This is a genomic window from Stenotrophomonas hibiscicola ATCC 19867 (genome assembly GCF_000382065.1).
GTDB classification, from domain to species: domain Bacteria; phylum Pseudomonadota; class Gammaproteobacteria; order Xanthomonadales; family Xanthomonadaceae; genus Stenotrophomonas; species Stenotrophomonas hibiscicola.
Genome location: NZ_KB907501.1, coordinates 1 through 56,408, shown reverse-complemented (window position 1 = coordinate 56,408; position 56,408 = coordinate 1). Strand labels below are relative to the sequence as shown.

The following is a 56,408-nucleotide window of genomic DNA, read 5'->3' as shown; positions in this document are numbered from 1 at the left end:
CTCGGCACCCACCGGGGTGGCGGATCAGCGGACCGCCTTGACGTTCAGTTCGTTGATCATCTGCTGGGCAGCCTTTTCAGCCGCCAGCTGCAGCGCATTGGTACGGGCGACGGTTTCGTTCGGACCGGTACCGGAGAACTGCACCGGGCCCACCGACGACACGGTGCGCGGGAAACGACCGGTCACGTCCAGCACCTTGCCGGTGACCGTGACGAACACGCGGGTGTTGCCGCTGGCCGGATCGCGGTCGCGCATGCCGACGTCGAGGGTGCCGACGGCGATGTACGGAATGTTGGCCGCACGAATGCCGTTGGCGGTATCACGCAGGGTGGCCGGAGCCAGGTCGTTGCCGGTGCTGAAGTCCTTGCGGATGCGCTCGATGCTGAGCAGGCCGCGCGACTCGCCTTCCACGTATTCGGCTTCGACCACTTCGTAGCCGGCGGCGCTGAAGGCACCGGTCATCGCGGTGTTCACTTCGGCCGCGTTGGCCACCTTCCAGCTGATGTTGTCGCTGCGCTGGGTGGTGCTGCCACCGCTGGTGACCGACATCGAACCGTTCTGGTTGATGCTGCCGTTGGTGCTGACCGAGTTGCCGCGGAAGCTGTCGCCCTCGCGGGTGTTCTCGTTGTAGCTGCTGCTGGCGTCGACGCGGCGGTATTCCTTGTCCTGGAACGACTGCACGGTGTCCTGCGAGCGCGCCATGAACAGGAAGGTCAGCAGCGAACGCTGGGCGGCGGTGGCACCGGCCACGGCCGAACCTGCATCCAGCTTGGTCTGCAGCAGGGTGGTGTTGATCTCGGCGCGGACGGTGACGGTGTAGGTCTTGGCCTTCTTGTCTTCGGTGTCCGACAGCTGCACGGCACTGAGCACGTAGCGGTCGATCTCGCCGATGAACTCGGCGCGGCGCGCTTCGAACAGGCGCAGCTTGGCCGCACCGGTTTCGGCGATGTACGCCTCCAGTGCATTGACCTTGGCCTTGTTCAGGGCCTGGGCACGGGTGTCGGCACTCAGGCGCAGGCCGTAGCTGGCCGAACCAGTACCGCGCGAACTGGCGGTCTGCGCAGCGACCGGCGAGGCCACCACCAGGGCGATGAGGATGAGCAGGATGGTACGCATCAACGACATGACTTGATCAACTCCTGGAGGGCTTGGGTCTGCTGCTGCAACGGGCGGCCGCCCGGCTTCTGTTCGTCCAGCCAGCCGCGCGAATCGGCGCGCTTGGCGGCGGCGCCGGCGAAGGCATCGAGGCCCGCCAGCAGGGTTTCGTAGCTGGCCGACCACTGGTCGACCTGCCACTGCGTGACCGGCACCACCTTGGTGGCCCCCTTGCGCAGCGGCTGTTCGAAATAGACCTTGCCGGAGAACGGCTCGGTCACCTTGGCGGTGAAGAACGCGCCGAACAGCATCGTCTTCATCGCCGGGGTTTCTTCGATCACGCCGTTCTTCAACGCATCCACCTGCAGGTTGATGACGTAGTCCGGCTCGGGAATCTTCAGCTGGTAGACCTTGCCGTCGGCAAAGCGCGCCGCCATCGCACCACCGATCGCCTGGCCCGAGGCCGGCGGCAGCAGGCCGACGCCGGTATTGGACGACAGCGTCTTGGACAGTTCGTGGGCCAGCGTGGCACGCAGCGGGGCGTCCCACTTCGGGTCGGGCAGCTTGGCGCGGACCGCGTCGGACAGGGTTACGCCACCGACCTGCAGGCGACGCACGGCGGCATCGGGCAGCTTGGCCTGGGCGAGGCTGGCGGCCAGCACCTGCGACAGGCTGGTATCGGCACTGCCGTACAGGAGATCGGCAACGATCGCGTCGATATCGTCGTTGTCCGGCCGGTAATCCTGCACATCGATGCGCTGCAGGGTCAGCGGATAGGACGCGATCACCTGGCGCTCGCGGAAGTCGAAGAACAGCGCCTGCAGCGCCACTTCCACCAGCACCTTGTACTGGTCACCGATCGGCTCGACCGAGACCAGTTCGCGGTCCAGTGCCGCGGCCAGCACGGTCGCGCTGGTCGTGCCGTCGAGCATCGCCACCGGCTGGTCAATCAGCTGCAGGTGGGCCGGGGCGCGGCGCTTGAGCGACTGTGCCAGCGCCTGGTTCAACGGAATCAGGCCGCGCTGTTCCAGCACCGCATGCGCATGCGGCGTGGTCGCCTGCACGGCGGCGGCATCAGCGGTGTAGGCAAAACCGGCCCAATAGGCCTGCTGTGATTTGTCTGCCGCCTGCACGGCCATCGGCCATACGGCCAGGCACAGGGCACAGGCAAGCAGGCGCGCAAAAGCGCGCGATGCGCTCTTCGTCCTTGAATACATCCAACCGCTCCTCGGTCAATACGCATGGAAAGTGGACGCTGACGCGTCCGCTGGGCGCGAAACATAACGGCTCGCGGGGCTGCCGACAAGTGCTGCCTTCGTCGGGGTCACTCCGCGGGAGGCAGACCAGCCCGTTGCCGCAGCAGGCCGCGCTCTGCCTGGTTCTGGCTGAGTCTGGCGGCTTCCGCAAAAGCGTGACGTGCGTCCAAGTCGCGTCCCAACGCCTGTAGTAGTTCCCCGTGCACCACCTGCAGCGGCGCGTACTCGCGCAGTCGCGCGTCCACCAGCAACGGCTGCAGCTGCGCCCAGGCCGCGAAGGCACCGTCGCTGCGCAGTATCGCCACCACGCGGTTCAATGCGACAACTGGCGAGGGCTGCACCTGCAACAGCTGCGTATAGAGCGTTGCGATGCGCGGCCAGTCGGTATCTTCGGGACGCCGCGCCGCCGCATGGCACGCTGCGATGCGCGCCTGCAGCACATAGGGATCGTCACCGCCACCGGCGGCCAGCGCGCGCGCCAGCACCTGCTGCCCGCGTTCAATCTGCAGCCAGTCCCAGCGCGCGCGGTTCTGTTGGTCCAGCAGCACCGGCACGCCCTGCGCATCGGTCCGTGCTGCGGCACGCGAGGCCTGCAGCTCCATCAGCGCCAGCAGGCCCAGCACCGGCGGCACCGGCAGCCGGTGCGCCAGAATGCGCGCGAGTCGCAGTGCCTCGTCGCACAGCGCCGGACGCATCCAGTCGTCACCGGCACTGGCCGCATAGCCTTCGTTGAAGACCAGGTAGATCGCCTCCAGCACCGATCCGAGCCGCTCAGGCATCGCGTCAGCACGCGGGACCTCGTAGGGCACCTGCTTCTGCGCCAGGGTGCGCTTGGCGCGAACGATGCGTTGGGCGATGGTTGGCTCCGGCTGCAGGAACGCACGTGCGATCTCGACGGTGGTCAGGCCACCGAGCAGGCGCAGGGTCAGTGCCACCCGCGCATCGGCCGGCAGCACCGGATGGCAGGTCACGAACATCAGCCGCAGCAGATCGTCACCCAGGTCATCCTCCAGCGCCTGGCTGTCATCCGGCGCTGGCAGGGGTGCCGGATGCAGTTCCTCACCCCATTGCGCATGCTGCTGCGCCACGCGCTGGTGCTGGCGCAGCACATCGATGGCGCGGTTGCGCGCGGTGGTCATCAGCCAGGCTCCGGGGTTGTCCGGGATGCCCTGTTCCGGCCAGCGCTCCAGCGCGGCCAGCCAGGTGTCCTGGGCCAGCTCCTCGGCACGGCCGACATCACCGCCGAGCAGCCGCGCCAGGCGCGCGATCAACACTGGCGACTCCATCCGCCAGAGGGCTTCCAGACGCTGCGTCAGTGCGGGATCGAGCATGCGCCGATCACAACACGCACGCCCGGCCCGCACAAGCGCCGCAGCTCACGCTTCAACAATCGGCTTGAAGCCGCCCCAGAACATGCGCTTGGTATCGAACGGCATGTCCTTCGGGCCCAGCGACGCCAGCCGCGGGTCGGCCATCACCCTGGCGTTGATGCGGTCGCGTGCCGCACGCGAGCGGAACACCACGAATGCGACGATCACCGTTTCACCGGGCCTGGCTTTCACCGCGCGCGGGAATGACGTGCTTTTGCCCGGTTCCACGTCGTCGGCCACGCACTCCATGTACTGCAGCGCGCCATGGTCCTTCCACACCGCGCCGGCCTTGCGGGCAAGGCGGCGGTAGGCCGCCACCTTGTCCTGCGGGCACGGCAGCACGTAAGCATCCACGTAAGCCATGAGGGTTCTCCCTTGCGGCGGCCGTCAGCCCGGCTCGCCGTCCATGTGTGCGATTTCCCAGAGATGGCCATCCAGGTCCTGGAAGCCACGCTGGTACATGAAGCCCAGGTCGCGCGCCGGCTGCGGCTCGCTGGCGCCGGCGGCCAGTGCCTTGTCCACCAGCACATCAACGGCCTCGCGACTGGGTGCCGAGAGCGCATTGATCACTTCCGTGTGGGTGCGCGCATCGGCAATCGGCTTGTTGGTGAACTGCTGGAAAAAAGGTTGGGTCAGCAGCATCACGTAGATGCTCTCGCTGATGACCATGCCAGCCGCATCGTCATTGGTATAGGTTGGATTGAAGCTGTAGCCCAGCGCGGTGAAGAACGCCTTGGACTTCTCCAGATCCTGCACGGGCAGGTTGACGAAGATCATCTGCGGTTGTGGTGCACTCATTGGTAACGCTCCTTGTGGATGAAGAGGAAAGAGGGAGGGATCAGGGCTGCTTCATGCAATTGACCATCCACGGCTTGCCGTAGCGATCAATCAGCATGCCCCAGCGGTGCGCCCAGAACGTTTCGGCGATCGGCATCTGCACCTGGCCACCTTCGGCCAGCGCAGCGAACACGCGTTCGGCTTCTTCGATGCTGTCGACGTCGACATTGATGGTGGTCGAGCCGCCCTCGCCACCGCCGGGGCCATCGGCCGCCATCACGATGGCGCTGCCGATTTCCAGCTGGCTGTGCGCGACGTGGTCGAGGGTTTCCGGCGGCATCTCGTTGCAGCCGGGCGAGCCATCGGAGGGCGGCATGTCGCGGTATTTCATTTCCGACGTGACCTGGCCACCGAGTGCCTTGGCGTAGAACGCCATCGCCTCATGGGCCTGGCCGCTGAAGCCGAGGAAGGGAATCAGTTTCATGGCAATACTCCGTTGTGCGGTTCAGGGCAGTAGTGCCGGGTCCTGCCCCGGCAGGGAGAGGAATCGGGTCAGCCTTCCAGCTGTGCACGCAGACGCTGTTCCTGCTGCTGTAATTCGGGGGTGAAGGCTTCACCAAAGTCTTCTGCGGAGATCAGGGGACGCAGTTCCAGCGTGCCGCCCTCGCCGAACGGCGCACGGCTGGCCCATTCAACGGCCTCGTCCAGCGACCGCACCTCCCACAACCAGAAGCCGGCGATCTGTTCGCTGGCAGGACCGAATGGACCGGCCTCGACCTTGGGTACCCCGCCGCCGAAATGAATGCGACGGCCGCGCTGGGTGGCGTGCAGGCCTTCACCGGCCAGCATGATGCCGGCGGCCACCAGTTGTTCGTTGAAGGCGCCCATTTCGGACAGTTCCTGTTCGCTGGGCATGCGGCCGGCTTCGGAGTCGGCGTTGGCCTTCACGATCACCATCACTTTCATTGCGGTCTCCCGTGGGGACGCGTGGTGCGTGCCCTTCACTGGGTACAACGAACCAGGGGGCTGGGAATCGACACGTCTGTTGGAAATTTTTTTCTTGCGCGGAAAGCGCGCCTTCGGCGAGGGTCGGCGAACGGCGGAGCCCCTCCGTGGTGGGTTGGGTTGGTCGCTGAAAGCTGGGTTCATGGGCTTGGCCGGGTGGGTAGACGGGTCGGGGGACGCCGTAAACCCGTCCCTGGGGGCTTGACTGCGGCTTGCTCGTGTGCGCTGTCCTGCGCACACGGCAAGACCGGGGTTGGGCATCGTGCCCAACCCGCCCGAGGCTTGCCTCGGGCCCATGCCGCGGACACCCCCGCCCCGCCTACCCACCCGGCCTTTGACAGTTTCCTGTCACCGTCGCACACCACGGGAAGATCAAGAGAAAAGGCAGAAGCAAAGGCAACAGCAACGGCGGTTGGCTGGCGGCCTCGGCTTTGCGAGCGAAGCGACCCGCTTTTGCTCTTGCTTGTGATTTCCCGTGGTGGATCGGCAACCGGAATCTGTCTGGGGCCGGGCGGGTGGGGTTGGCGGGGTATCCGCGCCATGGATGGCGCGGCTAAGCCTCCAGGGATGGATTCACGGCGTCCCCGCCAATCCCACCCGCCCGGCCCACCGCAGGAAGCCAGCTTTCAGCGACCAACCCAACCCACCACGGAGGGGCTCCGCCGTTCGCCGATCCCCGCCGAAGGCGCGCCTCCCGCGCTGCAACATGCCCACGCGCAGACCTGCGCCATCATGGGCACCCCGCCCCCGCCAGGACCGCGCCATGCAGCAGTACCTGCTTCTGATCTACATCGAGCCTGCCCTGCTGCAGGCCCTGCCCATCGAAGAATTCAACGCGCTGATGCGCGACTGCCTGGCCCATGCCGACAAGCTGCAGGCCGAAGGCACGCTGCTGGCCGCGCAGAAGCTGCAGCCGGTCGACACCGCGCAGACCCTGCGCGTGCGTGATGGCCACAGCCGCGTACTGGATGGCCCGTTCGCCGAAACCCGTGAACTGCTGGCCGGCTTCAACCTGATCGTCGCCCGCGACCGCGACGAAGCCATGCGCATCGCCCGCGACTTCCCTTGGGCACGCTTCGGCAGCATCGAAGTGCGGCCGCTGGAAGACATGGACGCCGAGCGCGAACGCTGCGGCGCCCCGGCTGCCGCTATGGCAGCAGCCGTACCCTGACCTCGCGCAGGCCGATGCCGTCGTTGCCGCTGTAGTCGCGCACGCTGGCGCGTACGATGTACTCACCCGGCGGCAGCGCCGATGGCTGCCAACGCCCGGTTTCCATCAGGCCGTCACGCACGGTGTTGGTGGCCAGATAACGGAAACGGGTCACCGCGCTGCCATGCACGGTGATCCCACTGTCGGGGGCGTAGGCCACGCGCACCGCTTCCTTCTGCGGCGGCATGCGGTTGAACACGATGTTCCAGCGCGGCTGCTCGTAACCCTGCAGCGGCTGCCCAGCCGCATCGAGGATCTGGTAGCCCACCTGGTACATGCCCAGGCGTCGACGCGGCAGGTTGTTGTCAACCTGGTCCCAGGCCTCGATCACGATCTGCACGCCACGCCCCTGCCGCGCCACCATCACCACGCCGTCGCTGCCGGCGGCCATGGGCTGGTCGGTGTCGTCCAGCAGCGCCACATCGGTGATGCGCGGTGCGAAGTGGTCGGCGTAGTTCTGGAAGCCCAGCGCCACGGCATTGGTCTCGAAGCCACCAGTACCCACGGCCAGGTGCACATGCGCCTGGTTGTTGATGCTGCCCAGGCGATCGCCGACGTGGATGCGCATGCCGCGCCGCACGCGCATCCGCTCCAGCTTGCCCTGCTCGTCGTACAGCGCCTGCCAGCGCGCATCGAACGGTTCATTGCGTGGGGTGCGGCCCACCCGCATGTGGATGTACTTGAGGCGATCCACGGCCAGGCCCTCGGCCTGCTCGCCCAGGCTCCAGGCCGCCATCGGGCTGCTGATCTTGCCATCGGCGATCGCCAGCACGGTCTGGCCCACATCACCGCGCACGTCGAAGCCACCGTGCAGGTGATGGCGACTCTCGCCCTTGAAGTTGCCGCGCACTTCACCCAGTGTGCCGACTACTTCGTGCCAGCCATCCTGCGGCGCCAACGGCCAGCGCCCGCCGGTATCGGGCAGGGCGGCATCGGCGGCCGGCCCGACCAGTGCCGGCGCGGGCAGGTCGCCTACCGGCAGTGGGCGCAGGCGATGCAGACGGTAGCTGGCGGCGTCGGCCACCAGCACGCTGCCATCGGCATCCATCGCCAATCCGCTGGGGCGGGCCAGGCGCGGCAGACGACCATTGCCGACCAGCGCGATCTGGTGGCCCTGCGGCGTCACCTGCACGATGCGGCCATCAAGATCACCCACGTACAGCACGCCGTCGTGGGTGGTGGCCAGCGACAGCGGCCCATTGATCACGCCACCGGCGGCGACCACGGTGCTGACCGTGCCATCAGCGCCTATGCGGCGTACCGCGTTGTTGAACAGATCGGCCACCAGCAGCGCGCCCTGCGCATCGAAGGCCAGTGCCACCGGCGTATCGAAGCGCGCCGCAGCGCCCACGCCATCGGCCATTCCCGGGCGCTCACCGCCGGCAAGGGTGCGCACGTTGCCATCAGTACCGATCACCCGGATGCGGTCGTTGTAGGTATCGGCCACGTAGACCTGGCCCTGCGCGTCCACCGCGATGCCCATCGGCGCATCAAAGCGCGCCTGCGCGGCCGGCCCATCGGCATAGCCCTGTTCACCACCCGCCAGCGTGGTCACCTGCCCATCGGTGCCGATCCGGCGGATCGCATGGTTGCCGGTGTCGGCCACATACAGGTTGCCCTGCGCGTCGGCGGCAATGCCCGAAGGCGTGTTGAAACTGGCCTGCAGTGCCGGGCCATCAACGCGCCCCTCGCCCTGCCCGGCCACCGTTTCGACGCGGCCATCGGGCAGGCGGCGACGGATCCGGTTGTTATCACCGGCATCAGTGAAATAGACACTGCCATCGGCACTGCGCAGCAACGCATAGGGATCGGCGAAGCGTGCCTGCGCGGACGCGCCGTCGCGGTCACCGGGGTGGCCATCGCCGGCCAGCGGCTCGATCTGTGCGGTCCACGCCAGTGGCGTTGGAGCCGGGCCCGCCGGTTCAGCCAACGTGTGCAGCGGTGTCTCCCACCAGGTCGCGGCCAGTGCCACTGCCGTTGCCAACGCCACACCTGCCGCCATCCATTGCCACCGTGCCATCGCGCTGCGCTGCCTGCCTGCTGCCTGAAGAGGCACCGACAATAGACGCTGGGCACCGCATGCGCCAAGGCCAATCGTACTGCCGGATACCAGAGTTCCATGCACCACGCTTGTTCTCACCAGCCCCAGCAGGTTCAATGCGGTTCCCACGGATGGAGATCCTCCATGCCCCGCATCCTCCCCCTTGCTGCCCTGCTGGCCGCCGCATTGGCCAGCACATCCGCCACCGCTTCGATCACGGTGGCGCCGCAGAAGCCGTCAATCACCGCCGATGTGATGCACATGGCCTATGCCACGCGCTGGGATGAGGCCATCCAGCAGTCACGCAGTGGCAACACGCTGGGCGCGCTGATCGCGATGGAACGGCTGATGGAAGATCCGATGCTGGATGACTTCGATGCCGAACATCGCGGCCGCGCCGCGCAGGTGGCCGGCTGGACCGCGATGGTGCAGAAGAAGCCCGACCAGGCCCGCCGCTACCTGCAGCGCGCTCAGGAAGCACTGCCGGACGATGCGCAGATCCTGCTGACCCTGGTCTCGGTGGAACTGTCCGAGAACCAACCAGCGCCCGCCACGAAGCACCTGGTGCAGGCACTGAAGCATGCCGACGCGCCGTTGCCGGTGGACCACCACGCGATCAACTACCTGCAGTTCCGCCTGCGGGACCAGCCCCAGCAGCGCATGGAACTGCTGCAGGCGCTGTTTGACAACGGCTGGAAGAGCGGCGGCCTGGAACCCACCGGACTGTGGCTGGCACTGGCAACACTGCAGGCCGACAATGGCCGGGGCGACGACATCCCGGCCACGTTGGCGCGCATCACCGGCCCCGCCGAGATCATCCGCCTGCGCAGTGACAAGCGGTTTGATCGCTATGTCGACCGCGACGATGCCCGCTTCGACCCAGTGCAGGCTGCACAGAAGCACCTCGACGAACTGCGGGTTTCCGGCCTGCTCGACCGGGCGCTGGACGCACGCATGGCCGAGTTCAGCAGCACGCTGCTGATGCTGGACCGCAACGAGGAAGTGCTTGCGCTGACCGATGGCATGGCCGGTGTGGCGGCCGAAGGTGAGTCGCCCTCGGCGACGGAAGCCGAATGGGTGGCGTGGCTGCTCAACAGCCGGCTTATGGCGCTGCGCCGGTTGGGCCGTAACGATGATGCGCTGGCCACAGCCAGGCTGGCCGCACGCATCGGTGCGCTGGGCCCGGATGGTGCCGAGCACCAGTTCAACGTCGGCTTCTTGCTCAGTTCGCTGGGCCGCATGCAGGACGCTGCTGTCGCGGTGAATGACATGCCGGGCCTGGCCGGTTACGGCAAGGCGGCCCAGGCACTGCTGCAGTTCGTTGCCGCCCGTGAACGTGGCGATGCCAAGACCGAACAGGCCGCGCGCGCAGCCATCCTGGCCCAGGGCGATGACGCGCGCCTGTTCCAGCGCGAGATGCTGCTGGAGGAAGGCAACCTGGACGGTGCCGCCGCCGTGCTGATCGAACAGCTGCGCTCGCCGGTCGAGCGTGGTGAAACCCTGGCCAGCCTGCAGGACATGCGCACCTATCCGTCCTTGCCGGGCGATGTGCGCATCGATGCCGCGTGGCGTGCACTCAAGCAGCGTGCCGACGTGCAGGCCGAGGTGGCACGCGTCGGCCGCATCGAGCGCTACGACCTGGTCAGCACCTCCACCTCGCGCTGAGGAGCTTTTGTGTAGAGCCGAGCCCATGCTCGGCTGCAATTGGCGCAGCCGAGCATGGGCTCGGCGCTACACCGCGCGTACAGCGCCACTGGCCTAGCGCGCCGGCACCTCGGTGCGGATGCCCATCGCTTCGCGGTAGCGCGCGTACAGCGCCATCACCTTGTCCACATAGGCCAGGGTTTCGGCGTAGGGCGGCACGCCCTTGTAGCGGGTGACTGCACCGATGCCCGCGTTGTAGGCAGCCGCCGCCAACGGGCGATCGCCGTTGTAACGGCGCAGCAGCGCGCGCATGTAGCGCGCGCCGCCCTCGATCGACTGCTGCGGCGAAAACGGATCGCGCACGCCATATTCCTGTGCGGTCTCCGGCATCAACTGCATCACGCCCTGTGCGCCCTTGCTGGACACCGCCAGCGGATCGAAATTGCTTTCGGCATGGGCGATTGCGCGCAGCCAGGCATCGTCGACGCCCGTGGCCTTGGCCGCGGCCTTGAACTGCCTGGCGTGCTGCGCCAGCTGCGGCTTGCCCACCTTGCCCAGGCCTTCGTGGGCAGGCTCGCCCGGCGGCGTGGCCACGGTGAACTTCAGGAATACCCGCGAGCCGGGCAGGTTGCGGGTGGAGTAGACAAGCACGCCATCCTGCTCGCGCTCGTACAGTACGCCGCTGAACACGCCCATGTTGCCCCACAGGTTCGGGGTCTGGATGGCGTTGTCGTCGATTTCCTTCGGGCTACAGCGCGAACCCGGTTCCGGCGCGGTGGCCAGGCTGACGGTGTTGCCCTGCACACAGCGGTAGACGGTGCGTGCGGCGGCCAGCCCGGGCCACAGGCTGGGCAGCAGCAACAGCACAAGCAGGAGAGGGCGACGGGACATGGCGGCCGGATCATCCGGCCGCGCCCGCGAATGTTGGGTGAATGGGGGTCGGCAGGGCTGCGCCCCGCACCTGCGCCGGCGCCCGCAGCGGTAGAGTCGACTGTCAGTCGACTATCGCGCGCAGCGCGGGGTTTTCCGGAAGCCCATGGAAGAGCAGTCGACTAACAGTCGACTCTACCGATTTCCGACGTTCTCGATTTCCGGCGTTGCCGAAACCCCGCATTCCCGGTCATTTCACCGTTCTGAGACGCACCCGGTACCCCGCGCCCAGCAGCACGAACCACACCGGGCTGGCGATCAGCGCCTGGCGGGTGTCAGCCTGCAGGCTCAGCAGCACCAGCACTGCGGCGAAGAACACCAGGCAGGCCCAGCACATGGCGACGCCGCCGGGCATCTTGAAGATCGACGCAGCGTGGCGTTCCGGGTAGCGGCGGCGATAGGCCATGTAGGCCACCAGGATCAGCGACCACACGAAGATGAACAGCACCGTCGCCAGCGTGGTCACCAGGGTGAAAGCAGTCACCAGGTTCGGAATCAGGTAGATCAGCAGCGTGCCACCCAGCAGGCACAGGCACGAGAACAACAGGCCACGGGCCGGCACGGCGGCGCGTGACAGTTTCGACAACCCGCGCGGGGCGTGGCCCTCTTCGGCCAGGCCGTACAGCATGCGGCTGGTGGAGAAGATGCCGCTGTTGGCCGAGGACGTGGCAGAGGTCAGCACCACGAAGTTGATCAGGCTGGCCGCGGCCGGAATACCGGCCAGCACGAACAACTGCACGAACGGGCTCTTGTCCGGCACCACCTGGCGCCACGGGGTGACGGCCATGATCGCGATCAGCGCCAGTACGTAGAAGATGATGATGCGCACCGGAATCGAATTGATCGCCTTGGGCAGGTTGCGCTCGGGGTCGGCGGTTTCGGCGGCGGTGGTGCCGACCAGCTCGATGCCGACGAAGGCGAACACCGCAATCTGGAAACCGGCGAAGAAGCCGACCAGGCCCATCGGGAACATGCCGCCGTCATTCCACAGGTTCGACAGCGCCGCGGTGTGGCCACTGGGCGAGGTGAAGCCCCAGGCCACCAGCCCGGCGCCGGTGATGATCAGCGCGCAGATCGCCACGATCTTGATCAGCGCGAACCAGAATTCCATCTCGCCAAACAGCTTCACCGTCACCAGGTTCAACGACAGCAGCAGCATCACGCACGCCAGCGCCGGCTTCCAGGCTTCAAGCCCGGGGAACCAGAACTGCGCATAGGCGGCAATGGCGATCACATCGGCGATGGCGGTCACGATCCAGCAGAACCAGTATGTCCATCCACAGAAGAACCCGGCCCATGGGCCGAGCAGATCCGTGGAGAAATCGATGAAGGACTTGTACTGCAGATTCGACAGCAGCAGCTCGCCCATCGCACGCATCACGAAGAACAGCATCGCGCCGATGATCAGGTAGACGAAGACGATGGAGGGTCCGGCCAGGCTGATGGTCTTGCCCGAGCCCATGAACAGGCCGGTGCCGATGGCACCGCCGATGGCGATCAGTTGCAGGTGGCGGTTGGAAAGGCTGCGGCGCAGGTGCTCGGGGGGCGTTGCGGGCTCGGTCATGGGCGCGGGCAAGAGGGCGGCGAAGCGTTCGACGGTAGTCCTCCAGCGCCCGGAGCGCCAGCATCATACGGGTCAATCACGTCAAATTTGGCCGCTTTCATCACAATGTGACCGAATACCGGATTGATCCCATTCCGCCCGGCCCTGCGCCATGCTCAGATAGCCGTTCCTGCCCAAGGATCGGCCCGCCCATGTGCCCTGCCCTGCCCACCCCGCTGGAGCCCCGGCCATGAGCCGGCTGCGCGTGATCATCGGTGGCACGGCGCTGGCGATTCTGGCCGCAGCCGTGCCGATCGCGGTGATGGCCTATGCCACCTGGGACCGGGCCGTCAGTGTCGAGCAGCAGCGCCTGCGCGATATCGCCGGTCGTACCCTGCGCCGTGCCGACCAGTCCTACCGGGAAGCACTGGCGGCGCTGCAGTCGGCCGAGGCCGGCGCCCAGGACGCCTGCGGGCCGGACCATATCCGGCGCATGCAGACGCTGGTGATGACCTCGCCGTCGGTTGACCAGATGGGCTACTTCGAGGGTGGCAAGCTGCGCTGCACGTCGTGGGGGCCGTTTCTGTCCGACGTGAACCAGCCCAGGGCCGACCACGTCACCAGTGATGGCGCCGGCATTGCCGTGGATGTGCGCCCCGAGGCAAGCGGACGGCGCCAGGTGCTGTCGATCCTGTATGGCAACTACGACGTCCTGGTCGATCCGCGCCGGTTTGTCGATGTCATCGCCGACCCGAACGTGCGCCTTGCCCTGGCCAGCCCGGATGGCCGCCTCCTGGCCAGGCAGAGCGGCATGGATCCCGCGTTGCTGGAGACCCTGCTGCGTGCGCCCGAGGAAGGCCTGGACCACAACACCCTGTACGCCACCGCCCGCAATGAAGAGTGGCTGGCGATCGCAACCACGCCGCGTACCGCGCTGGCTGCAACCTTCCGCCAGCAGGCGTGGCTGTTCGTGCCGATCGGTGTTCTGCTGGCCGCTGCCGGTGCCGGCCTGGTGGTGTGGCTGTCGCGTCGCCGCCTGTCCCTGCGCGGCGAACTGGCCACGGCGATCCGCCGCCGCGAGCTGTACCTGCACTACCAGCCGATCATCGAGCTGGATACCGGCATCTGCGTCGGCGCCGAGGCCTTGGTGCGCTGGCAGCGCCCGGATGGCACGCAGGTACGGCCGGACCTGTTCATTCCGCTGGCCGAAGAGGCCGGCATGATCGGCGCGATCACCGATCTGGTGATCGAGAACGTCGTGCGCGACATGCGCGATCTGTTGGTCGCCGACCGCAGCGCACACATCGCGATCAACCTGGCCGCCGAAGACATCAGCAGCGGCCGTGCGCTGAAGATGATCTCCAAGCACATGACCGGCAGCGGCATCCTGCCGCAGCAGATCTGGATGGAAGCCACCGAGCGCGGCTTCCTCGATCTGGACCGCGCCCGCACGATGCTGGCGCAGGCACGTCGCGCCGGCCACAGCGTGGCCATCGATGATTTCGGAGTCGGCTTCTCCAGCCTGCAGTACCTGGAGCAGCTGCCGCTGGACGCGCTGAAGATCGACAAGTCGTTCATCGATGCGATCGACACCGAGAGCGCGACGAGCCCGGTGACGCCGCACATCATCGACATGGCCAAGGAGCTGGGCCTGTGGGTGGTGGCCGAGGGCGTGGAGACCGAGGCGCAGTTGGCATATCTGCATGCGCGCAAGGTCGAGTTCGCGCAGGGCTGGCTGTTCTCGCGGCCGCTGCCACGGGACGAGTTCGTGGTGTTCCACCACAAGCGGCAGCAGCGCTATGGCGCGGCGCGGGAGCACATGCAGAATCCGCGCAGCGTGCCGATCGAGCGTGAGGGCGTGGAGTAGGGCGGCGAACGGCAAAGCCCCTCGTGGTGGGTCGCGTACTGCTATCCCAGGGCTGGCCGGGACGGTCGGGTTCGCGGGGGACGCCGTAAACCCGTCCATGGGGGCTTGGCCGCGGCTTGCTCGTGTGCGCTGTCCTGCGCATACGGCAAGACCGGGGTTGGGCGTCCTGCCCAACCCGCCCGAGGCATGCCTCGGGCCCATGCCGCGGACACCCCCGCGAACCCGACCGCCCCGGCCTCTGACAGGTTCCTGCAGCGTCCCACCACGGAATCAACGGGAAAAGGCAAAAGCAAACGCGGGGCGCTGCGCTCGGTAGATCCACGCCGCGTGGATGGCGGGGACCACGGTAGTGCCGGCCGCTGGCCGGCACCGCGCCATCACTGACTCGCCGCCTACGCCCAGGCCTTCGGCCGTGCCAACAGCCACGCCACGCTCACCGCCAGCAGCAGCAACGGCAGCCATCCCAACTGGTTCGGGCCGCCCGCCTGCAGCAGCAAACCCCCTGCAACGCCACCGGCAGCAATGGCCAGGTTCCAGCCGGTCACCAGCATCGACTGCGCCAGATCCGCGGCGGCACCGGCACGCCGCGCCAATGCGGTCTGGAACAACGTAGGTACCGCGCCAAAGGCAACGCCCCACAGGATCGTCGCCAGCAGCAGCGCGATCGCGTCGCCCGGCCACAACAGCAGGGTCAGCACCGGCACGATGAAGCCGATCACCGCGGCCCACACCAGCGTGCGCAGATGACGGTCCACACCCCAGCCGGCAATGACGATGCCGGCGATGGCGGCCAGGCCGAAGGCCAGCAGCAGGCGGTCCAGCCACGGGCCGGCACCGGCCTCCACCGCCAGCGGTTCGATGTAGGTGTAGAGCACGTTGTGCGCCAGCACGTACAGCACCATCACCGCCAACGCACTGCGCACGCCCGGCATGCGCCACACCGTAGCCAACGACGTACGCTGACCGGCCGCCGCCGCCGGCAACGCGGGCAATGCCCAGCGCGCGTAGGCCAGCAGCACGACTGCCAGCACGCTCATCAGCGCGAATGCCCAGCGCCAGCCGATCTGCTGGCCCAGCAACGTGCCGGCCGGTACGCCCAGCGACAGTGCCAGCGGCGATCCGACCATCGCCACCGCAATCGCCCGGCCCTGCAGCGAGGGCACCACCATGCGCGCGGCGTAGCCGGCCACCAGCGACCACAGCAGGCCACCACACACGCCGGCCAGGAAGCGCGCGGCCAGGATCAGCGGGTAGCTGCTGCTCAATGCGGTCAGCGTATTGACCACCACGAAGCCGGCAATCGCGGCGAGCAGCAAGGGACGTCGCGGCAGGCGCTGGGTCAGTGCGGTCATCGGCAGTGCGGCCATCACCGAGCCGAGCGCGTACACGCTGACCAGCTGGCCAACCGCCGCGTCGCTCACACCGAGGCTTTCGCCCATCGGCCGCAGGACGCCGGCCGGCAGGGTCTCGGTCAGCAGAGTGATGAAGCCGCCACCGGCCAGCGCCAGCAGTCCCGCCCACGGCAGGCGCGTGGCTTCACCGGCCGGGCCAGCCGCATCGATGGCATGGCCGCTCATCGCGCGGTCTCCAGATCAGCATAGACCGCATCGCGCAGCTCATCGACGAAGGCACCGTCCATGCCTTCGTACAGGGTGTTGGTCAGCGCCACCACGCTGAGCCCACGCGCAGGATCGACAAACCAGCTGTGCCCGTAGGCGCCGCCCCAACGCCATGTACCTACGTTCTGCGGCGTACCGCTGGCGGCCGCATCGCGCAGCACCGCAAAGCCAAGGCCAAAACCCCAGCCGGCCGGTTCCGGCGGCCCCTGTTCGCCCACCTGCGGGCTGGCCATCTCCGCTGCCAGTGCGGGCGGCAACAGGCCTGAACGCTGCACATCACGCAAGGCCTCCAGCACCGCCATCACTTCATCGGCGCTACCGACCAGGCCGGCCCCGGCCGAGGGGAAACGGCTGGCATCGGTGGCGCGCGCGAGGCTGTACTCGATACCGACGGTACCCTCGAACGGAACGACCACCTCGCCTTCGCGCAGGCGGTGCGGCTGCGGTGTGTCGGTGACGTAGGGCGTGGCAAGCCGAGCCGCATCGTGGGTGGCGAAGGCGGTATCGCGCAGGCCCAGGGGTGCGGCCAGCAAGCGCTCGAACAGTGCCTGCAGGGATTCACCGGTCGCTGCTTCAGCCACGGCACCGGCAACGTCCACGCCCAGCGAGTACAGCCACTGGCTGCCCGGCGCGAACAGCAGGGGTGCCTGCGCGATGCGGCGCACGTTGTCGGCCAGAGAGAGCGGGTTCGCGTCCATGCCATCGCTGACGCCAGCGCGTGCGTAGGGACCCTTCGCATCGGCTTCGAGAAAGCGATAGCCCAGCCCGCTGCTGTGGCTGAGCAGCTGGCGCAGGCTGATCGCTGGCGTGCTGCCATCAGCCAGCGCCGGGCGGAAGTCCCGCAGCCAGCGCTGCACCGGTGCATCCAGGTCGAGCACGCCCTCGGCCACCAGGCCCAGGATCACCGTGCTCAGCAGCGGCTTGCTCACCGAGGCCAGCCGGAACAGCTGGTCGCGCTGCATCGGCGTGGCCGACTCGCGATCCGCCAGGCCCGTGGCGCTGGCATGGCGCAGCGCGCCGTGCTCGCGCACCAGCACCACCGCACCGACCAGGCGCTGCGGGTGGACCTGCTGCAGCAGCCGCTGCACCGAAGGAAGTGTCGGCGCAGGTTCGAAGGAAGGAGCGGCATTCATCGCGGTGATCCGTGGGGAGAGGCCGCCACGTTAGGCAGCGGGCGTCCGCGCAAAAAGCCGGTTGCCGCTCCGGGCATCATGGACCGTGTAGTCCGCAATCGGCATGATGGCCGGAACCGCAAGGCCGCAACGGTCTCCACGCCACCCCGCACCACAGTGTTGCGATGGCGGAGCCGCCCGCTACAGCCGCGCCGGCCTACCCTGCCGCTTTCATTGCCCGCACGCCCATGTCAGTCCTGGACAACCTCGCCAACCTGCAGACCTTCGTGCATGCCGCCGACACCCGCAGCTTTGTCGAGACCGGGCGCCTGCAGGGCATATCCGCCTCGGCAGCGGGCAAGTGCGTGGCGCGGCTGGAGCACGCACTGGGCGTGCGCCTGTTCCACCGCAGCACGCGCAGCATCACGCTCACCGCCGAGGGTCAGCTGTTCCTGGCGCGTTGCCGGCGCATCCTCGACGAGCGCGATGCCGCCCGCACCGAACTGGCACAGCCGCACGCCTCGCCCCGTGGCACCCTGCGCATCAGCCTGCCGCTGGTGGGCGACCTCACCCTGCCGTTGATGGCCGAATTCATGGCCGCGTATCCGGATATCCGCCTGGACCTGGACTTCAGTGACCGCCTGGTTGATGTCATCGAGGAGGGCTTCGATGCGGTGCTGCGCGTCGGCGAACCCAGCGACTCGCGGATGAACGCACGCCGGCTGGGGGTATTCCCGCGGCGTGTCGTTGCCTCGCCGGGCTACCTGCAGCGCTGCGGCGTTCCGCGCACGCCGGCAGGCTTGATGCAGCACACGCTGCTGCACTATCGCTTCCCCACCACCGGCAAGCTGGAACCGTGGCCGATCCACTGGCCCGACGATGAAACGCCGCAGGAGCTTCCGGTGCACATGGTGGCCAACACCATCGAAGCGCGGGTAGCGCTCGCACTGCGCGATATCGGCCTGGCCTTCGTGCCGGTGCACTCGGTGCGCGATGCCCTGGCCGACGGCCGCCTGGTCACGGTGCTGGACGAACACGTGCATTCCTGCGGCACCTTCCATCTGCTGTGGCCGTCGGGCCGACACGTACTGCCGAAGCTGCGGGTGTTCATCGACTTCGTCGGCGCCCGCCTGGGTACCGTGCCGTAGATCCACGCCATGCGTGGATGCGTCTCGCGGCGAAAGGAAGCCGAGCATCGGCTCGGCTCTACAGAACCGCCCGATCATCGGTAGCGCCGGGCCATGCCCGGCGGCCGCGCACCCGACCATTCAGCCACTGCCGCTATACTGGCCGCTCATTCCTCCAAGAGGCTCGCGACCAATGCGCCATTGATGCCGCCGTCTTCCCACTAGACGGCCTGACTCTTCCCGCCCCTGCGCGCAGGGGAGAACCCGGCATCCATGGAGGTCGCATGACCCCGCATTCCCTCACGCTCGATCGCGTGTCGTATCGATTGGCCGACGGCCGCCCGCTGTTTTCCGATCTGACGTTTTCCTTCGAACCGGTCGCCACCGGCCTCGTCGGTGCCAATGGCGCCGGCAAGAGCGTGCTCGCACGCCTGCTGGCCGGCCGGCTGCTGCCCGACAACGGCCAGGTTCGCGGCAGTGGCCGCGTGTTCCTGTTGCCGACGCCCGGCTATCCACCCGCCGGCACGGTCGGTGAACTGGCCGGTGTCGGCGCGGAACTGGCCGCACTGCAACGCATCGAAGCCGGCAGCGTGGACGAGGCCGACTTCGCCCGCGTCGGCGACCGCTGGGATCTGCGCGAACGCCTGCAGCAGCAATGGCGTACGCTGCAGCTACCCGACGATCTCGATCCGGCCCGGCCGGCCGCGCGCCTCAGTGGTGGCCAGGCCATGCAGGTGGCGCTGTCCGGTGCCTGGGCCAGCGGTGCCGACTGGCTGATCCTGGACGAACCCAGCAACCACCTCGACGCACGCCATCGCCAACAGTTGTATGAACAGTTGCAGCAGTGGCGCGGCGGCCTGCTGGCGATCAGCCATGATCGCGAACTGCTGGCGCACATGCAGCAGATCGTCGAGCTCGACGCGCGCGGGCTGCATCGCTATGGCGGACCGTGGCAGCACTACGCCGACGCGCGCGCCTCCGAACGTGAAGCCGCCGCCGCCCAGCTTGACCATGCACGTGCACAGCACCGGCAGCAGCAACGCAGCGCGCGCGAACAACACGAACGCCAGCAGCAGCGCCAGGCACGTGGCAACCGTGATGCGAAGCAGGCCAACCAGGCCCCGATCCTGCTCGGCCGGCAGAAGCAGCGCGCCGAGGCCAGCCACGGCCGCGCACAGCAGGTGCAGGCCGAGCGCCTGCAGGCCAGCGCAGAGCAGCTGCGCGCAGCTGCATCCGCGGTGCATGCGGCGCCGGAACTGGCGCTGTTTGCCGGTGCGGGCGAGCGTGGCAGCGCGCGTCTGCTGGAGGCCGAGGCGCTGGTGCTGCCACATGGCTGCAGCGCCCCGCTGCAGCTGGAGATCCGCCGGGGGCAGCGCATCGCCGTGGTCGGTGACAACGGCAGCGGCAAATCGACCCTGCTGCGTGTGTTGGCCGGCCAGCTGCCTGCATGCAGTGGCACCGTGCAACGGCATGCACCACTGGCCCTGCTCGACCAGCAGTTGCTGGGGCTGTCCGGCGCGCGCAGCATCCTTGACACCGTGCAGGCCGCCAACCCGCGCGCGGACCCAGGCGAGCTGCGCACGCGGCTGGCCCTGCTCGGGCTGGATGCACAGCGCATCCAGCGGGCGGCCCACAGCCTCAGTGATGGCGAGCGGGTGAAGGGTGCGCTGGCCAGCGTGCTGTATGCCGATCCCGCGCCCCAACTGTTGCTGCTGGACGAACCCGGTAATGCGCTGGATCTGAGCGCATTGCAGGCGCTGGAGGAACTGCTTGCGGCGTGGCCGGGCGCGCTGGGGATGGTCAGCCACGACCGGCACCTGCTGCAGGCATTGCGACCGACACAGGTACTGCGAGTCACCTCCGACGCTTGGCAATGGCGCGACGCCTTGTAGATCCACGCCATGCGTGGATGGAATGATCCGCCAGCCGAGCGTGGGCTCGGCTCTACAAGGCGAGCAAAGACCGGTTGAACCGCCATCCACGCATGGCGTGGATCTACAGGAGCCGTTAGCTCAGCGCTTCCACACCGGGAATGCCTGCGGCATCTGCTGCCACAGCAGCGGTCCCGCACGCAGCTCCTGGTCGTTGAGCAGGCACGCATCCAGCTCTGCGCGCACCGCACGCTCATCCATGTGCACCCCAATCACCACCAGTTCCTGGCGGCGATCCCCCCACAACGGGTGCCACAGCCGCTGCATCGCCGTGTACGCGGCCGAGTCCGGAAATTCCTCAAGCCCCGGCAACGGCGCGCTCCAGCAGTCGGCCTGCTGCCGTGCCCAGCCGAGGTCGCTGTACGGCAGCGGCGTGGGCGGCAGCAATGGCGCGGTGTCCTCCAGCCCAGCGCGCACGCGATCGCGCGCGGCGTACCAGAAGCCCGCCGCCTGCGTCCGCGTCGCGGCACCCACGGTGTTCAGCTCGCCCACCCAGTCCATGCGGTTGGCCAGCCAGAACCAGCCCTTGCTGCGGATCACGCCAGGCATCCCCGACTGCAGCGCGCGTGCGAATCGCGCGGGATGGAACGGACGTCGCGAGCGGTAGACGAAGCTACCGATGCCGTACTCCTCGGTTTCCGGTGTGTGCTCGCCCCGCAGTTCCTTGACCCAGCCCGGCGCACGTTGCGCACGCTCCATGTCGAAGCGACCGGTATCCAGCAGCTCGGCCAGCGGCACATCGCCGAAACTGGACAGCAGCAGCTTCGCGTCGCGGTTCAGGCCACGCAGCACGGCCAGCGTGTCCTGCAGCACTTCGTCATCCACCTGGTCCACCTTGCTGACCACGATCACGTCGGCAAACTCCACCTGCCCGCACAGCAGGTCAACCACGCCGCGATCGTCCTCCGGGCCGGCCTGCTGGCCGCGCTCGGCCAGTCGCGACGTCGAGCCGAAGTCGGCAAGGAACGCGCTGCCGTCGACCACCGTCACCATCGTGTCCAGCCGCGCGATGTCACTCAGGCTGAAGCCGTGCTCGTCGCGCACCGCGAAGGTGGCCGCCACCGGCATCGGCTCGCCGATGCCCGTCGATTCGATCAGCAGATAGTCATAGCGGCCCGCATCGGCCAGACGGCGCACTTCCTGCAGCAGGTCATCGCGCAGCGTGCAGCAGATGCAGCCGTTGCTGAACTCCACCAGCGTCTCTTCGGTGCGGCGCAGTTCGGCCCCACCTTCGCGCACCAGCTGCGCATCGATGTTGACCTCGCTCATGTCGTTGACGATGACCGCTACACGCAGACCCTCGCGGTTGCGCAGGATCTGGTTGAGCAGGGTGGTCTTGCCGGCCCCCAGGAAGCCGGACAGCACGGTGACCGGAAGGCGACGGTCGGCGCGGGAAACAGTGTTCATGTCGGAGCGGGTTGGCTGCGGAACGGAAATGTTACTATATAACATCTGTCGCGCAAGGAGCCTCCCCCGATGAAGTCGCCGTCTGCCGCCCTGCTCGATGCCGGCGCTGTCGCCCTGTCCAGCCTGTGCCTGCTGCACTGCCTGGCGCTGCCGCTGCTGGCCGCCGCGTTGCCGCTGTTCGGCGCGTGGGCCGAGGCGGAATGGGTGCACTTGCTGTTCGTGGCCATCGCCCTGCCGCTGACCGGCTACGCGCTGTGGCGGGCCGAGCGTCGCCATCGCCTCCCCGTGCTGGCCTGGGCCACCGCCGGCGCCGGGCTCGGCCTGCTGCTGGCCGGCGCGCTTGCGCTGCCCTCGCACGACTGGGAAACACCGATGACGGTCACCGGCAGCCTGCTGCTGGCCGCCACGCACATCTGGAACGCACGGCACCGGCACGCAGGGTAGAGTCGACTGTTAGTCGACTCTCGCGCGAAGCGCGGGATCTCATGCCGCCTGGGCGAAGAGCAGTCGACTAACAGTCGACTCTACCGCCCCTCGGCCTATTTGCCGTAGCGGCGCAGCAGCTCGACCAGCACCGCGGCCTCGTCCGCCCGCTGCTGCGGGTCGTCGGCAGCCACCACATGTTCCTGCAGGTGCTCGTGCAGCAGCTCCATCAGCAGGCTGTGGGCTGCACCGCGCACGGCGGCGACCTGCACCAGCACGTCCGCACAGTCGCCGGCTTTACCCTCGGGCTGGTCCAGCGCCTGCTCCAACGCCGCCACCTGACCCGCGATACGGCGCACCCGGGTCAGCAGCTGCTTTCGATTCTTGTGTACATGGGCCATGACCGGATCATATACCCTATGGGGGTATCCACTCCACCCCCCCTTGGTTCCCCATGCACCTGGACGCCCTCGCCGCCGCCCGCCGCCACGAACACCGCTTCGACGACGGCAATCCGCTGGCCGAACGCAATACCCGCCGCGCCCTGTGGCTCACCGTCGGCATGATGCTGGTGGAGATCATCGGCGGCTGGTGGTTCAACTCCATGGCCGTGCTCGCCGATGGCTGGCACATGAGTTCGCACGCGCTGGCGCTGGGCCTGGCGGTGTTCGCGTACCGCTGCGCGCGCCGCTACGCGCACGATCCGCGCTTCGCCTTTGGCACCTGGAAGATCGAGATCCTGGCCGGCTACACGAGCGCCATCGCCCTGCTCGGCGTCGCCGCGCTGATGGCCGTGCAGTCTCTGGAGCGGCTGTGGGTACCGGCGCCGATCCACTACAACGAAGCCACCGCCATCGCTGCGGTGGGCCTGGGCGTGAACCTGCTCTGCGCATGGTGGCTGCACGACAGCCCGGGCCACGCGCATCACCACCACGGGCATGACCATGGCCATCATCACGCGCATGACCACGAACACCACGATCACGGCCGTGCGCACGGTCACGACCTCAACCTGCGCTCGGCCTACGTGCACGTGCTGGCCGACGCCGCCACCTCGGTGCTGGCCATCGTCGCCCTGCTCGGCGGCAAGCTGCTGGGCCTGACCTGGCTGGACCCGGTGATGGGGCTGGTCGGCGCCGCGCTGGTCACGGTGTGGGCTGTAGGCCTGCTACGCGACAGCGGCCGCATCCTGCTCGACGCGCAGATGGACGCACCGGTGGTGGCCGAAGTTCGCGAAGTGATCGAACAGGGTCCCTGGCCGGCGCGCCTGGCCGACCTGCACGTCTGGCAGGTGGGTCGCGGCAAGTACGCGGTCAGCGCCAGCGTGGTCACCAGCGACGCCACGCTGGATGCCGATACCCTGCACAACGCGCTGGCGATCCATGAAGAGCTGGTGCACGTGACGGTGGAGATACACCGCAGCTGATCCTGCGCGACTGCGGACGAATCTGTAGAGCCGAGCCCATGCTCGGCTTGCCGTTGCCTTTGCAGCGCCGAGCCATGCTCGGCTGTCGCAGGCCATCAGCCGAGCACGGGCTCGGCTCTACAGTCAGAGCTTCAGCATCATCCGCAGCAGGTACATCAGCAGCGGCAGCGCACTCAGCACCGCACCACCGATGCCGATCCACGGCCAACGCTCACCGCGCACGCGCGAAGCCACCGCCAGACCGCCGCCCACCAGTGCCGCACCCAGCACGCCCACGCCCAGCCCGGCGGCCATGCCATTGCCGCCTGCGGCCACCGCCGCCTGCGCAGCCAACGTGCCCGCGCCCCAACCCACAGCGATCCCCAGCCAACTGGCCATGCCGCACCACGGTGCCTTGCCCTGCGCCATCCGAAAACCCCTTTGTTCTTGCCGAATTTCTGTACGGGCCGTGCCCGCATGCTGCCTACACTAGCCGCACCTGCCCCGTAGGGACATCCCATGCGCATGCTCCGCCTGCTGCTGCCCGGTGCTCTCCTGCTGCTCACCGCCTGCGGTGGTGATGCCGGGCTTCCTTTCAGCGCCGACCCGTTGCAGGGCTGCTTCGCCACCGGCGCGCGCAAACCGGCCGACTTCCGCATCGACAAGGAAGGCGGCCAGTACTTCGTCTCCTTCAGCCGCGGCGACCAGTGGCAGCGCGAGCCGAATGCCCTGCACAAGGCCACCCGCAGCGAGATCAGCCGCTACTTCCGCGATGACGCCGAACAGATCGACAGCGCGCTGATCCGCATGGCCGGCGGCTTCGGCATCTTCCACTTCAACAAGGACGCGACATTGAAGGGCAAGGCCAGTGATAGTGACTACATGGCGCTGATGCTGATCGGGGCCGGGCCGGTGTATGCAGTGAATTGCCCGTAGGACGCAATGATTCTGATGGCGGCTCAGGGCAATATGGGTACATCCTGTCTTCTTTGAGGAGCGATGCCAATGCTGCTGTTTCTGCTGCTTGCAGTAAGCGCGCCGAAGACGCAGGGTGCCTATGACGAAGTCCGGCAGCTGCCCGATGGCCAGACCCTGATCATGCGCACCCTGGACTGGGATCTCGGTGATGCTCGCCACGAGCGCGTTACCGTGCATTGGCTGATCCAGGAAGACGGCAGCCTACGCTACGACTTCGATCGGCAGCCACCGGAAACCCAGGAGGTCCATCGTCGAGCGTGCGCACTGCAGGGCATGCAGCCATCGCGTGGCGTCGGCATGATCTCAGGAGAAGGAGCCACGCACGGCTTCAGCTGCACCCGCCAGCGGTAGCGCCGAGGGTGGACTCGGCGCTACAACAGCTGCGGTACCATGCCCTCCCCCGAACCGCCCCGGTACCCGCCGTGCCCCACTACACCGGCCCCCTGCTGACCCGCGACAGCGCCGATACCCTGCGCCGTGCCCATGACAAGGGCGCTGCCGACTGGCAGGGCTCGCTCGACCTCGGCCGCAGCGAGGACAGCGTGGCGCTGGATGCCGACGGCTTCCACTTCCGTGGCCAGGCCTACCCGTGGCCGGGCAAGCTGAAGGACCGCACGCTGTACTACTGGGATGGCGAGGAGTTCGCGCCGATCTCGCGCTACAGCGGCTCGCTGATCAAGCTGGTGCCGACCGAATGGGGCGCACCGACCTTCGAGATCGACGGCATCAAGATGCTGCCGACCTCCAAGCTGTCACCGTTCGAGGACGCGCGTCGCAAGGTGGAGCTGGTCGCCCCGGCCGGCAAGGTCATCCTCGATACCTGCGGCGGCCTGGGCTACTTCGCCGCCTGCGCGCTGGAGGCCGGTGTCGGCCAGATCCGCTCATTCGAGAAGAATGCCGACGTGATGTGGCTGCGCACGCTCAACCCGTGGTCGCCGGATCCAGACTCGGCTGCCGCAGGTGGCCGTCTGCAGTTCAGCCACGGCGATGTCTCGCAGCAGATCGAGCAGGTGGCAAGCAACAGTGTCGACGCGATCCTGCACGACCCGCCGCGCTTTGGCATCGCCGGCGAACTGTATTCACAGGTGTTCTACGACCACCTCGCCCGCGTCATCCGCAAGGGCGGCCGGCTGTTCCATTACACCGGCGCGCCGAACAAGCTGACCAGCGGCCGCGACGTGCCACGTGAAGTGGCCAAGCGCCTGGAAAAGGCCGGCTTCAAGGCCGAGCTGGCGCTTGACGGCGTGCTGGCCGTCAAGCGCTGAGCCTCACTCCGAACCGACCTTGGCCAGCTTCATCACCCACGCCGGCACTTCCGGTTCTCCGGCGTAGAAGTCCTTCGGTTTCTTCTCCGCCATCGCCCAGCGGTGCAGCCAGCTCGGGCCGTAACGGCCACTGTAGCCTTCGGCACCGCGTGCATAGGCCGGGTCACGCATCGCCTCATCCAGTGAGATGAAGCGATAGCCGCGGCGCTTCGTCGCCGCCACCAGTTCGGCGAACGTGGCCGCATTGAGTTCGTTGGCGTGCATCAGCCAGACCTGTGGCAGCGCGTAGCCCAGCAGTGCCTGCGACTGCTTCTCGTAGTAGTCCAGCTTGTTCAGCATGTAGGGCACATAGCCTTTGCGCAGCTGCGCCAACGTCGCCTCGCGTGCCGGGGAATCGAGCTGCTCGTTCATCACGTTGGCATAGGCGAACGCCCACACCTACTCGCCGTTGTCCACCGTCACCGGTGCCACGCGGTAGCCATGCTGCCTGAAGAACGCGTCCATCTCCGCGCGTTCTTCCGGCGTGCGCCCGGCACGCAGATAGGGGTGACGCATCCACTGAGGCTTGAGCCCGCGCTCGGCCAGCAACGGCCGCAGCACCGCCTCGCCACGCAGGAAATCCTGCTGGAACGCAGGCACGCCCTTGGCGTTCAGATCCATGTGCGAGTAGGTGTGGTTGCCCAGCACATAACCGGCGTCCAGCCAGTCGCGCAGCATCTGCACCCGCGCCGGCTGCACCTGCCCGCCGATCTCAAGCTTGTTCCCGTTGACGAAGCCAACCACCGGCACACCCGCCTGGCGCAGCTGCGCCATCAGCGCTTCATGCCGCGACTGCAGGTCCGGCGGAACGATCTCGTCCACCCGCGCCCAGGGCAGGTCGTCGATGGTCACCGCGATCCGACGATCCACTTCGGCGGCGTGCACCGCCAGCGAGCACAGCAGCAACGGCACAGCACGCAGCAACCAACGCATCAGCACTTCCTTGCAGGGGCGAAGTACGGACTTTAGCGTGATTGAGAACGCCTGGTCGGGCATGCAGCTGCTATGGGCTGGGCGACTGCACCTCCCGCTCGCGCACGATCGCCCGCCACAACATGAATCCTGCAGCCATCGCCATCAGCATCACTGCGACCAGCACCAGGGCCAGATCATCGGGATTGCGCAGCAGAGGGGCATGCTCGTGGGTGAGGATCTCGAACACCACCTCCTGCGCCTGTGCCAGCGGCAAACTGCCCTGTTCCCCCAGTTCCATCAGGCAGGTTGTCGGCGCCAGCTTGGCCACACTGGTCCATGCCATGTCGTACAGATGCAATGCCCGCACCGCCAGCACCAGCAACGCGCCATGCAGCATCATCAAGACCCGGTTGGCCCGCCGCAGCCGTCCGGACAACCGCCCCAGCCGATAGACGCTGATCGACATCGCGCCCAGCAGCGCCAGCACCACGCCCGCCATCGGAATCCACTGCAACGGTTGCCACGGTGCAAGCGCAGTGGATCGCGCCAGCAGCTGTTCGGCCACCTGTATGCGTGCGGCCGCGTCGGGCCCACCGCATGCGTCATCCACCGGCTCCAGCAGCAGTCCCACACGGTAGTGGAAGAAGCCGGCTGCAAGGCCTACCGCCAGCAGCGCCACCACCTGCAGCGCCAGCAGGATCGGGCCGGGACCACAGATGCGACAGAAGCGGGCAGCGGCAGAGACCATCGGTTCATCCATGACAACAAAGGACCATCCTAACCAAGCATCCTGTGCCTGTCGGCTGGCGTATACGACAACCACCGCGTGGTCCCGGTAGGATGTAGACGAGCATGGATGGTCGTCTGTAGAGGTGTTGTGGATGGTCACGCTGTATCTGTGGGTGCGAACCCTGCTCCCGCTGCTGGCGTTCGTGATCGCGTGGATGCTGCTCTCGCGCCTGATCCAGGCCCGCGTGGCGCGCCTTCCGCGCTTTCCCTTGAACCTGCCTGAGCACAGCAGCAGCCCGCGCAGGAAGGACCGGCGCATTTACGCGCGCAAGCTGCGGCGCAAACCGGGGCTGCGCAACGCGACTCGACCGGCCACCGCGCCGCGCAGCTGGATCCTGGCGGCGGTATTCGTTTCGCTGTGCGTATTGATCGCCGCCGTGCTGGCCGTACCAGATGGCGCGCGCTTCCAGGTCATGGTCGAGAGCCTCACCGGCTACCCAGCCACGATTGCTGAAGTACATGTTCCCGCTGCCGGGCAGCCCCTCGTGCTGCAGGCGTGGCAGCCCGCACTGGCGCAGCTGTCACGGCCGGTAACAATGCGCTACCCGATCGGGCGCACCGGCGGCCAGCAGGACGCGCGTGCCACGCTACCGGTACAGGTGAGACATCAGGGTGATCGGCTGCAGGTGGCTACGGCCGTGCCGGTGGATTCCGAGCAGCTGCGTGCAGAGCTTGCGCGCCTGGCTGGGGTACCAGTTGAGGCCATCACCGTCGGCCAGAACAAGATCGCGCCCTGGCTGGAACCCGGCTGGAAGCCGCTGGCCAAGCTGTAGAGCCAAGCCCACGCTCGGCTGCTTTTGCCCGCCGACCAAAGGCACGCGCTGGGCGCGTATGCCGAGCATGGCTCGGCTCTACAGATCAGGATCCCCGCGGTAGCTTCGCCGCCCACATGTTGTCCACCAGATTCGGATAGCGCCGACCATTCTCTTCCGCCCGCTGTCGCGCCGCCTCTTTCTGCGCAGGCGACAGCGGCTGCGAGGTCTGGCCCTTGGGGTTGGGCTTCTTCCACGGGGGTGTCTTGGTCTGGCGCATGGCCGCAGCTTACCGCTTCAGGAAGTTCAGCAGCGCCAGATTGAAGTGGTCCGCATGGCTGGTGTTGCAGCCGTGCGGCGCGCCTTCAAGGATCACCACTTCGCTGCCCGGAATGGCCTGGTGCGTGCGCTGGCCCGAGCCTTCAAACGGCACGATGGCATCGCTGTCGCCGTGCAGGATCAGGGTGGGCACTGTGATCTTCTTCAGATCATCGCGGAAGTCCGTGGTGGCAAACGCTTTCATGCAGCCCAGCGCTGCCGTCTGGTCGGACTGATGACACAGCGCGATCGCCGCCTGGCGCGCTTCCTCGGTGACCATCAGCTTGCCGTTGGCGCTGAAGAAATCGCGGGTGAAGCCGTCGAAGAACGCTTCGCGATCCTTCTCCAGACCACTGCGCATTTCGTCAGCCTTGTCCTGGGTCAGCGGGCCTTCCGGGTTGTCATCACTGCGCAGCAGGTACGGCGGCACGGCGGCAGCAAACACCACGCTGTGCAGGCGCTCCTGCCCGTGGTTGGCCACATAGCGCGCCACCTCACCGCCGCCCATCGAGAAGCCGACCAGGGTGGCGTCGCGCAGGTCACGTTCCTCGATCAACCCCGCCAGGTCCGCCGCCAGCGTGTCGTAGTCATAACCTTCGGCCGGCTTGTCGGAGCGGCCGAAGCCGCGCCGGTCGTAGCTGATCACCCGGTGCTGCGCGTCGCGCAGAATCGTCACCTGCGTCCTCCAGGCATCGGCGGACAGCGGCCAGCCGTGGATCAGGATGACCGGGCGGCCGTGGCCCCCTGTGTCTTCAACGTGCAGGCGGATGCGGGAAGCAGGCATGGGCGCTCCTGTGGAAAGGGAGGCGTTCAGGCTAGTGGCCGTGCCCTGTGGCGGCCGTGAGGGAATCCCGGCCGCTCATGACATCGCCTGCACAGCCAGGGCCCCGGCGCTGGCGCCGGGCCGCCAATGCGGGCGTTCACTCCGTGGAAGGGCCGTTTCGTCGGACGCCGGCTGCAGTGGCCCAAACGCCATGCGAGCCTGCGTGAACCCTCCCTGGAGCCTCACCATGCTGCTGCCCACCCTGCCCTTGCTGGCCGCCGGCCTCGTTGCCGCGCCAGCGCCCGCCGACTCCCTGCGCGAGCAGATCCGCCAGGCCGACACCCAGCTGTTCGCCGCCGCCTTCGAGGCCTGCAATGCCGACAGGGCCGCCGCGATGACGACCGACGACATGGAGTTCTTCCATGACAAGGACGGCAAGTCGGCCAGCAGCCGCGAGGACTTCCGTCGCAGCGTGGCCACCCTGTGCAGCAGCGCGCGCAAGGGTGGCTGGCAGCTGCGCCGCGAGCTGGTGGAATCTTCGCTGCAGGTCTTCCCGCTGCACGATGAGCGGGCGCTCGAAATCGGCAACCACCGCTTCCATGAACGCGGCAAGGATGGCGTGGAACGCTGGACCGGCCAGGCCCGCTTCATCCAGGTCTGGCGCCGCGTGGACGGGCGCTGGTTGGCCGAACGGGTGATCAGCTACGACCATCGGCCGGCGGACTGACCTTTCCGGCGCCCTTCACCGGCCGGATTTATACTGAAGGGGTTCACCCCGACCCACCGCTACCGTTCGATCGCCATGGCAGAACTCACCCCCAACCACCCCGACTACGGCCTCAACCAGCAGGTCCGCCAAGGCGTGGCCGCTCTGGATGCCCAGCATGGCCGTGCGTTCGACCAGACCAGCGAACGCCTGACCGCCAGCCTGACCGTGCTGGCCCGCGAGCAGGGCCTGCAGCAGGTCGACCATGTGCTGGTCAGCAACGCCACGGCCCAGCACCCGGCCGGGCACAACGTCTTCGTGGTGCAGGGCGACCCGGCCAATCCGGCGCACCTGCGCGCGATGATGCCGACCGCGGTGGCGGCGCAGACGCCGGTGGAGCAATCGATGCAGAAGCTGGGGTTGGCCCCGCAGCAGCCGGCCGTGGGGCTAGTGCCCGAACAGCAGGCCCGTGAGCAGGAGCAGCAGCAGAACCCGGCACACCGTCTGGGCTGAGCCGCCTCCAGCGTTACTGGCGGCCCAGCGCGAGTACGGCGGCTCGCCGTGGCGCTTGCTGCGCTAGGCCATGCGCGGACCGGACTGCTCCTGCACCTGGCGCTGCTGCAGCTCATCCTGCGTACGCACCTGTGCAGACTGCGACAGCTGCTCGGCACGCTCGAACGAAGTTTCTGCCGGTGTCTGCGCAGCCACCGCTGTTGGCATGCTGGCGCGCAGCTGTGCCGGATCGTTGCGCTCGCCCTGCACGATGAAGATGTTCTGCGCAGCGTCGGGCTGCGCGGTGCGATCGCTCAACAGCACATGGTCAACCTGGGTCAGGCCATTGGCTTTGGCCAGCGCGTACAGGCTGGCACTGATGTTCTCGCTGGTGGCATCGAAGGCACGGCCCCGCTCTGCATCGAGCCGGGCCACGCCCTGGTGGATCTGCGAGAGCAGCGGGTCGTTGCTGTGCCGGGCCAGAAGATCACCGCTTCGTTCGCCCATGCTCTCGGCATCACTCAGCATGTGTTGCTTGAGACTGCGCTCCGGCAGGGGATTGGTTTTCCTCTGGTTGAGCTCGCTGTCCGGAAACGGCGGATCAATGCTATCCACACCGTGGATGTTGCGCAGCGGTCGGAATGCGTCCTTGCCCGCCCCCTTGATGTCAAGAGGAATGCGAACATCCGGAAGAAGCTGGCCAGCGGGACCTCCCAACGCGTTCACGTCGATGCTGCTTTTCCGCTGGATGCCTGCGTGGTTCAAGGCTTCCCAGGTGAAGTCCACGCAGTTGTTGCGCACGTCCTTGTATTGAAGATCGAAGCCGTACTTATCCGGGTGCGCACCGAAGGCCTCAAGCTTTCTGTACTGTTGCTCGCTGATCTCGAGCGTGCGGCTGTAATGCGGGTTCCTGTACTCGACCGCATCGGTCTTCATGACCTCGCCCGGCCCGTTCATGCTTCCATGCTCCGTAGGCGCGAAGCCGAAACTCCGCGTGGTCTTGTCCGGCCCATGGAGCACGTAGAACATGTGTCCGGGCCCGGATGTCTGCGGAACCCCGTCCACAACTTTCTGTACACCTCTCTCGTCCACCAACGGCGTACCAGGTGCGGCAATGACGATTTCTACGGTGTAGCGCGCCTTATCCATAAGAAAAATCCTTCAGTTCCTTCCAGCAGTGGGATGACGTCTATTTTCCAGAGAGTGGGTCGGCATGAACCCGCAGCTGCGCCGGGTAATGCTGGAGCGCAGCGGTGGGCTGCACCGTGCGCACATCCAGGCGGTAGCGGGCACCCATTTCTATCGGCAGCGTGACGATGCTCAACCTGTATCGGCTGGCGTCCATCGATACCTGCTGCGCGTAACGCCAGTCTGCCGACTCATGCCATTCGGGGAGCGGCTCACCCAGATTGCGCGCCCGTGCCTGATAGACATCAGACGTTGCAACGTCCTGCCAGGCACCTGCGACCCAGCGCTGCAGGGACAGCTGAAAGGGAACATGAACATTGTCCATGTCAGGCTCACTGTCAGGCCCGGGTCCATGTCGCTGCACTTCAAGATCCAGAACATAGGGACGACCCGGATAGAAGTTGCGGGCATTCGTCTCGAACTCGAACCGCACCGCTTGGCCGGACCCGGCCACGTCGATCGGCTTGACCAGATCCAGCGGCTCCGGCGCATCCGGTACGCGGCTGCTACAGGCGCCGAGTGCGCCCGCCAGCGTGAAGATCAGGCCGGCGCGCAGCCAGCGGTGGATACCCAGCATGATTCAGATCCTTTGGCTCCCTGCCATAGGCCTCAACCCTAGCGGGTGACCAACGGCGTCGCAACCAGGCGATTGATTACTTTCCAGCGGGTCGGGCGGCATGGATCCGAAAACGGGCCGAGTAGCCCTGCAGTGCCTCTGTCCTCTGCACCGTGCGCACGTCCACGCGGTAGCGGGAGTCAATTTCCACTGGCAGAGCAACCAGGCTCATCGTGTACTGGCCATCACTGCCCATGTGCGGCGACGTATACCGCCATTCGCTGGATGCATGCCATTCCGGAAGCTGCTCACCGGCATTGAGCACCCCGGCTTGAAAGCTGTCGTAGGTGGGAACATCCTTCCAGGCATCAGCACGCCATTGCTGCAGGGTCACCTCGAACGGGATCCTCATTGTGCCCACGTCAGGCTCGTCGGGCTTTCGCGTCCCTTGGTGCTGCAACTCCAGCTCCAGCGCATACGTGCGACCCGGCTTGAAGTTGCGGGCATTCGTCTCGAACTCGAACCGCACCGCCTGGCCAGGCTCGGCAACGATAGTTGGCTTGACCAGATCCAGTGGCTCCGGCGCATCCGGTACGCGGCTGCTGCAGGCGCCGAGTGCGCCCGCCAGCGTGAAGACCAGGCCGGCGCGCAGCCAGCGGTGGATACCCAGCATGATTCAGATCCTTTGGCTCCCTGCCCTAGGGTTCAACCCTAGCGGGTTGGCGCTGGGCACTGCAACCAGGCAAAGAAAAAGGCAGGGCCTGCACCCTGCCTTCTTCACGCGGCGCGTCGCCGGGCGGGACCCGGCGTCAGCGCATCACAGCTGGATGCGCGCCACGCTCTCGTCAGCGCCCTTGTCATCCTTCTCGCCGTTCTTGATGCTGACGAACAGCACGTTGTTCTTCGCATCCAGCGCCAGGCTGTTCGGGTGGGTCGGCACGGTGTAGGTGGCCACCTTCTGGTAGCTGTCACTGTTGTAGGCGGTCACCGTACCGGCTTCGCGGTTGGTCACGTACAGGCGCTTGCGCGGTGCATCCAGCAGGATGCCCAGCGGGCCGGCGTCGGTCGGAATGCTGGCCAGTTCCTTGCCGGTGCTGCGGTCGAGCACCAGCACGCGCTGGCCCGGGTGCTTGCTGACCAGGCCGCTGCTCTTGGCCTGGTAACCACGCAGGAATTCCGAGCCCTGGTCGGTCACGAACAGGCGCTTGCCGGCCGGATCCAGCGCGATGTTCATCGGCTGCTCGGCGGCGATCCTGTGCTGCGCCACTACCTTGTTCGAATCGGTGCCCACCACCACCAGGTCGGCCAGCAGGTTGCTGGTGTAGACGCGCTTGTTGGCCGCATCCAGCGCCAGGCCCGGCGCCTTGGCATTGCCCAGGCCGTCGATGGTGTTGATCACCTTCAGCGTGGTGGTATCGATCACGAACAGCACGCTGCTCACGTCCGGCTGGCTGCTGTGGCCGGTCACGTACAGGCGGTTGGTCGCGCTGTCGACCACCAGCTCGCGCAGGTCGTGGGTGTAGGCGGCCTTGCCGTCCTTGCCGGTCTTTTTCTCCATCAGCTGGATGGTGCCGACGGCCTTGTTCTGTGCGGTGTCGACCACCGTCACCGACAGGTCCACGGTGTTGCCCACGTACAGGCGGTCGTGGGCGTCATCCAGCACCACACCGAACGCCTTGCGCTCCAGCGGGATGCGGGTTTCCACCGCCAGCGTGGCCGGGTTCAGGCGCAGCACCTGGGCCGGGCCGGCGTCATCGCCGAAGCCGCCGGAGGAGGCCACGAACACGGCGTTCTGCTTCGGGCTGTAGGCCAGCTCGTACAGGCCCTTGGCCACGGCCTGGCGCTGCACAGCGGCGGTGGTAGCACTGGCAGCGGGTGCGTTGTCGGCGAACGCGGAGGGCGCGCCGAGGCTGAGCGAAACGGCAACGGCCAGGGCGGCCGAGCGGAAGAGAGGAGTACGGAACATGCGAGCGTCCTTGAATGGGCACGGGAGGGTGTCCTGGCTCGCTGGGCCGTGCTGCGACGGCCCGCCCCGCATCTGTCTGCGCGGGGTGGGCTGGCTGGGGTTGCGGGGGAATGGTAGCAGGTGGGGGGCGTGACGTGCGCCGGCGCGGGCATGGCCGACGCTCGACCTCGATGCTGCGCCCGCGGCTATGCCATCCGTGGACCGTGGCTCTGCTGAAGCTGCTGCTCCTCCTGCAGGCGCTGCGCGTCTCGCTGCGGCTCGTTCTGCTGCAACTGCGCGACGCGATCGAACGAGGCCTCCACCGGTGCCTGCGCAGCCAAATCCGCCGGCATGCTGGCGCGCTGGTGTGCCGGGTCACTGCGGTCACCCTGCACGATGAACAGCTTCGGTGCGGTATCACCGCGCTGCTCGCCCAGCACCACTTCGTCCACGCGCGAGAATTGCTGCTCCTTCGACAGCGCGAGCAGGCTGGCACTGACATTGCCGTTGCGCGCACCGAAAGCGCCGAGGTCGGCCACCTGCTGGTGGATCTGGTTGAGGCGGGCATGATCGTCGTGCGCCGGGTCTGCGGGCGTGCCGCTTGCCGCGAGCACGCTGTTGCCGCGCCACTGCTCGCCGTTCTCGGTGAACATCCACTCGCGGAACGTCTGCTTCGGCATCGGGTTCCACTGCACCTTGTCCAGCTCGCTGCCCTTCACCTGCTGCGGAATGGCATTGACGGCGCGGATGTTGTCCAGGACCCTGGTAGCGCCCTCGTAGTTGGTGATCTCCCCGGCCAGCCCCACCGGGCGCAGCCCAGCGTGGTTCAGGGCACCCCACGCGAAATCGGTGCAGGCGTTGGAGAAGAAGTCGTAGTTCATGTCGAAGCCGTGTTTCTTCGGGTCTGCGGAGAACTCGAGGATGCGGTCGTACTGCTCCTTGCTGATCTCGATCGTGCGCTCGAAGCGGGGCTTGTCGTAGACCCGCAGATCCGTGTCATCGACTTTGCCCAGCGAGGGATTCGCACGGTCGCTCCCCATCGTGAATCCCCTGCTCACGGGTACCGGGTCACTTGATCGCGTCAGCGAAAGAAACATGTGCCCAGCAAATGACGGATCCAACAATCTCTTCTGGCCCGCGTCACCCACATCGACTCTCGGCGTGCCGGGTGCAGCGAGATGAATCGTGACCGTATAGCGCTCTGCTTCCTTGCTCATGTCTTACTTCCCTAGCGATTGATATCCAACAATAAGTTCGGCTTGGAGCCCTTCCAGCTGCGGACGGTCCTCCATCAGACCGACTGTCAACCGATACCGGCCCGGCTCCAGCCAACCGACATCCGCGACCTGAAGTACCTGATACAGCATCTCACGCGAGTGCAGACCGGCTTGGATCAGTGCGCCCTCATCCAAGCTTGTATCGGACAGGTATCGCACAACTTCATCTTCTGGAATTCTCTGTGAGTCGCGCCCGTCAGGAGTGCTCTGCCATAGCTGTACAGGACCAGGTGCGCCGCCATCAATCCGCTCCAGGCGCAATTGCATGGGTGGCCTTCCCAGCCTGATCTTCTCCCACGCATCCAGCAGCCGCCGGGCATCGGTATCCTGCAGCCGCAACCCGATGTTCAGGATCGGAATGGCCGGCTTCTGGGGCGCCGGCAAATCAAACGTGACCTCGGCAATCCGACCGGCCTTCTGCAACTGCACGGCCCGCGTGAACGGCACAACCGTGCGCGCCTCGGCCTGTGCGCGCGTCAGCAGGGGCGGCGCAACCTCCGGCGCTGGTGACGCACGGCATGCCGCCAGCGCGCCCAGCACCGCCAGTACCACCAGCCCCCGCCGCAGTGGCCGCATCATTGCTCCTTCAACCGCAGCGAATCGGCCACATCGGTCTTGGCCGCCACCTCGGTGGCGATGCTGGCGCGGCGGTGCCCCGGGTCGTTGCGGTCCCCCTGCACGATGAAGATGCTCTCCGCCGCATGGCTGCTTTGGGTCGGCCTGCTGAGCAGCACGTGGTCCACGCGCGAGAGATTGTTCTGCTTGGCCAGCACCAGCAGGCTGGCGCTGATGCGCTGGCTGGCCGCATCGAACGGGCGGCCGTGCGCGGCATCCAGTTCGGCCACTTTCTGGATCAGCTGCGAGAACAGGCGATGGTCCGGATGTGAGGGGTCCAGCAGCGTGCCGGCCACTTCGATCGGCGTCGGTGGCGGTTCATCGATCGCGCGGTCGCCCTGGCGATGATGTTCGGCCTCGCGCTCGGGCATCGCGTGGTGGGTTTCGGCATTCAGATCGCTGCCCGGGAACGGCGCGGCAATGCACTGGATTTCCGGCAGGTTGAACAGCACCGCGAACTCGCCCAGGTTGCTGCTTCCGTCCAGCGGGGCCGGCAGCGGATGCAGGCCCGCATAGTGCAGCGCAGCCCAGACAAAATCGCTGCAGCGGTTGATGGTGGCCGGGCGATCCACGTCGAATTCGAACTCGGCCGGTTCCTCGGCGAAATCACGCAGGCAGCCGTAATGCTCCTCAGTGATTTCCAGGGTGCGGCTGTAGTACGGGTCCAGATGTTCGTCGGCATCATCGTGGCGCACCTGCGCGTACTGCACGCCGGTGCGGGCTTCGCCCGGCGCGTGGCGCGGTGGTGCGAAGCCATAGCTGTGGGCCTCGTCGCCCGCAGCGACCTGCAGGTACATGTGGCCGCGCGGCGAGATGCCCCCACTCTTCAGCGGGGTGCCGGGGGCGGCCAGATAAAGGGTTACCGTGTAGCGTGTTGCCTGCTCCATGCCTGTTCAGCCTTGATGGGTGCTGCGGTCCTGGCCGGATGATGGCATAGGTGGGATGGGGGGCAGGTGGAGGGATAGAAGGCGTCGATCGCGACTTGCTGAATATGTGAGCCAGCATGCAGTAATGGACCCGGGCGCGAGCAAGGTCCCGGCAGCGACTGGAGCTTGCCATTCCACCGTTCTATAGTCGTTTCGATCATGCAAGGGAATCGCCCATGAGCAGAGCACCGGCTTGCCGGCTTGCCTCCTTCGCCCTGGTGGCCGTGTTGAGCACCACCGCCTGCGCGAAGGCCCCATCCACGGAAAAGGACCCGAACGGAACCCCCATGTCCGAAACCGCAACCAGCCCACGTACGGTGGGCGGACAGACCTACACGACGCAGCCGGTGGAAGCTCGGCTTGGCCCGCACCGCTTCATGTTCCCGGCCAACCTCTACTACAACCAGACGGGCCCCCTGGCCGATGGAGGCGTCATGCTCACGGTGTTCTGGCCGGATTTCGATGCAGCGCCCCCCGGTGATCGCCCGGTGCGCAGCACGCAGGACAGCCGGCGGCAGGTGCTGGTCGAGCTTAGATACATCGATCGCGTTCCCATCCAGAACTATCTGGCGCGTCGGTCCAGTAGTGAAGCCACCAGCGCGCCGGGATCACTGGAGCGGAGGGACCCGGTAGAGAACCTCGCGCTGCGCGTTGCACAACCCGAACGCTGGGGTCTGACGCCCTATGCGACTGACCCATCGTTGATGGAAGCCTATGCAAAGGAGTCAGAGGCTGCGCTGGACAGGCCTTACGTGCACAACCCAGGAATGGAACCAGACTGGTATGTGACCCGCTCGACGGAGGGCCAACTGACAACGTTCATCAGCTGCGACCCGGCAGACCGCATTCCTGACGGACTTGTCGTTCAGGGAAAGACACTTGAACGCGCCGGCGAAGGCCAGATCGCAATGTGCCGCCATTCCATCGTGGATGTGGGCGACAGCATCGCCATCGAGATGAACTATGCACGCGTCATGCTGAGCGACTGGCAGCGCCTGGAAACCAGCGTGCGTGATCTTCTGAGCCGCTATCGCGTTCAGTCGTAAACGCTGAGATCCGGGCGCTCGGCTTCAACCCAGACAGGCACCCGCCGAGGGTCATCACAGCCAAGGACACTTCGGCCCTGCTCTCCTCCATCATGAGCCTGCGTCTACGCGATCCAGTTCGGAGGGGGAGACAGATAAGTACGATCCCCCTCTATCGGCAGATTGTCGCGCTCACTTACCCGTGACACTCAGCGTGCCGGCGGTGGCGAGGCTGCCTTATTTGGGCCTGCGCAGGTAAGCAACCAGCAGTTCCGGGTGGAACGGCTCAAGCTGCGGCAAGGGCGAGTGCAGTTGCACTTCAACCCGGTATCGGCCCGGCGAGGGATTGCGTGCCCATGCGAAGGCCAGCTGTGCGTAGGTATCACCGGGTCGTTCCAGCCCAGCATTCTGCAGCGCCAGTACGTCAGCATCGTCCAGCCACGCGCTGGTTATTCGACCATCGGCGGGGATGGGGATCGTCCGGGCAGGTTCCCCGATGATCGACTCCAGCCGGAGCAACGGCACGTCCTTCCATCCACCCGATTCCAGGCGCGCCATGGAGACGTTGGCCTGGAGCCCGGATGCCTGAACATCGATCAGTGCCTCCAGTGCCGGGACGTCGTCCGTACGATTGACCCGAATGCCGATCATGCGCGTTGGAGAGGAATTCCTGCTGGGAACATCCACATCGAATTCCACTGCCAATGGTTCATCCATTGACGAGGTGGGCATGGCGCGCACAAGCGGCACCAGATCCGGACGATGGGCCTCTGCTATCGAGCCTGCGTCGCGAGCCGCCTCGGGTCGGCACCCCGTAGCCAGAAGAACGAGCAGTCCAGCGAGCATGCAGATCCGGCGCTTTCCTTGTGGCTTCATCTTCGGTCCTTTTCGCAGGTCGCCCAGTGCAGCTCACACGTTGATCATCCCCCGCTGGCCGCACGAATCTGGATGTCGTGCTGCACCCGCTGGTCTTCCAGCTGCTGGTCCATCTGATTCGCAAGCGCACGCTGATGCGCTTCACGGCTGACAGAGTCGAACTGTTGCAGTGACTCTTCAACTGATGTCTGCGCCGCCAGCTCCGTCGGCATCGCAGCGCGCTGATGGGCCGGATTGCTGGGCTCACCCTGCACCACGAACAGCGTGTGCCCGGCCGGGTGTTCGCACGTAGCGTTGCTCACCAGCACATGGTCCACCCGCTCCAGGTCGTTGTCCTTGGCCAGTACCAGAAGGCTGGCCGTCATGCGTTCGCTGACTTCATCGAAGCTGCGGCCGTGCTTGGCGTCCAGCGCTTCCACGCCCTCGCGGATCTGCTGATACAGCGCGTGATCGGGGTGGCCGGGCTGCGTGGGGTCCTGCAGCGCCCTGTTCGGGCTCGATGCCTCATCCGGTGCGGGCGCGGCTGGCTCAAGGCTTGGCGCTATTGTGGGCTGGGCAGGAACATTGACAGCCGCAGTGACAGGCTGGAGGTCATCCGATGTAGCCAGCTCGGGCTCTGGCACGTGTTGTGCCGCTTCCTGCTCCAAAGGCCATGGATCGCGCGCAGGCTCAGCAGGCAGCGGCTCCTTGAACGGCACCGGCTCGACCTCCTGCACTGCCATGTCGTGCTTTGGAGTGGGAGCGACCGCAGGCATCGGGGCCATCTTCTCCGGTTCCGCTGCCTGCTCTGTGCGCTGCGTGGGCATCGCCTGCGTTGCCGCTGCCAGAGGCGCGGCAGAGTGTGGCGTCGCACGCTCGGATTCGACCGGGTGCGCCTGCATCGGCCCAGCGGGCTCCGGCGTCTGTGAGGCGGTACGGTTCTCGGTGGGCGCCTCGCTGTTTGGATGGGGCTGAGGTTGCGGCTCCGCCTCACGCCGCGGCGGATCGCGCTGCTCGGCGTACCGCTGTGGCTCGGGCTTATCCCGCGGCGCGGGCGTAGGCGGTGACGTGACCGCTACCGCTGGCGGCGCTGCCGCAACCGTCGCAGGCGCGATGGGTTGCGCAGTCGCCGGCTCTTCAGGCAGCACTTCCACGTTCCCATCCTGCTCGGATGGCTTGTCGCCATGTGCCAGCTGTGCGGCTGCTCGTGCAACCTGTCCTGCATCTACCTGCGCAGCACCAAGCCGATTTGCCTCCTGCAGTGCCTGCCGGTACACCTCCTGCTCACCCGCCGACAGCGCTGCAATGCGTAGCTCGGGCGAGTCGGGCAACGGTGCCTGCTCATTGGCACGCGCGCGCATCTCATTCCATGCGGCCTGCAGCTCCTGCGTGCTGGTAGTCGCGACGGCACGCGCCACGCCATCCTGGCCTACCTGGTAATGGGTGATGGGCCGGGACGCGCCCGCGTTGCCTTCGGCTACAGGCCCCAGTTCCTGCAGCGTGGGACCCGCAATGCCGTGCTGCTCGCGCGTGCGTGCCGTGGCCAGGGCAATGGCCTGCTCCCACGCCGGGGTCAGCGCGATGCCCGCAGCGTAGTAGCTGTGGCGCAGCTCGTTCTGGTTCACTTCCGCCGCAGATGGCAACGGTCGCGCGTCCAATGCGGCAATGGTCTGGTTGAACTGATCGAGCGACGGCTGCTGGATGGTGCGGGTCAGCTCCAACTCCAGCGCCATGTTGCCCTGCGCGATCTGGCCAGCGTGGTGCCATTGTCCTGCGTCATCGCGCTGGTAAAGCTGGTTGTCCGAGCCCTGGATGGCGTCGGGCCTGGCACGCGCCTGCTCCACCGCTTCCGGCACCAGCGGCACGAAGTCGCTGGCGCGGGTAGCGACGTAAGTCTCCAGGTAGCTGGCGGCAATCGCGGCCTTGCCGTTGGCGATGTTGTTCTCGATGCGTTGCACCGCCTCACGATTCAACTCGTTGGCGCGTTCGGGGCTGGCGGTCTGCGTCTCATACACCCCCCGATCGTTGGCGCCGGTCAGGCCGATCTTGACCTGCCGCGTCCACTGTTCGGTCTGCGCATCGCGGTGCCAGTTGGGATTGTCCAGACGGCCCTCGCCGTCCTTCGCCGGGATGCTGAAAGGATCCTGCGGCGCCGGTGCCTTGCCCAGCGCCAGCTCTACCGCTCTTACATGGGCGTATGCGCCCAGCTCGCGGGCTTTCTCGTAACTGGCACCCACACTGCGCTCAGCCGGATTGCCCACGCCGTCGCCCGCACTGTCCATGACCGCCTGGCGCTGCCAGTTGCGGCCATCGAACTGCCATGTGACATCGGCCTTGTCGGTCTGCCGGTAGATGGCGCGGTTGTCGAGCAGATCGGCGCCCTTGTCGAATGCCTTGCTCATCAGCAGTGCATCGCCCGCGACGATGGCCGCAGGGACGAAGCTGGACGTGCCGATCACCGACGCGGTAGCCATGCCACCGACCCAGCCACCGCCGTTGCGCGCCAGAGCGTGGGTGAGCTCGGACTGGGCGGCGGTGCCGTTGCCTTCTTCCAGCAGCTGTGAGGTGCGGCGGGCGGTGATGACGGCGTCGGCGCCGGAGGCGAGCAGGCCGCCGGAGCGGATCAGTTGGCTGGTGGAGGCTTCGCCGAGGAGGAGGTCCATAGTGATGCCGCCTTGCTGCAAGCGAGGCGCACGAATGCGATAGGCAGCCTCCTCACCTAGCACTCTCTCCACTTTCAGGATGCCGGGCTCCGACATGACAATCCGACCGGACTGTTGCGCATCGGAGATTGCCGCCGACAAGCTGTTCTTCTGAAGCTCAAGATCACTTCCTTTAGTCAGCTTGGTGCCGAACTGATCATGGACATCCAGCAAGGCCACAATGCGCGATTCAGTCCTGGTCACTAGAAGATGCATTCGCTCGTCTGGACGCATGCCAGTCAACGCACCGTACTGCAAGGAGTGGACCTGCGCGTAGTGATCGACACTCCCGAAGAATGCCTGCGTTCGCGGCCTGATGGCATCTGAATCCATGCCAAGAGGGGCGTTCGTGTAAAGATCACCATTGACCAGGCCAATCGTCATTGTGTCGCGAAGGCCGTTGACCTGAGCTGCCACGCGCTGCATCGCAGCCACGTCACCGCGAAGCGCAGCTTGGCCGTCTGGTGATGCCTCGATCAGCTCCAGAGAAAAGGTGATTCCGTTCTGATAGTCCTTGATCGGCCCCCCGCCATGAGGGGAAACACCCATGGCAGCAGCGAGCTTCTTGTCTGCCGGCATGTAGAGCAGGTTCTCGAACACGTCCTTCTCAACGAGCTCTGCGTCCACCAATGCCTGCAGAAAATCGTTGTTATTGAAGGTTTGTTGCTCAAGCACATGGTGCTTCTGAAGAATCGGACTGTTGCGCGGCATAGAGCGACCTCTTCCTTGAGTTCAATCAGCGGACTCAGATATCAGCTGCGTCCGTAAACGATAGTCCTCGCGACTCGCCCCTACCACCGATGCCGGCGGCCAGAACCGCATCGCGCAAAGCGCTGTCACAGAAAACCAGGTTCCCTGAGTAAGGCGTTCTGAATATGTGCGCCTGGCTGATGACATCCTTTCGGAACGCCAGGGAACTCCCACCCCTGAGGTCGTAAAACTTGCCTCCGGGATAGCCCTCGTCGCGAACAATGCGGAGCTTTGACGCAGCTTCATCGACCGCATCGATCACTCGGGTCACATCGCAGAGGAAGTAGCGCGGCCCTTCAGATCCATTGGCGAGGCGGTATTCGCTCTCCGCAAACTCGAATCCGTTGGGATCGACAGAGACGAACGCGTTGCGCAAGCGCTCCGAGACGAGCCAGTAACCGCTCATTCCTCCTTCAAGATCTTCCGGAAGCCCCCCCTTCTTGGGCGAGTGAACCAACAGTGGTTTCTCTGCCAAAGGTGGAAATCCCCCCCCTTCAGGACGCAGGATCAACCGTGGAGGTGTGCGAAGTTTCTTCATATTCTCGAACACTACCCCGTGCCCCTTTCCCCCTCGCGTGGTATCCGGCATCAAGAGGAAGAATTCCCCATGTCTGGGCTGAGTTGACTCCATTTGCTCCATGATATTCATCCCTTACAAAATCCTAATTGCTAGCCTAGAGCCAACCTGAAGGAGAGGAAAGTGACCTCCTTTCATTTAAGTGAAAGCTGGCGCCACGCTGCCGCACGTTGCCCTGCGTGACATAGCTGTCGTACGTTCCCAACGCACCGAAGCTCCAAGAGCTGGCACTCCCCAGCTTCAGCTCCGCTAGGCCAACACCAGATCCCCATTGATCAGCGCCACCTTCACCGTGTCCTGCAGCACCCTCACGGCCTCCACTGCCCGAACGATAGAACCTAGGTCGCCTTCAAGCGCCCCTTGCCCGTCCGGCGAGGCCTCGATGGTAGCCAACTGCCGCAACATGCCCTGTGAGTAGGCATCAATCGGCTCCTGCACATAGCGCGAGCATCCCAGCTCATCTGCGAACGCCTGCTCAATGGGCAGGTACAGCCAATTGTTTGCAGAGTTGATGTCGAACTCACCCGCCGCCTGCAGATGGCGAAGCAGGTTGCTTCCCGCAACGATCGTGGGACCGATGATCAACTGAGAATCGAACAGCGCGTCATTGTCTTCGATGGCAGCCATGGGTCTCCTTTCCTATGGGTGTTGCGATGGGTAACTACGGTCCTCTTTTACTCTGGCATGCATTGGTACGCAATCGGACCACAATCAAATTTTTCGGACCGCCGACGGCGCGTCCCGCCGTGTGAGACCCATCGCAGCCACACTCCTCTTCTCACTGGAGGATGCCCATGATCAGAATCGACCCCACATGGCTGGAAGCCTTCGACAACCAGCTCCTCCACCTGTTCGCCATCGACCATCGCGATGCCGGCATGGATGAGTACCTGCTGGGTTGCTACGCAGATCTGCCTCCGCACGAGGCCGCACTGGCGTTCGGCAACGACTACGACCTGGAGCGCGACGATGCGCTGTGGCCACGGCCTGGCATGCCAGTGTGAACCGTGCAGCCGTCCGGCGCGCCGGCATTCAAGGCAAGCCATGCCAGAGGATGGCCGCTATGCTGGCAGCGCACCGGAATGGAAACCACGTATGCCCCGTTTGAACACCACCCTGGCACTGAACCTCGTTCTGATGCTGCTGGGCGCTACACCTGCCATGGCCATGGCGGCAGACCCGCAGGTTTCCACTGAAGTGTTCGTAGAGCGCGGTGACAACCCCACCTTCGAGCTGCAGCAGGCGCCTGCCGTTGTGTATTCAACGGCCCCTGCCACCCCGCCCGATACCTTGCTGCAGATGCCCATGGCGGTGCTGTTGGTTGCTCAGCTGGATGAGCTGGGCCAGGTTTCCAACGTGATGGTGGTGCGGTCCAGCGGACTGCGGGAGCTTGATCGTGCGGCCTTTACCGCAGTGGACCAGTGGCGCTTCGAACCGGTCGTGGTTGAGGGCGTCGCGCGGCATGCGCGGGTTCGGGTGCGTTTGAGCTTCGTGCCTCCGGCCGAGGCGCCGCCCGGCTGAACCGCTGGTTCAATCTGTCGCGATTGGCCCTACGCCATGGCCCAGACTGCGAGCAGTTCTGCACTTGGGGCCAATAACGCCAAGCCCTCCAAGACCGTTGCGGCGCAATCGCTTGCCGGCTTAACACCGTGTGCGACAATGCCGAAAGCGTCAGGACTGGCAATCGCCGGTTCTGCAGTTTCTTGGCATTTGGTAGCTGTACGGGTATCTCTTGGCGTGCCACCGGAAAAGGGTGGCGCGGGACTCGAAAACCCGTCTGAATACCCAGTGCTTTACGCTTGCCAGTCGGCGTCATCTTCGGATGGCGCCGGCTGGCAATCCGTTCGCGTTCCATGGCGGGCGGTGCGTGGGGGCCTTCGGGCCCGCCGGCTTGGGTATTCACCGGTTTTCGAGCCCGCACCGTCCGCCACCTTTATCGGTGGCGCTGCTATCTGTCCTGTACGGAGCATTGCCATGAACACATCGGACTTCCGTTCCCTGCACGCGCACTACGATCCGGACAACGCCGTGACCGAGCGCGAACCCTCACCCGATCCAAACTCCTTCGTCGCCACGCTGCACCGCATCGGCACCGGTGCGGCGGCGGATGGCCAGCCGTGGCCGGAGCGGCATCAACTGCCTGGGCGCTGCCTTCAGTTGGCAGATGCAGATTGCGCGCTGGCGGGGCTGCGCGTGGTGGCGGAGCTGATGCTGGCTGCGGAGCGGACTCGGCAGAACGGCGCGCCCGAGGAGTACCTGGGGGATCGGGTGATGGAGGGGTTGAAGATGGCTTGTGTGGCGTTGACTGCGCAGGTGAGTGAGCGGTTGCACGTGCGGGAGTAGCACGTGTGCATGAGCGGCCGGCTCCGATAGTTCAGGGAACCCAGCTACTGAGCTCGCTGCTATGCGCAGCGGGTGGGTTCACTTGAGGAGGGATGTTGCCATTCGGCCGCCAGTGTTCCGGCGTCACCAGCAATCCACGCTCTAAATCAAAGGGCAACACCCAAAGCTGTAGTTCGGCGCTGAAATCAAATGCGGGAAGGGGCTGCGTGAATCCCGCGTGCTGCGGATAGACCAGCGCCAACTGCCCTGCTCCACCCAGGTAGCGCTGCCCGTAGGCAAACATCTGGTAGAAGTCGGATTGTTTGAGCCCATACTTCTCACGCGCATCGCTGGCCGTCGCATCCAGCACCTTCCACTTCGTATCAAGTACGCGGAGCTCATCGCCTCGTCGCAGCAGAAAATCTGGAATCAGATTGAACCAGCTTGCCCCGCCATGGCTGCACAGGTACTCCGACGCTGCACCGCCAACCCGCCACTCCGGCGCGAACTGGCGCGCTAGGCAAGCGCCCACGTAGCGCTCAAACAGCCGCTCCATGGGGAACATCATGCTTGGGCTGCGCCAATCGCCCGCCAATGCCAAGGGGCTCTGGCCCGACAAGATCAGCTCGCATAGCGGACGGACTTCACGATAGTGGGCCATCAGCCGGTCGCTGCCCCAAGCGCGCAGATCGTTAGCCACCTGGGTACTTCGTGGCACGCTGGCCATACGCGTAGACAACTCCTGGGCAAGTCTCCAGGTTCCCGCGTTGCGCGTACGTGCACACACGCGATCCAGGGCGACGCGCAGTAGCCGGTTCTCAGGCCTGTCCTCGCTAAACACATCGTGCTCGATGTTGAAGACGTGGGCACGAGTGGGCGACTGACGGAGCTGACGCGAAATATCCAAGCGACCACGCAGGAACAACTGCTCCTCGCGGACCCGTGTGTAGTCGAAGCGAAGTCCGCGCTTTAGTAGTTCATCCAGCGCGCCGATGAATCGCCCCATGACCCATTCATTTAATGGCGTATCGAATAGAGTCACGTCGGCAGGACTACCGTCCCTCGGTGAGATGTCTAGCACGGTGCATAGCATGCGGCGCAGCAACCGCCTCGCGCCGAGCGCATCATCTACATGTGCAACGTGCTTCGGCAGCACCTCCAATGTGGTGCCGTCGGGACATTCCACTACACCTACATACTGGTCCAGACGCAGCCAGCGTGCGCCATCGCGCTGCATGAGCGCCGCTCCGCCCGCGCGCAAGCGCTCGAACTCACCACAGAGCCAGTCAAAGGACGCCTGCGGGAAGAAGGCGGCATCCAGCCCCTCCTGCTGCGGACCGCCTTCTGAAACGCCGATCCGCGCATACTCGCGCACAGTCAGCACAGCCATCGGTCAGTCTGCCTGGCCGACGAGAATTCCCCTGTAACTGGCTGCCTGCTCGAACGCTGACTCATGGATATACCAATTGGCGGTGTCAGGTGCGAGCTGTGCCTCCGGGGCAAACAGGCGGTTCAACTGCAGCTCGCGCTGGCGCAAGAAGCGCTCACCCTGCGGCTTAGCATCATCGTTCAGCACCCAAGCGATACGACGCCAGTCTTCGAAGAAGTACTCCTGCAGCAACGGCAGAATGCGCAGGCGGAACGCCTCAGCCAGCCCAGGCAGATCTTTGGCGCCCATCAAGTACGCATGGCCGATGAGGTGATCCCGGCCGAGCAGAACTTCGATGCGACTGTTTAGGGTGCTTAACAGTTCACCCATGCGAATACCGTCGACGTCCCAATCAAGCAGCTCCGGCTGGGGCGGCATTTCGATGAACCGGAAGCGTCGGCGCAGTGCTACGTCCATCGCAGCCAGCGAGCGGTCCGCAGTATTCATTGTGCCAATGATGTGCAAGTTGGCTGGCACCGCAAAATCTTGCTTGGAGTACGGCAAGCGAACGGACAACGCTTCATCCATCCCCTGCCGCTTGCTGGGCTCAATGAGGGTAATGAGCTCGCCGAAGATGCGGGCGATGTTTCCCCGATTAATCTCGTCGATGATGAGTACGTATGGCAGGTCGCTGTGCTGCGCATCGATGCAAAGCTCGAGGAAGACACCGTTCTCAACGCCATACTCGAGCGCACCGCTTGCACCTGCACGAGCCTTCAGGCCCTCCACGAAGTCCTCATAAGCGAAGCTCTGGTGGAAGGTGACGAAGCGGATGCGTCCTTCTTCATGCAGCGCATCGAAGCGTTGCTTGAGCACGGCTCGCGCACCAGCCCCCTGACCCTTGATGGCGGCCAGCAACTCCGGATCGAGGATCTCCAGAGCCTTATCCACCACACCATAGGTCTTGCCGGTACCGGGTGGGCCATAGAGGATGGTGTTGGAGGGAGCGTGCATCACCTGCATATCGTCATCCTGTTCCACAGCTTCATCTTCTTGCTCCTCAGCCTCTGCACCGTCGCCCTGCTCATAGGCGATGGCCACCCAGAGGAAGGACTGAACGTCGATCATGTCTGAGGGCGGCCAGCCGTCATCTGACAGTCGATCGGCGAGGCGGCTCGAGAGCGCACGAATGCGCTCCCATTCTTCGACGGTCATGCCGCCCTTGCGGAAGTCGAAGGTCGGGTCGAGCAGACCCAAGGCACGGCGCATCTGGCCGGTCTTGATGAAAAAGTAGCGAGTCGGATCTTTTAGAGTAAGCAGAAGGCTTGAAAGCGACCGTTGGCCGGCAGGCTGTAGCGGTGCGCTCAGCTTGTACAAGGACTCATTGAAGGCCTCAAGTGCAACGTTGTCGTCCCGCCTCCTAAGCAGTGAGAGGACCGCCCTACCCAGCGCTACTCGATCGTCCTCTGGCAACTCGGCCAATTGCGCGACAATTCGCCAACCAACAATGTTCTGAGGTTGCACGTTCTCTACGCCAACGCGAACCTTAAGCAGCTTGAGCAGCGCAGACCAAATTTCCTCTGGCTGTCCGCTCCTGAGCGCCGGACGCATGATCGCGGGGTACTGCTCTACCAACTGCCGCTTGTAGCTGGTTTCCCGCAACAAGCGCTGATCTTTAGAGAAGCCGGTGAATCCGGGGAATCGTGCGAGGAAGCGTTCGCGCAGACGTACGTAGCCGAGCTCAAACGTGTCTCGGCTGCCCTTGCGTGCCTCAATTCGATACTGCCCGTTTGTCTCTTGAATGATGAGCAGCGAATCGCCCGCTGTTACCCCAAGGCGCCTAAACGCGGGCGCAACACGTGCGCGGATGCGAGCTGAGCCTGGTCCATTGGGCCGCAAATCGGAGGTGATCTGATAGCCATTCGGGAACGTAAAGGTAGCTTCTCTTCCTGACGCTACGTCTGGAAGGCCCAGCATGGCTGCATCGAAGCCTGACCAACTGGGGTCAACTGAGATGTAGCCGTTGCGTATGGCGCCATCGGTGAGCACGACTTCCCAGATCAACGGGCCACTCGCCACAGCGGGCGTAGGAGTAGCGAAGGACTTTGTGGTTGCTGGCGGCAGAATCTTTCCGTCACCCTTCAGTCGCAGCTGGCGCGCAGAGAACTCGGTTGGGGAGACGCTAGGACGCCACTGCAGGATCTCAGCCAGGCTGTCGCTATGACCGGTTCCAATGTCGACCGCATCGAACAGGCACGTAACAGGGTGCTCCCCGTCCATCGCCACGAAGTCGAGCTTGCCGCAGTAGATGAATGGGACCGCATTGGAGGCGCCGCGAAACTTTGCCCTCATCCGCGCGAACAGATAGGTGGGCGAACCGCCTGAGATCCTGCGGATGATCGGGGAGCTTTGACTGTTCCTATTCTGGCTTTCCCAGTAGAAGTCGGTGCCGTCGAAAACGTCGAGGTAGTCGGCTTCCCCTTCCTTCTCGAGTGTTACGAACAGCAACACAGCGTTCTCGAGTTCTAGGATGCCGTCGGCCCAGGCAGTGCCATAAATTTCCGTTGGAACAGGCAATCCGCCCAGATGTGCGACATCTTGACGAGAGTACTCGGAACCGATCCGAAACCCATCCAGTCCGATCGGTGAGTTGATGCGTCCCATGCATGACTCATAAAAATTGGCCCAGTACTAATCCTAATGGAACAATGCCAATTACGTCACCAAGTAGCGGTTGGCAGCTTGACTGCTCTCACGTAGAGACAATCAAGCCTCACAGTCCCTCAGACCAGAACATTCCAGGAGAGTCATCGACTCCTCTCTTGTAATACCTCAATGAATCCGCGTACCACGAGATCCTTCTCGCTCGTCATTCAGCCCAATTCGAAAGAAAACGCAAGGAAGATCGCATGCGATTGGGAGAAAAGGCGTCGTCAAAAACGCCAGCCCCATCGAAGCCGATCATAGAAGCAGGCAAGCTTTCTATAGTAGCTCACGTAGCCAGTCGATCCCGCCTTGAAAATATCAAAATTGTCTTCAAGAAAACCTCGAAGAACTTCGAGATCGATCTTGTCGGCAGAAAGGAATGGAATGTATGCGGCCGCGACCTCCGGGGTAAATTCATCGATCACATCCTGAATATCCATATCCTTACACTTCTTAGCGAAAGACTTCTTGTAAACGTTGGAACGGAACTCATCGATCCTCCGCTCAACCCATTTCTTAAGATCATACTCCGACTTGTTAAAATCAGCCTTTGTCGTAATTCCGGCAGCATTCAAATACTTGAAAACCGGAACATTACTGGTATTTCTTCCGACACTCTTAATGACACTCTTGAGTATCATATCAGCGCTGTACTGACGATCCTGAATTACCAGATCAGAGAGCAAATCCACTAACTGGATCGACTCATAACCGACCGCGGAGAGGCCCTTAGCAATTACTCCAACGCCTACCAAGAATTCAACATCATCCGTTTTAGTGATGTTCTCGATGTCGATGACGCTTATTTTCTTATCCGGGTCACCGCTCTTGACAATTTCATACATCTGATCCTTACAAAAACGCAATATACGGGCAGGAACTTTTCTCTTGGTTTTCTCAAGCGCAGCATAAACCTTCGAGAAATCTTGTGTTTTTACGAGAACAATTGGAATCTGCTCTGCATCCAAAGCGTAATAGGATTCCGAAATTGAATCACCCTCTTCTTCCTCAGGCCTCTGCAAGAATATTAAGTTCTTTCTCAACTTGCTAACATTCTTACTGCCTATGCATGAGCTAATAGATCTAAGTATCGACTGAATATTCGGATCAGATAGCGAATACCCAATAAACACGACGGGATGTTCAACAAATACCGTAATTAGCTTGGCAGCCAAGTACGGATTCCGGCTTGCGAATAGTGCGTAGTCGTCAGAGGTCAGGACCAGCGATTCAGGATCCGAGCACCCGCCGTGGATTTTATATATCTCACCAACCTCTTGCGGGTTAGCGAACAGCAAGTCCCCCTGTCCTACGTAGACCTTATAATCAGGGAAAAGATGCTCGGCAAAACAATCCCAATTAGTGGTAATAACACCATCGACATTGAGCCTGCGAACTATCTCAACCTCTTCACCAAGAAGCACACCATCCGGGAATTTATCAGTAAGTGAGGACAGATATCTGCAGATCTCAACCCTTAGGGCTGATGAACTGGTAGATACGCTCTGACCATAATGAGCGCGACTTTCCTCAAACTCGGGATCGGACCACCATCTTTCGTTAAAATCGACAGACAGGAGCTTTGCCGCTTCTGGATAGTCGCCATCAACTCGGGAAAGATAGTATTCGAACTTCTTCCCTGGAGCACAGAAGCGCTGCAAAAGCCCCTTCCAGTCTTCCAAGCCGATGTAGCGCCTGGAAAAACCGGAGCCAAGGAACAGAAAAGCTCCGGATGTCTTCTCTTTGAATAGATCGGTCAGATAGCCTTCAATATCCATATTCAAGCCCTAAAAAATGGGCGACCCACGGGTCGCCCATTTAATGAAAGATAACTACCTAATCAAACCCCAACAGGATTAGCCTTCTCCGGATCAATCTTGTACTGCTTGATCGCCCGGGCCACATCCTTCGCGGTCATCTTCCCTTCCTTCGCCAACGCCGCAATCGCGGCATGCGCGATGTAGTACCGGTCAACCTCAAAGAACCGGCGCAGGTTCGCACGCGTATCCGAACGACCAAACCCATCCGTACCAAGCACGGTGTACGACATCGGCACGAACGCACGGATCTGGTCCGCATACGCACGCACGTAGTCGGTGGCGGCAATTGCCGGGCCCTGGCGGCCTTCCAGCAGTTCGGTCACGTAGGCCTTGCGCTGCTCACCTTCCGGATGCAGGCGGTTGGCACGTTCCACGTCGAAACCATCGCGACGCAGTTCGTTGAAGCTCGGGCAGCTCCAGATATCGGCGGTCACGCCGAAGTCCTTGTCCAGCAGCTCGGCGGCAGCAATGGCTTCGCGCAGGATGGTGCCGGAGCCCAGAAGCTGCACGCGCAGCTCGCCCTTCTTCGGCTTGCCGGCGTCGGTCAGCAGGTACATGCCCTTGACGATGCCTTCGGCCGCGCCTTCCGGCATTTCCGGGTGGGTGTAGTTCTCGTTCATCAGGGTGACGTAGTAATACTCGTCCACCTGGTCTTCCATCATGCGCTTGGTGCCGTGCTGCAGGATCACCGTCACTTCGAAGCCGAAGGTCGGGTCGTAGCTACGCACGTTCGGGATGCCACCGGCCACCAGATGGCTGAAGCCATCCTCGTGCTGCAGGCCTTCACCGTTCAGCGTGGTGCGGCCGGCGGTGCCACCCAGCAGGAAGCCGCGGGTACGCATGTCGGCGGCCTGCCAGGCGATGTCGCCCACGCGCTGGAAGCCGAACATCGAGTAGTAGATGTAGAACGGCAGCATCGGCACGTTGCTGACCGAGTAGCTGGTACCGGCGGCCATCCACGAGCTGATCGCACCCGGCTCGCTGATGCCCTGCTGCAGCACCTGGCCGCTCTGGTCTTCACGGTAGAACATCAGCTGGTCGGCATCGACCGGCTTGTACTTCTGGCCAAACGGCGCGTAGATGCCGATCTGGCGGAACAGGCCTTCCATACCAAAGGTACGGGCTTCGTCGGCCACGATCGGCACGATGTGCGGGCCCAGTTCCTTGTCACGCAGGGTGATGTTCAGGCTCTGCACGAAGGCCATGGTGGTGGAGTAGCTGCGCTCGCCGCTGCTCTTCAGCAGGCGCTCGTAGGCTTCCAGCTTCGGCGCCACGAAGGTCTTGTCGGCCTTGCGGCGGCGCTGCGGCAGGTAACCGCCCAGGGCAGCACGGCGTTCCTGCAGGTACTGCACTTCCGGCGAATCCGGGCCCGGGTGGTAGAACGGCACCTGGCCGTCGGCCAGCTGCGCGTCGGTCACCGGAATGTTGAAGCGGTCGCGGAAGTGGCGCACCGCTTCGTCGTCCAGCTTCTTGGTCTGGTGGGTCGGGTTCAGTGCCTCACCGGCGCTGCCCATGCCGTAGCCCTTCACGGTCTTGGCCAGGATGACGGTCGGCATGCCCTTGGTGTTCACGGCCTGGTGGTAGGCGGCGTACACCTTGTGCGGGTCGTGGCCACCACGGTTCAGGCGCCAGATGTCGTCGTCGCTCAGGCCGGCCACCATCGCAGCGGTTTCCGGGTACTTGCCGAAGAAATGCTCGCGGGTATACGCGCCGCCGAAGGCCTTGCAGTTCTGGTATTCGCCGTCGACGGTTTCCATCATCAGCTTCTTCAGGACGCCGTTGGTGTCCTTGGCCAGCAGGGCATCCCAGTAACCGCCCCACAGCAGCTTGATCACGTTCCAGCCGCCGCCACGGAACACGCCTTCCAGTTCCTGGATGATCTTGCCATTGCCGCGCACCGGGCCGTCCAGGCGCTGCAGGTTGCAGTTCACCACGAAGATCAGGTTGTCCAGGCCTTCACGGCCGGCCAGGGCGATGGCACCCAGGGTTTCCGGCTCGTCGCTCTCGCCGTCGCCGATGAAGCACCAGACCTTGCGGTCGGACTTCTCGATCAGGCCACGGTTTTCCAGGTAGCGCATGAACTGCGCCTGGTAGATGGCGGCCAGCGGGCCCAGGCCCATCGACACGGTCGGGGTCTGCCAATAGTCCGGCATCAGCCACGGGTGCGGGTACGAGGACAGGCCACCGCCGTCCACTTCCATGCGGAACTTGTCCAGCTGCTCTTCGCTGATGCGGCCTTCCAGGAAGGAACGCGCGTAGATGCCCGGGGCGCTGTGGCCCTGGATGAACAGCAGGTCGCCCGGGTGGTTCTCGCTGGGGGCGCGCCAGAAGTGGTTGAAGCCCACGTCGTACAGGGTGGCGCCGGAGGCGAACGAGGCGATGTGGCCGCCCAGGTCACCCGGCTTGCGGTTGGCGCGCACCACGGTGGCCATCGCGTTCCAGCGGATGATCGAACGGATGCGCCATTCCAGCTCGGCATTGCCCGGGCTCTTGGCCTCGAGCTGCGGCTCGATGGTGTTGACGTACTCGGTGGTGGGAGAGAACGGCAGGTAGGCGCCCGAACGACGGGTCAGTTCCACCATGCCTTCCAGCAGCTGATGCGCGCGCTCGGAGCCCTCGACATCAATAACGGCCTTCAACGACTCGATCCACTCCTGGGTTTCCACAGGATTCGGGTCGTTGTTCAGCACCTCGTTCAACCAGTTCATTAGCGCTCCCATAACCGCACGCACGCGCGCGACTGTTGTATAGATTTCTAGACCGCAAAGTGTAGCGCACCAAGGGCTTTCGTCACTTGGCTACGCTGGCGTATGGATGCATGCGGCCAGTGTCCGCAAGGCATGTCCCGCCCTGTCCAGCAGCAGGACAGGCCCCTGTTTCCGGCCGCTACGGCCTCTTGCGGCCGGCGCCCCGCTGTCGCATCAGGCCCGCTGCGTCCATGCGCAGGACGCAGTGTTACTACTGCCGATGACGCTTCTGGGGCAGGTTGGGTGTCGGGGGCGGCCGCTTCCGGCGCCGGGCACTGAACCAGCGGCAACATGCCGCATCCGGCACTGGAAGTGCGCCGCTGGCGGCCGCAGGGTAGAGACCGAGTGCTGGCCCCAAGGCCCCGCTCCCTTCCACAGTTGCTGCCGGGGCGCCCTGCAAAGGGCGCCCCGTTTCTACGCGCGCCGCCCGCCGTGGCCCAAAACAGACCCGCTTGTGGCCGGATCGAGTGTTGTCGCGTTCGACATATCGATATATCGTTTGCACACTCGTTTACCGATATATCGAAATGAGCCGTTCCCCTTCTCCCCGAGCCCGTTCCACCGATCCGGCGGTGCCCCGCCGCAACGGCCAGCCACGCGTGCTGAGCCGCGGTGACCTGCGCCTGCTGGTGCTGGCCCTGATCGGCGAGCAGCCGCGCCATGGCTACGAGCTGATGCAGCTGATCAGCAACCAGTTCATGCAGGCCTATACGCCCAGCGCCGGCACCATGTACCCGCTGCTGGCCAGCTTCGAGCAGGCCGGCTGGATCGAGGCCGAGGAAGTGGACGGCAAGCGGATCTTCCGCATCACCGCTGCTGGCGAGTTCGAGCTGAAGGTGCAGCGCACCCAGGTACGCCTGGCGCAGCGGCGTGCCTTCGACCGTGCCCGCGAGATCACCAAGGCTTCGCTGCCGCCGCCGCTGGCCACTGCCCTGCGCGAGTTCAAGCGGGCGCTGGTGCATCACCACGGCCGCTGGGCCGAGGGTGAGGCGGACGAAGTGGCGGCGCTGCTGACGCGGGCCTCGGCCCTGCTCAACGGTACCGCCGGTAGCGAGCAACCACCGATTTCAACGACCCAGCCAGACTGAATCCAGCCAGGTCTCCCCATGCCGCGCGCCCCCGCGCGACACCTTTACAGGTAACCCCCATGACCGAACACAACAACACGCGCCTGCGCCTGGATGTGCGCTTCCGTGAATTGACCGTGCTGCGCACTGAAGAGGTCACCCCGCACATGCGCCGCATCGTGCTGGGTGGCGCAGAGCTGGCCGGTTTCGATTCGCCCGGCGCCGACGACCACATCAAGCTGTTCTTCCCCAACGCTGCGGGCGAGATGGTGCTGCCGGTGCTGACCGCCGAAGGCCGCAGCTACCCGGACGGCAAGGTGCCTTCGCCCTCGCGCGACTACACCCCGCGCTGGTGGGACCATGAAGCCGGCGAGCTGGCCATCGACTTCGTGCTGCACGACCAGGGCGTGGCCGGGCCGTGGGCCGAGCGCGCACAGCCCGGCGATACGCTGGTGATCGGCGGCCCGCGCGGCTCGTTCGTGGTGGCCGACAGCTACGACGCCTATGTGCTGATCGGCGATGAAACCGCGCTGCCGGCCATCGCCCGCTGGCTGGACGTGCTGCCGGACGGTGCCGAGGTGCAGGCCTTCATTGAAGTGCGCGACGAGGACGAGCGCCAGGACCTGCCGCAGTACGAGAACGTGCGCATCCACTGGCTGGAGCGCAACGGCTTCCCGGCGGCCAGCAGTACGCTGCTGGAAGACATGCTGACCGACTTCGAGGCCCCGGACGGCGATGTCTTCTACTGGATCGCCACCGAATCGCGCCGCGCGCGGATGATGCGCAAGTTCATCGAAGGCCACCTGGGCGTGCCGCGGGACTGGATTCGTTCCACCGGCTACTGGAAGGCCCACCCGGACGAAACCGACGGCGATTGACCGGGCGGCCGGTGGGTGCGGACCCTGCTTGGTGGGTGCGGACCGTTGGTCCGCACGCCTTTGACGCACCTTCCTGGGTGGGTGCGGACCGTTGGTCCGCACGCCCTTGACCATGTAGAGCCGAGCCCACGCTCGGCTGCTTTTCGATTCACCCTCGCGCTACGCGCGATGAGCCGAGCGTGGGCTCGGCTCTACAGGGGTCATCGGCAGCCATGCACATTCCCTGGTGGGTGCGGACCGTTGGTCCGCACGCCTTTGACTGTGTAGAGCCGAGCCCATGCTCGGCTGCTCTTCGTTCCGCGAT

Annotated in this window: 52 protein-coding genes and 1 pseudogene; 19 read left to right on the top strand and 34 right to left on the bottom strand. The window is 65.1% G+C overall.

Going from position 1 to position 56,408, the window contains the following annotated elements:
- Positions 1-24 precede the first annotated feature (24 nt).
- From G370_RS0112495 to G370_RS0112465, 7 genes are all read right to left on the bottom strand, one after another.
- A complete protein-coding gene (locus G370_RS0112495; RefSeq protein ID WP_019660898.1) occupies positions 25-1,125 on the bottom strand; it encodes a hypothetical protein in 1,101 nt (366 codons plus the stop codon).
- Positions 1,116-2,312: a hypothetical protein gene (locus G370_RS0112490; RefSeq protein WP_019660897.1), complete on the bottom strand. Its 1,197-nt coding sequence runs from the start codon at positions 2,310-2,312 to the stop codon at positions 1,116-1,118. The genes G370_RS0112495 and G370_RS0112490 overlap by 10 nt, the downstream gene beginning before the upstream one ends.
- Before the next feature lie 107 nt (positions 2,313-2,419).
- Positions 2,420-3,682 carry an RNA polymerase sigma factor gene (locus tag G370_RS0112485; RefSeq protein ID WP_019660896.1) on the bottom strand — a complete coding sequence of 421 codons (1,263 nt, stop codon included), beginning with the start codon at positions 3,680-3,682 and terminating at the stop codon, positions 2,420-2,422.
- Positions 3,683-3,727: 45 nt separating this feature from the next.
- Complete coding sequence (locus G370_RS0112480; protein WP_019660895.1) at positions 3,728-4,084, bottom strand: DUF1428 domain-containing protein; 357 nt, start codon at positions 4,082-4,084, stop codon at positions 3,728-3,730.
- A gap of 24 nt (positions 4,085-4,108) precedes the next feature.
- The gene (locus G370_RS0112475; RefSeq protein ID WP_010484146.1) at positions 4,109-4,519 is read right to left on the bottom strand and encodes a VOC family protein; all 411 of its coding nucleotides are present in this window, start codon (positions 4,517-4,519) and stop codon (positions 4,109-4,111) included.
- Positions 4,520-4,559: 40 nt separating this feature from the next.
- Positions 4,560-4,982, bottom strand: coding sequence for a VOC family protein (locus G370_RS0112470; protein WP_005407887.1), 423 nt, complete (start codon positions 4,980-4,982; stop codon positions 4,560-4,562).
- A 68-nt stretch (positions 4,983-5,050) separates the two neighbouring features.
- Entirely contained in the window at positions 5,051-5,464 is a 414-nt protein-coding gene (locus G370_RS0112465; RefSeq protein WP_019660894.1) for a YciI family protein, read from the bottom strand.
- Positions 5,465-6,266: 802 nt separating this feature from the next.
- Between G370_RS0112465 and G370_RS0112460 the strand changes: the two genes are divergently transcribed.
- Positions 6,267-6,674 carry a YciI family protein gene (locus tag G370_RS0112460; protein WP_010484148.1) on the top strand — a complete coding sequence of 136 codons (408 nt, stop codon included), beginning with the start codon at positions 6,267-6,269 and terminating at the stop codon, positions 6,672-6,674.
- Here the strand turns inward: G370_RS0112460 and G370_RS0112455 are convergent.
- Entirely contained in the window at positions 6,652-8,733 is a 2,082-nt protein-coding gene (locus G370_RS0112455) for an NHL repeat-containing protein (protein WP_019660893.1), read from the bottom strand. The genes G370_RS0112460 and G370_RS0112455 overlap by 23 nt on opposite strands.
- Before the next feature lie 165 nt (positions 8,734-8,898).
- Between G370_RS0112455 and G370_RS0112450 the strand changes: the two genes are divergently transcribed.
- On the top strand, positions 8,899-10,419 hold the full coding sequence (locus G370_RS0112450) for a tetratricopeptide repeat protein (RefSeq protein ID WP_019660892.1): 1,521 nt from the start codon (positions 8,899-8,901) through the stop codon (positions 10,417-10,419).
- Positions 10,420-10,512: 93 nt separating this feature from the next.
- Here G370_RS0112450 and G370_RS0112445 read toward each other — a convergent pair whose 3' ends face one another.
- Complete coding sequence (locus G370_RS0112445; protein ID WP_019660891.1) at positions 10,513-11,289, bottom strand: lytic transglycosylase domain-containing protein; 777 nt, start codon at positions 11,287-11,289, stop codon at positions 10,513-10,515.
- 229 nt (positions 11,290-11,518) lie between these two features.
- Positions 11,519-12,892: a D-serine/D-alanine/glycine transporter gene (gene cycA, locus G370_RS0112440; protein ID WP_019660890.1), complete on the bottom strand. Its 1,374-nt coding sequence runs from the start codon at positions 12,890-12,892 to the stop codon at positions 11,519-11,521.
- A gap of 229 nt (positions 12,893-13,121) precedes the next feature.
- Between cycA and G370_RS0112435 the strand changes: the two genes are divergently transcribed.
- The gene (locus G370_RS0112435) at positions 13,122-14,738 is read left to right on the top strand and encodes an EAL domain-containing protein (RefSeq protein ID WP_019660889.1); all 1,617 of its coding nucleotides are present in this window, start codon (positions 13,122-13,124) and stop codon (positions 14,736-14,738) included.
- Positions 14,739-15,130: 392 nt separating this feature from the next.
- On the opposite strand, the gene G370_RS0112430 is transcribed toward G370_RS0112435, so the two are convergent.
- Positions 15,131-16,315: an MFS transporter gene (locus tag G370_RS0112430; protein ID WP_019660888.1), complete on the bottom strand. Its 1,185-nt coding sequence runs from the start codon at positions 16,313-16,315 to the stop codon at positions 15,131-15,133.
- A complete protein-coding gene (locus tag G370_RS0112425) occupies positions 16,312-17,490 on the bottom strand; it encodes a serine hydrolase domain-containing protein (protein ID WP_019660887.1) in 1,179 nt (392 codons plus the stop codon). The genes G370_RS0112430 and G370_RS0112425 overlap by 4 nt, the downstream gene beginning before the upstream one ends.
- A gap of 227 nt (positions 17,491-17,717) precedes the next feature.
- Here G370_RS0112425 and G370_RS0112420 point away from each other — a divergent pair, with 227 nt between their 5' ends.
- On the top strand, positions 17,718-18,617 hold the full coding sequence (locus G370_RS0112420; protein WP_010484156.1) for a LysR family transcriptional regulator: 900 nt from the start codon (positions 17,718-17,720) through the stop codon (positions 18,615-18,617).
- Positions 18,618-18,880: 263 nt separating this feature from the next.
- Positions 18,881-20,488 (top strand): ATP-binding cassette domain-containing protein, encoded by a 1,608-nt coding sequence (locus G370_RS0112415; protein WP_019660886.1) that lies wholly within the window; start codon positions 18,881-18,883, stop codon positions 20,486-20,488.
- Positions 20,489-20,608: 120 nt separating this feature from the next.
- Here G370_RS0112415 and G370_RS0112410 read toward each other — a convergent pair whose 3' ends face one another.
- A complete protein-coding gene (locus tag G370_RS0112410; protein ID WP_019660885.1) occupies positions 20,609-21,934 on the bottom strand; it encodes a GTP-binding protein in 1,326 nt (441 codons plus the stop codon).
- A 69-nt stretch (positions 21,935-22,003) separates the two neighbouring features.
- On the opposite strand from G370_RS0112410, the gene G370_RS0112405 reads away from it, so the two are divergent.
- Positions 22,004-22,378: a MerC domain-containing protein gene (locus tag G370_RS0112405; RefSeq protein WP_019660884.1), complete on the top strand. Its 375-nt coding sequence runs from the start codon at positions 22,004-22,006 to the stop codon at positions 22,376-22,378.
- A gap of 95 nt (positions 22,379-22,473) precedes the next feature.
- Here the strand turns inward: G370_RS0112405 and G370_RS0112400 are convergent, their stop codons facing one another.
- On the bottom strand, positions 22,474-22,758 hold the full coding sequence (locus G370_RS0112400; protein ID WP_019660883.1) for a metal-sensing transcriptional repressor: 285 nt from the start codon (positions 22,756-22,758) through the stop codon (positions 22,474-22,476).
- A gap of 53 nt (positions 22,759-22,811) precedes the next feature.
- On the opposite strand from G370_RS0112400, the gene dmeF reads away from it, so the two are divergent.
- Positions 22,812-23,783 carry a CDF family Co(II)/Ni(II) efflux transporter DmeF gene (gene dmeF, locus G370_RS0112395; protein WP_019660882.1) on the top strand — a complete coding sequence of 324 codons (972 nt, stop codon included), beginning with the start codon at positions 22,812-22,814 and terminating at the stop codon, positions 23,781-23,783.
- A 123-nt stretch (positions 23,784-23,906) separates the two neighbouring features.
- Here the strand turns inward: dmeF and G370_RS0112390 are convergent, their stop codons facing one another.
- The gene (locus G370_RS0112390; RefSeq protein WP_019660881.1) at positions 23,907-24,191 is read right to left on the bottom strand and encodes a hypothetical protein; all 285 of its coding nucleotides are present in this window, start codon (positions 24,189-24,191) and stop codon (positions 23,907-23,909) included.
- Positions 24,192-24,281: 90 nt separating this feature from the next.
- Between G370_RS0112390 and G370_RS0112385 the strand changes: the two genes are divergently transcribed.
- From G370_RS0112385 to G370_RS0112375, 3 genes are all read left to right on the top strand, one after another.
- A complete protein-coding gene (locus tag G370_RS0112385; RefSeq protein ID WP_019660880.1) occupies positions 24,282-24,698 on the top strand; it encodes a hypothetical protein in 417 nt (138 codons plus the stop codon).
- A gap of 69 nt (positions 24,699-24,767) precedes the next feature.
- Positions 24,768-25,091 (top strand): hypothetical protein, encoded by a 324-nt coding sequence (locus G370_RS0112380; RefSeq protein WP_010484164.1) that lies wholly within the window; start codon positions 24,768-24,770, stop codon positions 25,089-25,091.
- 71 nt (positions 25,092-25,162) lie between these two features.
- On the top strand, positions 25,163-26,005 hold the full coding sequence (locus G370_RS0112375) for a class I SAM-dependent methyltransferase (RefSeq protein ID WP_029550809.1): 843 nt from the start codon (positions 25,163-25,165) through the stop codon (positions 26,003-26,005).
- Between the two features lie 3 nt (positions 26,006-26,008).
- On the opposite strand, the pseudogene G370_RS01000000120830 reads toward G370_RS0112375, so the two are convergent.
- Together G370_RS01000000120830 and G370_RS0112365 are read right to left on the bottom strand one after the other, a co-directional pair.
- Positions 26,009-26,977 (bottom strand): annotated as a pseudogene (locus tag G370_RS01000000120830) (polysaccharide deacetylase family protein).
- 70 nt (positions 26,978-27,047) lie between these two features.
- A complete protein-coding gene (locus G370_RS0112365) occupies positions 27,048-27,707 on the bottom strand; it encodes a hypothetical protein (protein ID WP_181451832.1) in 660 nt (219 codons plus the stop codon).
- Between the two features lie 133 nt (positions 27,708-27,840).
- On the opposite strand from G370_RS0112365, the gene G370_RS0112360 reads away from it, so the two are divergent.
- Entirely contained in the window at positions 27,841-28,521 is a 681-nt protein-coding gene (locus G370_RS0112360) for a hypothetical protein (RefSeq protein WP_019660877.1), read from the top strand.
- Between the two features lie 85 nt (positions 28,522-28,606).
- Here G370_RS0112360 and G370_RS1000000121765 read toward each other — a convergent pair whose 3' ends face one another.
- On the bottom strand, positions 28,607-28,780 hold the full coding sequence (locus tag G370_RS1000000121765) for a hypothetical protein (protein WP_005412082.1): 174 nt from the start codon (positions 28,778-28,780) through the stop codon (positions 28,607-28,609).
- Between the two features lie 9 nt (positions 28,781-28,789).
- On the bottom strand, positions 28,790-29,602 hold the full coding sequence (locus G370_RS0112350) for an alpha/beta fold hydrolase (protein ID WP_019660876.1): 813 nt from the start codon (positions 29,600-29,602) through the stop codon (positions 28,790-28,792).
- Positions 29,603-29,828: 226 nt separating this feature from the next.
- Between G370_RS0112350 and G370_RS0112345 the strand changes: the two genes are divergently transcribed.
- Together G370_RS0112345 and G370_RS0112340 are read left to right on the top strand one after the other, a co-directional pair.
- Positions 29,829-30,308: a nuclear transport factor 2 family protein gene (locus G370_RS0112345; protein ID WP_019660875.1), complete on the top strand. Its 480-nt coding sequence runs from the start codon at positions 29,829-29,831 to the stop codon at positions 30,306-30,308.
- Positions 30,309-30,383: 75 nt separating this feature from the next.
- Entirely contained in the window at positions 30,384-30,800 is a 417-nt protein-coding gene (locus G370_RS0112340) for an XVIPCD domain-containing protein (RefSeq protein WP_019660874.1), read from the top strand.
- Between the two features lie 63 nt (positions 30,801-30,863).
- On the opposite strand, the gene G370_RS0112335 is transcribed toward G370_RS0112340, so the two are convergent.
- The 7 genes from G370_RS0112335 to G370_RS0112305 form a co-directional block, all read right to left on the bottom strand.
- Positions 30,864-31,928, bottom strand: a complete 1,065-nt coding sequence (locus tag G370_RS0112335) for an XVIPCD domain-containing protein (protein ID WP_026347117.1) — start codon at positions 31,926-31,928, stop codon at positions 30,864-30,866.
- Between the two features lie 40 nt (positions 31,929-31,968).
- Positions 31,969-32,544, bottom strand: coding sequence for a hypothetical protein (locus tag G370_RS0112330; RefSeq protein ID WP_019660872.1), 576 nt, complete (start codon positions 32,542-32,544; stop codon positions 31,969-31,971).
- Between the two features lie 76 nt (positions 32,545-32,620).
- Positions 32,621-33,196 carry a hypothetical protein gene (locus G370_RS0112325; protein WP_019660871.1) on the bottom strand — a complete coding sequence of 192 codons (576 nt, stop codon included), beginning with the start codon at positions 33,194-33,196 and terminating at the stop codon, positions 32,621-32,623.
- 144 nt (positions 33,197-33,340) lie between these two features.
- The gene (locus G370_RS0112320; protein WP_019660870.1) at positions 33,341-34,489 is read right to left on the bottom strand and encodes a YncE family protein; all 1,149 of its coding nucleotides are present in this window, start codon (positions 34,487-34,489) and stop codon (positions 33,341-33,343) included.
- Positions 34,490-34,674: 185 nt separating this feature from the next.
- Positions 34,675-35,508, bottom strand: a complete 834-nt coding sequence (locus G370_RS0112315) for an XVIPCD domain-containing protein (RefSeq protein WP_019660869.1) — start codon at positions 35,506-35,508, stop codon at positions 34,675-34,677.
- Between the two features lie 180 nt (positions 35,509-35,688).
- On the bottom strand, positions 35,689-36,324 hold the full coding sequence (locus G370_RS0112310) for a hypothetical protein (RefSeq protein ID WP_154081342.1): 636 nt from the start codon (positions 36,322-36,324) through the stop codon (positions 35,689-35,691).
- A complete protein-coding gene (locus tag G370_RS0112305) occupies positions 36,321-37,247 on the bottom strand; it encodes an XVIPCD domain-containing protein (RefSeq protein ID WP_019660867.1) in 927 nt (308 codons plus the stop codon). Before G370_RS0112305 ends, G370_RS0112310 begins: the two co-directional genes overlap by 4 nt.
- A gap of 215 nt (positions 37,248-37,462) precedes the next feature.
- On the opposite strand from G370_RS0112305, the gene G370_RS0112295 reads away from it, so the two are divergent.
- Entirely contained in the window at positions 37,463-38,332 is an 870-nt protein-coding gene (locus G370_RS0112295; RefSeq protein ID WP_032955368.1) for a hypothetical protein, read from the top strand.
- A gap of 216 nt (positions 38,333-38,548) precedes the next feature.
- Here the strand turns inward: G370_RS0112295 and G370_RS1000000121630 are convergent, their stop codons facing one another.
- The 4 genes from G370_RS1000000121630 to G370_RS0112275 form a co-directional block, all read right to left on the bottom strand.
- Entirely contained in the window at positions 38,549-39,187 is a 639-nt protein-coding gene (locus tag G370_RS1000000121630; protein WP_154081341.1) for a hypothetical protein, read from the bottom strand.
- A 44-nt stretch (positions 39,188-39,231) separates the two neighbouring features.
- Positions 39,232-42,579, bottom strand: a complete 3,348-nt coding sequence (locus G370_RS1000000121065; protein ID WP_154081340.1) for an XVIPCD domain-containing protein — start codon at positions 42,577-42,579, stop codon at positions 39,232-39,234.
- Positions 42,580-42,613: 34 nt separating this feature from the next.
- Positions 42,614-43,258, bottom strand: a complete 645-nt coding sequence (locus G370_RS0112280; protein WP_080112533.1) for a DUF1629 domain-containing protein — start codon at positions 43,256-43,258, stop codon at positions 42,614-42,616.
- Between the two features lie 186 nt (positions 43,259-43,444).
- Positions 43,445-43,822 carry a hypothetical protein gene (locus tag G370_RS0112275; RefSeq protein ID WP_019660861.1) on the bottom strand — a complete coding sequence of 126 codons (378 nt, stop codon included), beginning with the start codon at positions 43,820-43,822 and terminating at the stop codon, positions 43,445-43,447.
- A 167-nt stretch (positions 43,823-43,989) separates the two neighbouring features.
- Here G370_RS0112275 and G370_RS0112270 point away from each other — a divergent pair, with 167 nt between their 5' ends.
- The 3 genes from G370_RS0112270 to G370_RS0112260 all read left to right on the top strand — a co-directional run bounded on the left by G370_RS0112270 (position 43,990) and on the right by G370_RS0112260 (position 45,538).
- Positions 43,990-44,199 carry a hypothetical protein gene (locus tag G370_RS0112270; RefSeq protein WP_019660860.1) on the top strand — a complete coding sequence of 70 codons (210 nt, stop codon included), beginning with the start codon at positions 43,990-43,992 and terminating at the stop codon, positions 44,197-44,199.
- Positions 44,200-44,290: 91 nt separating this feature from the next.
- Entirely contained in the window at positions 44,291-44,716 is a 426-nt protein-coding gene (locus tag G370_RS0112265) for an energy transducer TonB (RefSeq protein WP_019660859.1), read from the top strand.
- A 453-nt stretch (positions 44,717-45,169) separates the two neighbouring features.
- Positions 45,170-45,538, top strand: a complete 369-nt coding sequence (locus G370_RS0112260; protein WP_019660858.1) for a hypothetical protein — start codon at positions 45,170-45,172, stop codon at positions 45,536-45,538.
- A gap of 31 nt (positions 45,539-45,569) precedes the next feature.
- Here G370_RS0112260 and G370_RS0112255 read toward each other — a convergent pair whose 3' ends face one another.
- The 4 genes from G370_RS0112255 to aceE all read right to left on the bottom strand — a co-directional run bounded on the left by G370_RS0112255 (position 45,570) and on the right by aceE (position 54,120).
- The gene (locus G370_RS0112255) at positions 45,570-46,907 is read right to left on the bottom strand and encodes an McrC family protein (protein WP_019660857.1); all 1,338 of its coding nucleotides are present in this window, start codon (positions 46,905-46,907) and stop codon (positions 45,570-45,572) included.
- 3 nt (positions 46,908-46,910) lie between these two features.
- Positions 46,911-49,550 (bottom strand): AAA family ATPase, encoded by a 2,640-nt coding sequence (locus tag G370_RS0112250; RefSeq protein WP_019660856.1) that lies wholly within the window; start codon positions 49,548-49,550, stop codon positions 46,911-46,913.
- A gap of 269 nt (positions 49,551-49,819) precedes the next feature.
- On the bottom strand, positions 49,820-51,370 hold the full coding sequence (locus G370_RS0112245) for an SIR2 family protein (protein ID WP_026347113.1): 1,551 nt from the start codon (positions 51,368-51,370) through the stop codon (positions 49,820-49,822).
- 62 nt (positions 51,371-51,432) lie between these two features.
- Positions 51,433-54,120 (bottom strand): pyruvate dehydrogenase (acetyl-transferring), homodimeric type, encoded by a 2,688-nt coding sequence (gene aceE, locus G370_RS0112240; protein ID WP_019660853.1) that lies wholly within the window; start codon positions 54,118-54,120, stop codon positions 51,433-51,435.
- Between the two features lie 566 nt (positions 54,121-54,686).
- On the opposite strand from aceE, the gene G370_RS0112235 reads away from it, so the two are divergent.
- Both G370_RS0112235 and G370_RS0112230 read left to right on the top strand, forming a co-directional pair.
- Positions 54,687-55,247: a PadR family transcriptional regulator gene (locus tag G370_RS0112235; RefSeq protein WP_019660852.1), complete on the top strand. Its 561-nt coding sequence runs from the start codon at positions 54,687-54,689 to the stop codon at positions 55,245-55,247.
- A gap of 59 nt (positions 55,248-55,306) precedes the next feature.
- Positions 55,307-56,104 (top strand): siderophore-interacting protein, encoded by a 798-nt coding sequence (locus G370_RS0112230; RefSeq protein ID WP_019660851.1) that lies wholly within the window; start codon positions 55,307-55,309, stop codon positions 56,102-56,104.
- Positions 56,105-56,408: the final 304 nt, after the last annotated feature.

Coding starts and splice junctions, on each gene's coding strand:
- G370_RS0112495 (WP_019660898.1), bottom strand. CDS start 1,125: ATGTCGTTGATGCGTACCATCCTGCTCATCCTCATCGCCCTGGTGGTG.
- G370_RS0112490 (WP_019660897.1), bottom strand. CDS start 2,312: ATGTATTCAAGGACGAAGAGCGCATCGCGCGCTTTTGCGCGCCTGCTT.
- G370_RS0112485 (WP_019660896.1), bottom strand. CDS start 3,682: ATGCTCGATCCCGCACTGACGCAGCGTCTGGAAGCCCTCTGGCGGATG.
- G370_RS0112480 (WP_019660895.1), bottom strand. CDS start 4,084: ATGGCTTACGTGGATGCTTACGTGCTGCCGTGCCCGCAGGACAAGGTG.
- G370_RS0112475 (WP_010484146.1), bottom strand. CDS start 4,519: ATGAGTGCACCACAACCGCAGATGATCTTCGTCAACCTGCCCGTGCAG.
- G370_RS0112470 (WP_005407887.1), bottom strand. CDS start 4,982: ATGAAACTGATTCCCTTCCTCGGCTTCAGCGGCCAGGCCCATGAGGCG.
- G370_RS0112465 (WP_019660894.1), bottom strand. CDS start 5,464: ATGAAAGTGATGGTGATCGTGAAGGCCAACGCCGACTCCGAAGCCGGC.
- G370_RS0112460 (WP_010484148.1), top strand. CDS start 6,267: ATGCAGCAGTACCTGCTTCTGATCTACATCGAGCCTGCCCTGCTGCAG.
- G370_RS0112455 (WP_019660893.1), bottom strand. CDS start 8,733: ATGGCACGGTGGCAATGGATGGCGGCAGGTGTGGCGTTGGCAACGGCA.
- G370_RS0112450 (WP_019660892.1), top strand. CDS start 8,899: ATGCCCCGCATCCTCCCCCTTGCTGCCCTGCTGGCCGCCGCATTGGCC.
- G370_RS0112445 (WP_019660891.1), bottom strand. CDS start 11,289: ATGTCCCGTCGCCCTCTCCTGCTTGTGCTGTTGCTGCTGCCCAGCCTG.
- cycA (WP_019660890.1), bottom strand. CDS start 12,892: ATGACCGAGCCCGCAACGCCCCCCGAGCACCTGCGCCGCAGCCTTTCC.
- G370_RS0112435 (WP_019660889.1), top strand. CDS start 13,122: ATGAGCCGGCTGCGCGTGATCATCGGTGGCACGGCGCTGGCGATTCTG.
- G370_RS0112430 (WP_019660888.1), bottom strand. CDS start 16,315: ATGAGCGGCCATGCCATCGATGCGGCTGGCCCGGCCGGTGAAGCCACG.
- G370_RS0112425 (WP_019660887.1), bottom strand. CDS start 17,490: ATGAATGCCGCTCCTTCCTTCGAACCTGCGCCGACACTTCCTTCGGTG.
- G370_RS0112420 (WP_010484156.1), top strand. CDS start 17,718: ATGTCAGTCCTGGACAACCTCGCCAACCTGCAGACCTTCGTGCATGCC.
- G370_RS0112415 (WP_019660886.1), top strand. CDS start 18,881: ATGACCCCGCATTCCCTCACGCTCGATCGCGTGTCGTATCGATTGGCC.
- G370_RS0112410 (WP_019660885.1), bottom strand. CDS start 21,934: ATGAACACTGTTTCCCGCGCCGACCGTCGCCTTCCGGTCACCGTGCTG.
- G370_RS0112405 (WP_019660884.1), top strand. CDS start 22,004: ATGAAGTCGCCGTCTGCCGCCCTGCTCGATGCCGGCGCTGTCGCCCTG.
- G370_RS0112400 (WP_019660883.1), bottom strand. CDS start 22,758: ATGGCCCATGTACACAAGAATCGAAAGCAGCTGCTGACCCGGGTGCGC.
- dmeF (WP_019660882.1), top strand. CDS start 22,812: ATGCACCTGGACGCCCTCGCCGCCGCCCGCCGCCACGAACACCGCTTC.
- G370_RS0112390 (WP_019660881.1), bottom strand. CDS start 24,191: ATGGCGCAGGGCAAGGCACCGTGGTGCGGCATGGCCAGTTGGCTGGGG.
- G370_RS0112385 (WP_019660880.1), top strand. CDS start 24,282: ATGCGCATGCTCCGCCTGCTGCTGCCCGGTGCTCTCCTGCTGCTCACC.
- G370_RS0112380 (WP_010484164.1), top strand. CDS start 24,768: ATGCTGCTGTTTCTGCTGCTTGCAGTAAGCGCGCCGAAGACGCAGGGT.
- G370_RS0112365 (WP_181451832.1), bottom strand. CDS start 27,707: ATGGTCTCTGCCGCTGCCCGCTTCTGTCGCATCTGTGGTCCCGGCCCG.
- G370_RS0112360 (WP_019660877.1), top strand. CDS start 27,841: ATGGTCACGCTGTATCTGTGGGTGCGAACCCTGCTCCCGCTGCTGGCG.
- G370_RS1000000121765 (WP_005412082.1), bottom strand. CDS start 28,780: ATGCGCCAGACCAAGACACCCCCGTGGAAGAAGCCCAACCCCAAGGGC.
- G370_RS0112350 (WP_019660876.1), bottom strand. CDS start 29,602: ATGCCTGCTTCCCGCATCCGCCTGCACGTTGAAGACACAGGGGGCCAC.
- G370_RS0112345 (WP_019660875.1), top strand. CDS start 29,829: ATGCTGCTGCCCACCCTGCCCTTGCTGGCCGCCGGCCTCGTTGCCGCG.
- G370_RS0112340 (WP_019660874.1), top strand. CDS start 30,384: ATGGCAGAACTCACCCCCAACCACCCCGACTACGGCCTCAACCAGCAG.
- G370_RS0112335 (WP_026347117.1), bottom strand. CDS start 31,928: ATGGATAAGGCGCGCTACACCGTAGAAATCGTCATTGCCGCACCTGGT.
- G370_RS0112330 (WP_019660872.1), bottom strand. CDS start 32,544: ATGCTGGGTATCCACCGCTGGCTGCGCGCCGGCCTGATCTTCACGCTG.
- G370_RS0112325 (WP_019660871.1), bottom strand. CDS start 33,196: ATGCTGGGTATCCACCGCTGGCTGCGCGCCGGCCTGGTCTTCACGCTG.
- G370_RS0112320 (WP_019660870.1), bottom strand. CDS start 34,489: ATGTTCCGTACTCCTCTCTTCCGCTCGGCCGCCCTGGCCGTTGCCGTT.
- G370_RS0112315 (WP_019660869.1), bottom strand. CDS start 35,508: ATGGGGAGCGACCGTGCGAATCCCTCGCTGGGCAAAGTCGATGACACG.
- G370_RS0112310 (WP_154081342.1), bottom strand. CDS start 36,324: ATGATGCGGCCACTGCGGCGGGGGCTGGTGGTACTGGCGGTGCTGGGC.
- G370_RS0112305 (WP_019660867.1), bottom strand. CDS start 37,247: ATGGAGCAGGCAACACGCTACACGGTAACCCTTTATCTGGCCGCCCCC.
- G370_RS0112295 (WP_032955368.1), top strand. CDS start 37,463: ATGAGCAGAGCACCGGCTTGCCGGCTTGCCTCCTTCGCCCTGGTGGCC.
- G370_RS1000000121630 (WP_154081341.1), bottom strand. CDS start 39,187: ATGAAGCCACAAGGAAAGCGCCGGATCTGCATGCTCGCTGGACTGCTC.
- G370_RS1000000121065 (WP_154081340.1), bottom strand. CDS start 42,579: ATGCCGCGCAACAGTCCGATTCTTCAGAAGCACCATGTGCTTGAGCAA.
- G370_RS0112280 (WP_080112533.1), bottom strand. CDS start 43,258: ATGGAGCAAATGGAGTCAACTCAGCCCAGACATGGGGAATTCTTCCTC.
- G370_RS0112275 (WP_019660861.1), bottom strand. CDS start 43,822: ATGGCTGCCATCGAAGACAATGACGCGCTGTTCGATTCTCAGTTGATC.
- G370_RS0112270 (WP_019660860.1), top strand. CDS start 43,990: ATGATCAGAATCGACCCCACATGGCTGGAAGCCTTCGACAACCAGCTC.
- G370_RS0112265 (WP_019660859.1), top strand. CDS start 44,291: ATGCCCCGTTTGAACACCACCCTGGCACTGAACCTCGTTCTGATGCTG.
- G370_RS0112260 (WP_019660858.1), top strand. CDS start 45,170: ATGAACACATCGGACTTCCGTTCCCTGCACGCGCACTACGATCCGGAC.
- G370_RS0112255 (WP_019660857.1), bottom strand. CDS start 46,907: ATGGCTGTGCTGACTGTGCGCGAGTATGCGCGGATCGGCGTTTCAGAA.
- G370_RS0112250 (WP_019660856.1), bottom strand. CDS start 49,550: ATGGGACGCATCAACTCACCGATCGGACTGGATGGGTTTCGGATCGGT.
- G370_RS0112245 (WP_026347113.1), bottom strand. CDS start 51,370: ATGGATATTGAAGGCTATCTGACCGATCTATTCAAAGAGAAGACATCC.
- aceE (WP_019660853.1), bottom strand. CDS start 54,120: ATGAACTGGTTGAACGAGGTGCTGAACAACGACCCGAATCCTGTGGAA.
- G370_RS0112235 (WP_019660852.1), top strand. CDS start 54,687: ATGAGCCGTTCCCCTTCTCCCCGAGCCCGTTCCACCGATCCGGCGGTG.
- G370_RS0112230 (WP_019660851.1), top strand. CDS start 55,307: ATGACCGAACACAACAACACGCGCCTGCGCCTGGATGTGCGCTTCCGT.